49 protein-coding genes and 2 pseudogenes are annotated in these 57,671 nt (G+C 40.5%); 50 read left to right on the forward strand and 1 reads right to left on the reverse strand.

The genetic code is table 11. The features are described from left to right. From BUC22_RS21530 to BUC22_RS11775, 14 genes and pseudogenes are all read left to right on the forward strand, one after another. Positions 1-560: Rib/alpha-like domain-containing protein (locus BUC22_RS21530; RefSeq protein WP_143163939.1), on the forward strand; the 560-nt coding region annotated here is incomplete at its 5' end. 393 nt (positions 561-953) lie between these two features. After that, entirely contained in the window at positions 954-1,556 is a 603-nt protein-coding gene (locus BUC22_RS11725) for a recombinase family protein (RefSeq protein ID WP_013380163.1), read from the forward strand. A 218-nt stretch (positions 1,557-1,774) separates the two neighbouring features. Then, positions 1,775-1,978, forward strand: a complete 204-nt coding sequence (locus BUC22_RS11730; RefSeq protein WP_013380164.1) for a helix-turn-helix domain-containing protein — start codon at positions 1,775-1,777, stop codon at positions 1,976-1,978. 5 nt (positions 1,979-1,983) lie between these two features. Further along, a pseudogene (locus BUC22_RS21865) lies at positions 1,984-2,063 on the forward strand. A 684-nt stretch (positions 2,064-2,747) separates the two neighbouring features. Continuing rightward, complete coding sequence (locus BUC22_RS11735) at positions 2,748-3,581, forward strand: ParA family protein (protein WP_013380165.1); 834 nt, start codon at positions 2,748-2,750, stop codon at positions 3,579-3,581. 11 nt (positions 3,582-3,592) lie between these two features. Further along, positions 3,593-4,558, forward strand: coding sequence for a ParB/RepB/Spo0J family partition protein (locus BUC22_RS11740; protein ID WP_013380166.1), 966 nt, complete (start codon positions 3,593-3,595; stop codon positions 4,556-4,558). Between the two features lie 107 nt (positions 4,559-4,665). Continuing rightward, on the forward strand, positions 4,666-5,571 hold the full coding sequence (locus BUC22_RS11745) for a hypothetical protein (RefSeq protein ID WP_013380167.1): 906 nt from the start codon (positions 4,666-4,668) through the stop codon (positions 5,569-5,571). A gap of 146 nt (positions 5,572-5,717) precedes the next feature. Beyond that, entirely contained in the window at positions 5,718-5,882 is a 165-nt protein-coding gene (locus BUC22_RS21870) for a hypothetical protein (protein WP_013380169.1), read from the forward strand. Between the two features lie 54 nt (positions 5,883-5,936). Then, complete coding sequence (locus BUC22_RS21875; protein ID WP_013380170.1) at positions 5,937-6,098, forward strand: DUF5348 domain-containing protein; 162 nt, start codon at positions 5,937-5,939, stop codon at positions 6,096-6,098. A 54-nt stretch (positions 6,099-6,152) separates the two neighbouring features. Then, positions 6,153-6,596: a hypothetical protein gene (locus tag BUC22_RS11750; protein WP_013380171.1), complete on the forward strand. Its 444-nt coding sequence runs from the start codon at positions 6,153-6,155 to the stop codon at positions 6,594-6,596. Between the two features lie 222 nt (positions 6,597-6,818). After that, entirely contained in the window at positions 6,819-7,100 is a 282-nt protein-coding gene (locus tag BUC22_RS11755; RefSeq protein ID WP_013380172.1) for a hypothetical protein, read from the forward strand. Between the two features lie 114 nt (positions 7,101-7,214). Beyond that, positions 7,215-7,532, forward strand: a complete 318-nt coding sequence (locus BUC22_RS11760) for a hypothetical protein (RefSeq protein ID WP_013380173.1) — start codon at positions 7,215-7,217, stop codon at positions 7,530-7,532. A 242-nt stretch (positions 7,533-7,774) separates the two neighbouring features. Further along, positions 7,775-8,863, forward strand: a complete 1,089-nt coding sequence (locus BUC22_RS11770; protein WP_073382995.1) for a DUF3991 and TOPRIM domain-containing protein — start codon at positions 7,775-7,777, stop codon at positions 8,861-8,863. 250 nt (positions 8,864-9,113) lie between these two features. After that, positions 9,114-13,037: a CAP domain-containing protein gene (locus BUC22_RS11775; protein WP_073382997.1), complete on the forward strand. Its 3,924-nt coding sequence runs from the start codon at positions 9,114-9,116 to the stop codon at positions 13,035-13,037. A gap of 206 nt (positions 13,038-13,243) precedes the next feature. Here BUC22_RS11775 and BUC22_RS11780 read toward each other — a convergent pair whose 3' ends face one another. Then, the gene (locus BUC22_RS11780; RefSeq protein ID WP_013380178.1) at positions 13,244-13,846 is read right to left on the reverse strand and encodes a beta/alpha barrel domain-containing protein; all 603 of its coding nucleotides are present in this window, start codon (positions 13,844-13,846) and stop codon (positions 13,244-13,246) included. A gap of 165 nt (positions 13,847-14,011) precedes the next feature. Here BUC22_RS11780 and BUC22_RS11785 point away from each other — a divergent pair, with 165 nt between their 5' ends. The 36 genes and pseudogenes from BUC22_RS11785 (at position 14,012) to BUC22_RS11970 (ending at position 57,637) form a co-directional block, all read left to right on the forward strand. Further along, positions 14,012-16,087, forward strand: a complete 2,076-nt coding sequence (locus tag BUC22_RS11785; protein ID WP_013380180.1) for a BglG family transcription antiterminator — start codon at positions 14,012-14,014, stop codon at positions 16,085-16,087. Next, the gene (locus tag BUC22_RS11790; protein WP_013380181.1) at positions 16,080-16,535 is read left to right on the forward strand and encodes a PTS sugar transporter subunit IIA; all 456 of its coding nucleotides are present in this window, start codon (positions 16,080-16,082) and stop codon (positions 16,533-16,535) included. Before BUC22_RS11785 ends, BUC22_RS11790 begins: the two co-directional genes overlap by 8 nt. Positions 16,536-16,539: 4 nt before the next feature. Further along, positions 16,540-17,652 (forward strand): M42 family metallopeptidase, encoded by a 1,113-nt coding sequence (locus BUC22_RS11795; protein ID WP_013380182.1) that lies wholly within the window; start codon positions 16,540-16,542, stop codon positions 17,650-17,652. Further along, positions 17,649-17,924: a PTS sugar transporter subunit IIB gene (locus BUC22_RS11800; RefSeq protein ID WP_013380183.1), complete on the forward strand. Its 276-nt coding sequence runs from the start codon at positions 17,649-17,651 to the stop codon at positions 17,922-17,924. The genes BUC22_RS11795 and BUC22_RS11800 overlap by 4 nt, the downstream gene beginning before the upstream one ends. 20 nt (positions 17,925-17,944) lie before the next feature. After that, on the forward strand, positions 17,945-19,261 hold the full coding sequence (locus tag BUC22_RS11805) for a PTS galactitol transporter subunit IIC (protein ID WP_013380184.1): 1,317 nt from the start codon (positions 17,945-17,947) through the stop codon (positions 19,259-19,261). A 24-nt stretch (positions 19,262-19,285) separates the two neighbouring features. Then, entirely contained in the window at positions 19,286-20,107 is an 822-nt protein-coding gene (locus BUC22_RS11810; protein WP_013380185.1) for a BtpA family protein, read from the forward strand. A 3-nt stretch (positions 20,108-20,110) separates the two neighbouring features. Then, positions 20,111-20,761, forward strand: coding sequence for an HAD-IB family phosphatase (locus BUC22_RS11815; protein ID WP_013380186.1), 651 nt, complete (start codon positions 20,111-20,113; stop codon positions 20,759-20,761). 124 nt (positions 20,762-20,885) lie between these two features. Then, positions 20,886-21,209 carry a hypothetical protein gene (locus BUC22_RS11820; protein WP_013380187.1) on the forward strand — a complete coding sequence of 108 codons (324 nt, stop codon included), beginning with the start codon at positions 20,886-20,888 and terminating at the stop codon, positions 21,207-21,209. A gap of 87 nt (positions 21,210-21,296) precedes the next feature. Continuing rightward, entirely contained in the window at positions 21,297-25,322 is a 4,026-nt protein-coding gene (locus BUC22_RS11825; RefSeq protein WP_013380188.1) for a SpaA isopeptide-forming pilin-related protein, read from the forward strand. Between the two features lie 629 nt (positions 25,323-25,951). After that, positions 25,952-27,910 (forward strand): MSCRAMM family protein, encoded by a 1,959-nt coding sequence (locus BUC22_RS11835; RefSeq protein WP_242946561.1) that lies wholly within the window; start codon positions 25,952-25,954, stop codon positions 27,908-27,910. A gap of 1 nt (position 27,911) precedes the next feature. Continuing rightward, complete coding sequence (locus BUC22_RS11840) at positions 27,912-29,462, forward strand: SpaH/EbpB family LPXTG-anchored major pilin (RefSeq protein WP_013380192.1); 1,551 nt, start codon at positions 27,912-27,914, stop codon at positions 29,460-29,462. Between the two features lie 38 nt (positions 29,463-29,500). Next, positions 29,501-30,322, forward strand: a complete 822-nt coding sequence (locus tag BUC22_RS11845; RefSeq protein ID WP_073383002.1) for a class C sortase — start codon at positions 29,501-29,503, stop codon at positions 30,320-30,322. 36 nt (positions 30,323-30,358) lie between these two features. After that, positions 30,359-30,610, forward strand: coding sequence for a hypothetical protein (locus BUC22_RS11850; RefSeq protein ID WP_041689854.1), 252 nt, complete (start codon positions 30,359-30,361; stop codon positions 30,608-30,610). Positions 30,611-31,254: 644 nt separating this feature from the next. After that, on the forward strand, positions 31,255-31,422 hold the full coding sequence (locus BUC22_RS21880; RefSeq protein ID WP_013380196.1) for a hypothetical protein: 168 nt from the start codon (positions 31,255-31,257) through the stop codon (positions 31,420-31,422). Further along, complete coding sequence (locus BUC22_RS11855) at positions 31,415-31,684, forward strand: hypothetical protein (RefSeq protein WP_013380197.1); 270 nt, start codon at positions 31,415-31,417, stop codon at positions 31,682-31,684. The genes BUC22_RS21880 and BUC22_RS11855 overlap by 8 nt, the downstream gene beginning before the upstream one ends. A gap of 70 nt (positions 31,685-31,754) precedes the next feature. Continuing rightward, positions 31,755-31,967 (forward strand): hypothetical protein, encoded by a 213-nt coding sequence (locus tag BUC22_RS11860; RefSeq protein WP_013380198.1) that lies wholly within the window; start codon positions 31,755-31,757, stop codon positions 31,965-31,967. 61 nt (positions 31,968-32,028) lie between these two features. After that, on the forward strand, positions 32,029-32,718 hold the full coding sequence (locus BUC22_RS11865) for a HipA domain-containing protein (protein ID WP_278286330.1): 690 nt from the start codon (positions 32,029-32,031) through the stop codon (positions 32,716-32,718). Between the two features lie 289 nt (positions 32,719-33,007). Further along, a complete protein-coding gene (locus BUC22_RS11870; protein WP_013380200.1) occupies positions 33,008-33,328 on the forward strand; it encodes a hypothetical protein in 321 nt (106 codons plus the stop codon). Between the two features lie 13 nt (positions 33,329-33,341). Continuing rightward, the gene (locus BUC22_RS11875) at positions 33,342-33,848 is read left to right on the forward strand and encodes a hypothetical protein (protein WP_013380201.1); all 507 of its coding nucleotides are present in this window, start codon (positions 33,342-33,344) and stop codon (positions 33,846-33,848) included. After that, positions 33,845-35,659, forward strand: a complete 1,815-nt coding sequence (locus BUC22_RS11880; RefSeq protein WP_073383007.1) for a protein kinase domain-containing protein — start codon at positions 33,845-33,847, stop codon at positions 35,657-35,659. The genes BUC22_RS11875 and BUC22_RS11880 overlap by 4 nt, the downstream gene beginning before the upstream one ends. A 120-nt stretch (positions 35,660-35,779) precedes the next feature. Beyond that, entirely contained in the window at positions 35,780-36,040 is a 261-nt protein-coding gene (locus tag BUC22_RS11885) for a hypothetical protein (RefSeq protein ID WP_013380203.1), read from the forward strand. After that, positions 36,033-39,683 carry an Ig-like domain-containing protein gene (locus tag BUC22_RS11890; protein ID WP_013380204.1) on the forward strand — a complete coding sequence of 1,217 codons (3,651 nt, stop codon included), beginning with the start codon at positions 36,033-36,035 and terminating at the stop codon, positions 39,681-39,683. The genes BUC22_RS11885 and BUC22_RS11890 overlap by 8 nt, the downstream gene beginning before the upstream one ends. Positions 39,684-39,720: 37 nt before the next feature. Further along, positions 39,721-40,323: an FHA domain-containing protein gene (locus tag BUC22_RS11895; protein WP_158308582.1), complete on the forward strand. Its 603-nt coding sequence runs from the start codon at positions 39,721-39,723 to the stop codon at positions 40,321-40,323. Further along, complete coding sequence (locus BUC22_RS11900) at positions 40,277-41,032, forward strand: PP2C family protein-serine/threonine phosphatase (protein ID WP_013380206.1); 756 nt, start codon at positions 40,277-40,279, stop codon at positions 41,030-41,032. Before BUC22_RS11895 ends, BUC22_RS11900 begins: the two co-directional genes overlap by 47 nt. Positions 41,033-41,110: 78 nt before the next feature. Then, the gene (locus BUC22_RS11905) at positions 41,111-41,917 is read left to right on the forward strand and encodes a Fic family protein (RefSeq protein ID WP_013380207.1); all 807 of its coding nucleotides are present in this window, start codon (positions 41,111-41,113) and stop codon (positions 41,915-41,917) included. A gap of 52 nt (positions 41,918-41,969) precedes the next feature. Then, the gene (locus BUC22_RS11910) at positions 41,970-43,082 is read left to right on the forward strand and encodes a hypothetical protein (protein ID WP_013380208.1); all 1,113 of its coding nucleotides are present in this window, start codon (positions 41,970-41,972) and stop codon (positions 43,080-43,082) included. A 26-nt stretch (positions 43,083-43,108) separates the two neighbouring features. After that, positions 43,109-43,474, forward strand: a complete 366-nt coding sequence (gene mobC / locus BUC22_RS11915; RefSeq protein WP_013380209.1) for a plasmid mobilization relaxosome protein MobC — start codon at positions 43,109-43,111, stop codon at positions 43,472-43,474. 13 nt (positions 43,475-43,487) lie between these two features. After that, on the forward strand, positions 43,488-45,131 hold the full coding sequence (locus tag BUC22_RS11920) for a relaxase/mobilization nuclease domain-containing protein (RefSeq protein WP_073383010.1): 1,644 nt from the start codon (positions 43,488-43,490) through the stop codon (positions 45,129-45,131). A 5-nt stretch (positions 45,132-45,136) separates the two neighbouring features. After that, positions 45,137-46,012 (forward strand): hypothetical protein, encoded by an 876-nt coding sequence (locus tag BUC22_RS11925; RefSeq protein ID WP_013380211.1) that lies wholly within the window; start codon positions 45,137-45,139, stop codon positions 46,010-46,012. Positions 46,013-46,069: 57 nt separating this feature from the next. Further along, on the forward strand, positions 46,070-46,486 hold the full coding sequence (locus tag BUC22_RS11930; protein ID WP_013380212.1) for a TnpV protein: 417 nt from the start codon (positions 46,070-46,072) through the stop codon (positions 46,484-46,486). Positions 46,487-46,578: 92 nt separating this feature from the next. Beyond that, positions 46,579-47,130, forward strand: coding sequence for a hypothetical protein (locus tag BUC22_RS11935; protein WP_013380213.1), 552 nt, complete (start codon positions 46,579-46,581; stop codon positions 47,128-47,130). A gap of 5 nt (positions 47,131-47,135) precedes the next feature. Next, positions 47,136-53,771 carry a DUF6908 domain-containing protein gene (locus tag BUC22_RS11940; RefSeq protein ID WP_073383012.1) on the forward strand — a complete coding sequence of 2,212 codons (6,636 nt, stop codon included), beginning with the start codon at positions 47,136-47,138 and terminating at the stop codon, positions 53,769-53,771. Further along, entirely contained in the window at positions 53,752-54,126 is a 375-nt protein-coding gene (locus tag BUC22_RS11945) for a TnpV protein (protein WP_001129922.1), read from the forward strand. Before BUC22_RS11940 ends, BUC22_RS11945 begins: the two co-directional genes overlap by 20 nt. Positions 54,127-54,492: 366 nt before the next feature. After that, entirely contained in the window at positions 54,493-56,412 is a 1,920-nt protein-coding gene (tet(O), locus tag BUC22_RS11950) for a tetracycline resistance ribosomal protection protein Tet(O) (RefSeq protein ID WP_002596250.1), read from the forward strand. Positions 56,413-56,463: 51 nt separating this feature from the next. Further along, positions 56,464-56,653 (forward strand): annotated as a pseudogene (locus BUC22_RS11955) (cysteine-rich KTR domain-containing protein). A 474-nt stretch (positions 56,654-57,127) separates the two neighbouring features. Next, positions 57,128-57,637 (forward strand): sigma-70 family RNA polymerase sigma factor, encoded by a 510-nt coding sequence (locus tag BUC22_RS11970; RefSeq protein ID WP_002596252.1) that lies wholly within the window; start codon positions 57,128-57,130, stop codon positions 57,635-57,637. Positions 57,638-57,671: the final 34 nt, after the last annotated feature.

Raw genomic sequence — 57,671 nt, forward strand, 5'->3', positions numbered from 1 at the left:
CTGATAAAGTAAAATTGAAAGAGGTAGTAGATGCTATTCCAACGACAGGGCAGAACCAGCCAGTGAATGTAAAGGTAACTTATGCTGATGGAACCAATGATACAGTTATTGTAACGGTCAACTATGGCTTGGCAGCAGATGCATATAACCCATCAGGGCAAGCAATCACAGCCGACAAAGGAAGTCAGCCAAATGCAGAAGACGGAATCAAGAACAAAGACGATCTTCCAGAGGGAACAAGGTATGAGTGGAAGACCCCAGTGGATACGGATACAGCGGGAGAAACCACAGGAACGATCGTAGTGACATATCCAGATGGAAGCAAGGAAGAAGTAAATGTTAAAGTTATTGTAAAACAGTCAGAAGTTGCAGGTGATAATAACAAAAATATTGGCAATAAAGATACTATTAGTAAGGACGAAAATAAAAGTGTTAATTTTGGTCCAAACACAGGATACACGGGAAATGGTAGCTTACAAGTTGCTGGGTTACTTAGCTCCATTGGTGCATTATTAGGATTAAGTTTTGCAAGAAAGCGAAAGAAAGAAAATAAACACTGAATATTCTCATTTGTATTACGCAGAAGTTAGAAAAATAATTATATAAATAAGATTTTTGCATACTTGCATCTGAAATAGTAAATATAAAACAGCTTCGAAATCTTGGATAACTACAAAGATAGAATATCAAGATTTTTAAAGCTGTTTTTATTTTATATCTTTTTATAGATTTTTGTATTTAGCTATAATTTAATGAAAATTTGTGTAACACTATATAATTATTTTATTTTGAAGGTAAGAATATTATAAAAAGTCCCAAATTCCTTTTCTTATATAGCTTTTGAGAGATTCAGTCACGTGAGCGTAGAATTTAATAAAGGAAAAAAATAACATATAATGAACACGTACATATAGAGTGCAAATAAACATTCTTAGTCAAAAGGGGGATTTATTATGACTCAAAAATATGGTTACATACGTGTTTCATCTAAAGATCAGAATCTTTGGCGGCAAATTGATGCAATGACAGCGCAGGGGATTTGTGAAGAAAATATCTTTACAGATAAAATTACAGGTGGGACATTTGTACGGCCTGGATATGAAGCACTACTAAAAATAATTAAAAAAGAAGATATTCTATTTATTCATGGAATCGACCGATTGGGCAGAAATTATGACGAAATTATAGAAAATTGGCATGTAATTAATCGAAAAATTGAAGCTGATATTGTCGTTTTAGATATGCCATTACTGGATACCAGAGTAAATAAAAATGGTTTGACGGGGAAATTTCTGTCCGATATTGTATTACAGATTTTATCATATTTTGCACAATTAGAAAAAGAAAAAATTAATCAACGACAGAGAGAAGGAATTGCAGCAGCAAAAAAAAGAGGCGTTAAATTCGGAAGACCTAAAAAGAAAATTGACATGAAATATTTCCAGCAGATCACTTCTGACTGGAGGAGTAAGAAGATCACATGCGAAGAAGCCACAGAAATGCTGGATATAAGCCGTGCCCACTTTTATAAAATAGTGAAAATGTATAACCTGTAAGAAAAAATAGGCGTCTAAAAAATTATAATTTTTTAGACGCCTATTTTTTTTGTTTTATAACAAACCCTTTTGATTTTGTTTACTACTTTTTTGTATTTATTATTTTCTTTATGACCATATTATAACAATTGTTATAAAAATTGTCAAGGGTTTTATTTCTAAAAATGTATACGTTTAAAGATAAGCGCTCTATATGTATGACTGCTAAATGAGGTGACATGATGACGATTGGTGAAATTATTAGAACTGCCAGAGAAGAAAAAAACCTAAATCAGAGCCAGCTGGCGGCAAAAGCCGGCATTTCACAGGCAACGGTGAACTACCTGGAAACAGGTAAACGTAATCCTGGATTTACAACAATTGTGAAAATCGCAAAAGTTTTAGATCTGAATTTAGAAGACTTAACAGAATCAATGAATTAATTGCGTGGCAAGTTAAGTCAATGGCAGACGCTTTGTAGATTTTTCTAGCTATAAAGAATGGGAGTTCAAATCTCCCTCTTGCCAAAACACATATAAATTGGTCTTATGAAATTTAATAAGAAAGTTTTTGAGAAACGCTCCTGCATGTGGCGTTGGTTCGAGCCAACTGCACAGCATTAGATTTGCTTTATTTTATCGATGAATCTAGATGGTGAAAAATCTTTCGGATGAAGGACGGGGAAAAGATTTATGTGGAAAACATTGTAACCACAACAGCGCAATAGGGATATATAGCCTGGCTAAAGGAATGGGTTCTGAATTTAGCCAGAGAGTTGCCAATGGACACTCTTGAAGCTCAAGCAATATGTTGAAGTAAATAATCATGGTAAATCCTTCAATAAGTCATTATTGAGCAAATAAGCGAAGACACATAACGGAGTAGAACTTGGTGTCCATATAGAAAGGGCAGCACATCAATGGCGTGACGTAGAGCAAAGCTTGGCGGTGAAGCAAGGTGTGTGGGTAAATCTCCAGGGCGGTGGAATGAGCCGCGTTCAAAAACTAACCATGTTATATTCCTGGCGTATTGTTTTGTTATCGAGTTTGTGATCTCATAGCAGTAATCAAATATAAAGCAGCAATACTTACGTCATTTTTATTTTTTATGGTGATTCTTTGGAAGAAAATAATTGAACCGGTTCGATACCGGAAATCACCACCAATAACACTCGGGAGGGAGTGTATTTTTTTTACAAAGGAGAAGATTAGAATGAAAACAAAAGTAATTGCGGTGGCAAACGAAAAGGGCGGTGTCGGGAAGACAACGACAGCCATAAACCTTACCTATGAGTTACAGCAAAGAGGAAGAAAGGTTCTTTTAATCGACAATGATCCGCAATCAAATATGACGCGGCATTGTGGTACGAACCCACACAGTAAGGATCATATCACGTTGACAAATTTGATCGAAAACATGATTAACTATGTTACTGGTGTTGATAATGGTGTGTCTTATGAAGATATACTGCCGCCTGCAGAAGAAGTGGTTATTTTCAAAAATGGCTTTGAATATATAGCGGCGAATGTGGTTTTGGAAGTAGCTGAGCGGGCCCTTTACGTTACGCCCAATACAGAGCAAATTCTTGATGAAATAGTAAAACAATATGGCAAAGGTTATGATTATGTCATTATTGATTGTAGACCGACACTTTCTAAGTTAACTTTAAATGCATTTGTAGCAGCAGACTCTGTCATTATACCAATCGAGTCTGAGCCATATGCGGTTGATGGCCTCAACACGCTATTAAAGAACATAGAGATTATAAAAAGGGGTTTCGGCCATGGTGGTCTTAACCCAAAATTAGAAATTGAAGGAATACTTTTTACAATGTATAAAGGGCGATTGCGCTTGACTCAGGATTTAGAAAAACAGGTAAAAAACAGATTTGGGGAAGATTTAAATGTATTTAAAACAATGATCCCAACATCTGTTAAAGCACCTGAATCTGTACTTGCAAAGGCGGCTGTGCGAGCTTATGACAAGAAAAACCCGGTAGGGCTTGCTTATCAACAATTAGCCGAAGAAATTGATTCAAACTACTAGGAGGTGTTTGTATGGATGAAAAATTTAATTTTGATATGTCAGAATTTTTGGGAGCAACAAAACCCGATAATACATATATAGCAGGTTATAATAAAGATAAAACAACCAGAGACGAGATTGACATATCTTTATTGGTTCCTTCACCCTTTCATCCAATACCATTATATGGTGAGGAGAAAGAGAAGGAGATGGTTGAAAGCATTAAAGCTTTTGGTGTGCTTCAGCCAATTCTCATCAGAGAGTCAAAAATTCAAATTGGTAAATATGAGATTTTAAATGGCAGAAATAGAGTACATTGTTCAGAGCTTGCTGGAAAGACAACGATCCCGTACATTCTGGAAGAATACTCAGATGCTGATGCGCAGTACGTCACTTTGGATGCCATCATTCAACAGAGGGGCTTTAACGACTTGAAGTTTTCTGAACGAGCTGAGATTGTTCATTTACTGGTTGAAGAAGTAAAGAAAGAAAACCTCAGTGAAAAAATACAGCAAAGCTTATCATCGGATGATGAAGAAGAATCGGGAGTGTTTCATGGTATCTCAGAACGGACACGACGTCGATACTTACAGTTATACAAATGCTGCGAGGAAATAAAAGGCGAAGTAGATGATAAAAAAATGGCCATGAAGGTAGCTTTAAATTTATCGGTACTCTCTCTGGAAGATCAGAAATTTGTCATGCAAATGAGCCGGGAATATAAAAAGCCAATTGATGAAAAAATCTCTAAAATACTTAAAGATAAAATGGAAAAAAGAGAGCTGAATGAAGAGATGATTCGAGAAGTTTTCGAAGGCAAGAAACGAAACAACCGAAATGCTTCATTTAGTGTAAAACTGCCAAAAGAAATCAAGAATGAGTATTTTAGTGAGAAAAAGCCTAAAGAAATTCAAGAAATTATTGAAAAAGCATTAAAAATATATTTTGCAAATATGAATGAGTATGATGATGAAATGGATGAAATAACATCGGGCTGACAAGCCCTTTTTTGTTTTCCGGAAAAGCGGTCACGTGACCGAAAGTCTTGAAACCCGCTTGTAGTCTGGTCTAGAGCCATGTTGAAAAAATCCTTATGGAGGGACAAATGGATGTAAATTACGAAATTGCTGAAGAAGTAGCAGCATTGGAACTGGATGATGAAAATGAAGAAAAATTTTTAACAGAAGAACAGACCCAAGAACTGTACGAGATGATCTTCAGCGACGAGCATGGTCTTTTTGATGGTGTTGATTCAGTGCTTGAGGAGCTGTTAAAAGATTTCCTTGCAGAAATTGCAAGGGAACAAGGGCACGAAGAAATTAAAGACCAGTGGGAAAAAATCAAAGCTGAAAAAAATGAAAAAGTCTTGCTTGAGCTTCAGGCAGCGCAAAAGAAAATAGATGCGCTAGAACAACAGTTAAGTGAGAGAAATATCGAGATCGAAAATCTGCAAAATGAGATGGTAAAAAACAGTCAGATCATTGCAGTTAGCCAGACCCGAAACTTAGGAGATGAACGCCGTAAATTGTCGGAACAATATAATCAAGAAATTTCAAAAATACAGCAACAGTATGAGACAGAAATTCATGAAATGAACTCTAAAATAAAAGAAAAGGAAAACGAACTTTTTAAAATAAAAGAAAAACAAATTAATTTAGAGAAAGAGAACGAAATAAGAGATGCGTTTATGTATGCCGACAAAACAGAAATTGAAGCTGGAATTCGTGAGGCTTTAGTGGGCGAAAAAGAAGTCAGCCTAGAAGCTTATGCGAAAAGACTCAATGAACAAAGTGAAAGTATTAAAATGGTAGCACAGACAATTCACGATTTGGTGGATCGTGCCTGTTGCAGTGAAGAAAGAATTAAGCAGGAGGTTATTAAAGCAGCCCAAATGTTTTTTGAAATAAAATTATACCCGAAATTAAAAAGCGAACTGATCGAAGAGTTGAATGGACAAAAGGGATCAATTGATAAAAATACGGTAACCGAAAAGTTATCTGTACAAAAATAAAGTTGTAAAATCTTGTTAGGAGAAATAAGAAAATGAAAATCGCCGAAGTATTGAAAAAATACAACGAGAAATTAGAAGAATTGTATCGTGAAGAGAGGGCAATACTTGAGCCTCTTTTTAAAAAAGAATAAAAAAAGGATTAAAGCATGAAAACAGGTTATGTCATTGAATATAGTGTAAAAAAGGGATTTTTTGAAGAACTTGGAGATCAAAAAAAAGCGTTTTGTTCACAGGCAACTTTAGTGTACCTACTCAGCTCCAGACCGTCATATACAGTTTGGTCAGCCCGCTTGACTACAGATGAAGATTAACAATCCCAACGAAAAAATAGAATTTTTAGAAATAAAATAATTGAGAAGATTAAGATGAAAGAAGGAACTTTTGTATATAGTCCACGATCAGAACGGATGGACATTCGCTTCGGAATGGAGGAATATTACGGAGGTTTGCATTGCGGAGAATTTAATTTCTTAGTGTGGTTGATCGCAACCGCCATTTTGCTTTATCTAGTGCGAGATATGTTATAAATAGAATATATATTACATGCTTAAGTTAAAAAATTGAAAATGAAGGACAGTAAAATGGAAAACAATATAGATATGGCTATCAATAAAGAAGCTCACATTTACAAAGTAAAAAGAAAAGTAGGTAGTGGGTGGATTATGGGATTTCCTTTGATCATAGATAATGAATGGTACATTCGTAGTGAAAATGATTTTAGGAATTACAAGATTGATGTTAAAACGCTTTGCCGCTGCACAGTAAAGCGTAATGTCAAAAATGAATTGATTTTCGAGCATGATTATATAGAAAGTATGGGTACCAGCCTAGTTATGGAAATATGTTATGGTGAATACCAGGCGTACTGTCCGGTAGATGATATATGGCTACCAACAATTGGCTTTTACGCGAAAGCTGAGAATTATAAAGATATGCCAATAGGCGATCTGCCAGAGTATGCGCTTAGATTGTACAATAGATTCGATAAAAAAGGAGAAGAAAATGAAAATTCAGAACAATTTTAGAAGCATTGAAAACCGAGCATGGGTTTATTTTATCGGCAAAGCCTACCAACCCTCGTAAGAGGGATGGGCAAGATACGCGATTGTCGGACATTTTGGTTTCACCAAAACGTCCAACAATCGCAATCTTGTTTTTCCGTTTGTTCCAAACAGAAAAAATTGAAAGGGGCAAGCCCCTTAGACCCCAAAACCCCAAAAATCTAACAATATCCTAAGGAGAAAAAAATGACAAAAGTCAAAGAAAGTTATGAGGAAGAATTAACCACTGTGTTATCTGCCATGCTTGGTTGCGAAGCGGATGATGTAATGGATCTTTTCAAATCAAAAGACTGTGATCTTATAGAATTGGCAGCACAGGCTGTATCAGAAAATGCATCAGCCTCAAGGGATTATGAAGTGAGCCTTGAGAATCTTAAAAAAGAAATTAATGATCAGGAAGAATGGAGAGAAACATTTGAATCGGAGGGATACATCGGCTCTAACGAGATAGATGAAGATGGGCGGTAAAATGTAGAATACACTGCCGGTCACGTGACCGGAAGTCGTGCATCCCGCTATTTGAGTAGGTTTGAGCCGGTTTAAAAAAATGCTTAATGTTTAAATGATTATGGAGGTATCATTATGAAATACAAGAATATGGCCCAGAAAGAAGCTCAACTGAATGAAAAGGAAGCCTACCTTAAACAGTGGGAAGCAGAACTTAATAAAAGAGAAGAAGGGCTTAATTATCGACACAATGAAATACAAAAAACGGCTGATTTTTTAAGTGTAAGGATCGAAAAATTTAATGAACAGTTAGGAAAAGCACAAAAATCTTATATGGCAAAACGACAGCAGTTATCCGCATGGGAATGTAAATTAAAAATAATAGAAAGGAATATTGGCATTCCGGACTATGAAACAAATAACGTTCATGGATATATACCCACAGAACGATAAATGCTCAAAAATAAGAAAAGTATCCAGCAATGCTTTTTTTCTTGATGAAAATAAAAACATATCCTATGCGTCTAAATGCAATGATTGCAGGTTTGACTGTAAACAGAGTTATCGTGCTAAGATAATCTGTTGCCCTAAATATAGAAGTAAAAATAAAATCTAAAAAAATAGCCTTTTCTTGCACTAAATTTTATCACTCAGTTGAGTGATTTTTTTATTGTCTAAATACAGGAGGAAGATCAATGCGGTATCAAGAGAAAGTTCAAATAGCAAACACAATGTCAATTTTTGAATATTGTCAGTTAATTGGCTTTGAGCTCAAGAAAGTCGGCAGTGATTATAAGCATCCAGACCCGCAAGGGGATTGGAATGGTCTTAATGTTACTTTGGACGGTTGGGGTTGGAAAAACTTCTCGCCGGACAGTGTTGCATTTGACCGTGGCGGCCCGATTCTCTTTGTCCGTTGGCTGCATGAAGTTCAAACTGGTGAAGCCTATGATCAAGTAGAAGCTATCAATGAAATGGTAAAACTCAAAGGTTATGACTTGTCCGAAGAAATTTCAAAAAAGGATTATCAAGCATTGATCCGCCAAAATATAGGCAATACGAAAAAGAGATGGGAAAACAAGGAAAGCAGAATAAATCAAAAGAAAGAATTTAAACTGCCTCCCAAAAGCAATACCTACAATCGGCTTTTTGCTTATTTAACAAAGAAAAGAATGCTGGATAAAGCTTTTGTTCAAAAGCTCGTAGATCACCATGTTCTTTATGAAAGTGGTGATTTTCACAATTGTGTGTTTCTTTACAAAAATTTCAATCAGGAAATCGTTGGTGCATTCTTGCGAGGAACCTATGACCGTGGTGGAAAGAAATTCCAGAAATGTATTGGGGATGATGAAAAATATGGTTTTGAAATAAAAGGAATAAACGACCGGATGCGAATCTTTGAATCGCCTATTGATCTTCTCAGCAGAATGACCATATTTAAAACATTTGCACCACATCGACTTAAAACAGCGCTAGAAGATACATGGTTTAGTATGAACGGATTAAAGCATGAGAAAGTTTTTCATTATCTGGAAAATCATCCGGAAATCAATGTTGTTGTATTGTCCGTTGATAATGATCCACCAGATAAATTTGGAAAAAGAAGAGGGCCTGATTTTTGTATTAAATTCAAGGAACTGATCGAAGAAAAATATCCTGGAAGATATGAACTAAAAATAGATACTCCAAAATACACAAAGGATTGGAATGAAGATTTAGTTTATATGAAAACCCAAAGCTTATCAATACATACACAAAATATAGAATGTGCGGCTGAGAGATAATAACCGGTCACGTGACCGAAAGTCTTGAAAGCCCCATAAATAAAGACATAGAAGCATATTAAAAAAATGGCTAAGGTCTATTTAAGCATAGAAAGGGGGGATGAAAATTGTAAAAATAGCGTAAGAGGGATGTTTCAAAAAGAGCATATTTATGTTGACTATGTAACAAAATGAGCGTAAAATATAACTATGATTTTACGCGAGAATTCAAAAATTAACGATTTAAATTCAAGAAAGAAGGAAATAAAAAATGAAGAACAATAATGAAGTATCAAGCGTAATCAAATCAGCAAAGAAAGTAGCTATCGGAGCAGGCGTTGTTAGTGGCGTGGCAGCATTCTCAGTATTGTCAGGTGGGCAAGTATTAGCAGAAGAATTACCCGCAGATCAGGCAAACCTGGAAATGGTCGTAACCGAAGAGGCACAGCAGGAAGTTAATAACGTATCAAACGAAGAGCTGGCAGCAGCTAATGAGGTCATTGCCAACAGCGTTGAAGACACTAACGTTGAAGCAGAGACGTCCGATTTGGCAGACACACAAACAGAAGCGTCCGCCAATGATGAAGACTATTCTTGTTCAGAAGAACCAGAATATGAAAAAGACACCTCTTATGCGGAAGATGCCGGATACGGGGAAGAGGATTCATACACTGAGGACACTGGTTTTGAAGATGAATTGATTGAGGACAGCAATGCTTCAGCAGACGAAGAAATCGTAGATGATACGATGGAAACACCGGATACAGACATCAATACCGATCAGTCCATTGAGAATGATCTCGCAAACGATCTGGTGCAGCCACCAGTAGATGCGTCCACCGATAAAACAATTCAGGATGAAAACAGCACAGATAAAGACACAAGTGATCTGGACGCAGACAAAACCGATGGTGAACAAATTCAGGATGAAAAAACAGATGCCGAAGTAAAGGAGGATGATAAAACTCCAACGGTAACTGAGGACAATAAAGTTAAAGACGAGATCAAAAATAAAGAGGAAAAGGAACAAGGAAATATGATAGTAGATTCAAATGTACAGAACACAACTGTACAGGACGCCCAAGTTCAGGCAGCCCAGAATACGCAGCAGTTCATAGAAGCCGCAATGCAGACGGCCCAGAACTATGGCCAGAGTTTAACCCAGAAAGATATTGTGGATCTGTATAACAAGTACGTGTCCCCATATCATGACGCATCGAAGGAAGGCGACCTGTTTGCAATGATTGAAGAAACCTATAATGCAGACGGCACCTTGTCGCAGCAGAGCCAGGAAGCCGCATTAGGACTCATTAACTTTTTCCGTGCGCTTTGTGGACTCGGTGAAGTGACGATTTCTCAAGACGATAATAAATATGCCCAGGCCGGTTCCGACTATCTGGCAGACACAAACTTTGAAAGCGGTAACCCACATAACGCGGCTGATGGCAGTGGAAACGAGGACGCGATCAAAGGGCTGCACTCGTCCAATATTTCCATGGGCAGCCATGGTTACAGCATTTACGATCTATTACTCATGCAGTTTGGTGATGATGATGATCAAAATGGGACTTCCCTCGGTCACCGCAGATGGTTACTCGACCCCGATTTGAAGACTGTGGGCTTTGGAGCAGCCAAAGGAAATAGCTGGAAGTATTTTGTGCTGACCTACACGGCAGCCGACAATCCAGACCGGGAAAATGTCGCATTCCCTAATAACGGTTTCTTCCCCATTGAAGCGTTGATCAGCAGTTCAACCATGTACGGTGCCCCTTTCAACGTATCTCTGGGAACAGACTATAAAGTCACCAGCCCAAGCGGTATGAAAGTGACCATCACAAAAGATGATGGCACGACCACTGAATTTAATTATGTCAGCTCAAGCTCCAATCCGGATTTTAATGATAACTGGTGGACAGTCAACACGGGTGGTTATGGCAGCGGCTCCGCCATTATCATCAACCCATCCTACAGCTGGTTAGGCGATTATCAAGCCCTTGCCGGTCATTCGTTCACTGTCACCATTACTGGACTAACCGATAAAGATGGCAACCCGGCTACCATCACCTATACCATCAACTTCTTCTCATTGCAGCAGGCCATTAAAGACCAGGCAGCGGATCGGGAAGCCGCGCAGAAGGTGACGGATCAGATTAACGGGATTAAACCAACAGATGAGCTTACCTATAAAGATTATGATCCTGTAAAAACAATTGAATCGGCCTACAATGGTTTGACCGCATCTCAGAAGGATTATGTTTCTCAGAACAGCGTCCAGAAGCTCACTGAAGCTGTTCAGAAAGTCACAGAACTGAAAGCGAATCATGAAGCCGATCAGAAAGCAGCAGACGCAGTAAAAGCCGCCATCAACCAGATACCAGCAGACGTTACACTGGACGCCGAAGACAGTGCCATCTCAGCTCGAGAAAAATACGATCAGCTGACACAGGATCAGAAAAATCTGGTCGATAACTACCAGAAGCTGACCGATGCGGAATCAACCATCGAAGCACTGAAGAAAGAACAGGCAGAAAATCAGGCAGCGGCACAGAAGGTAACCGACCTGATCAATGCTCTGCCGGATACCATTACCTTGGAAAACAAAGCAGCGGTTGAAGAAGCAAGAGCCGCCTATGATGCACTAAACGATAAGGCAGAAGCCATGGTCAGCAGCCAGACCGTAAGTAAGCTGACCTCAGCAGAGTCAAAAATTGCTCAGCTCGAAAAAGAAGCCAATGACCTGAAAGAAGCGTCCAAAGTGATCAATCAGATCAATACCCTGCCAGGCGTTAATGACATTGAGCTTGAGGATGAAGCTGAAATCGTAGCTGCCAGAGCCGCTTATGCCGGTTTAACGGATGATCAGAAAGCCATTGTTGAAAAAGAAGGCGCAGTGAAGACCCTTGCCAATGCGGAAAAGAAACTGGCCGAAGTCAAGCTTCAGCATATGCAGGACGAAGAAGCGGTTAAAACGGTCACCGAGGCGATCAATGCATTACCGGGTACGGACGCGTTAGAGCTGAGCGATGAAGCAGCTGTCAACGACGCGGCGAATCTCTACAATGCCATGACCGACACTCAGAAGGATATGATGGATCTGGCCGTTGTTCAGAAATTGGAAGATGCAAAAACCCAGATGGCCAAACTCATTGAACAACACAAGATTGATGTTGAAGCCGCAAAAACGGTCACTGATCAGATCAACAGCTTACCTTCAATTGTAGATCGTGATGCGGAAACAGCGGTGACAGAAGCCAGCGAAGCCTATAACGGATTAACCGATACCCAGAAAGCATTAGTCGATCCAGCTGCCGTTAACAAACTGGAAGCTGCGGTTAAGGTTATTGACAATATTCATACCGCAGACGCGGTTACCGATCAGATTGAAGCGTTACCCTCGGTCGATGATTTAACCTTAGAAAACCGAGAGGCTGTGAAAGCTGCTGTTAATGCCTATAATGCCCTGACCGACGAACAGAAACAGTACATGGATGCCAATGCCAAAGCTGCTCTTGACAGCCTGGTACATCAGATTGACGTGCTTGACGTTGAAAATGTGACGAATATCATCAATAGCCTCAAGGATCTTGATGATCTGACACTGGAAGACAAAGAAGCCGTACAGCGCGCATCCGACGCCTACGACGCACTTTCTCCTGAAGCCAAAGCAATGATGGACAAAGAAGTCTATGATAAACTGGATCAGGCCGAAGATAAAATCACCGATCTGGAAGACGAACAAGCAGCCGATCAGGTTGAAACAGTGGTCGGCGCGCTGAAAAATCCGGGTGAACTCACACTGGATGATAAAGGCGCAGTCTATGCAGCTAGAGACATGTATAATGCACTCTCCGAAAATGCGAAATCTAAAGTTGATCCTGCCGTGGTGCAGAAGTTAGCCGAACTGGTGAAACAGATGGATCAATTAGTTGCTGATAATGAAGCCGCACAAAATCCAGGACAAGATGGAAATGGCGGAGCCGGTAATGTGAATGATGGCAGCAACGGTGGAGCTGGTGGTTCGACAACCGGCACTGGCACCGTCGTTGATCAGAACGGTACGGATAATGGTACAAACGGTCCGAATACCGGGATCAGCCAGACAAGCAGCACTGGATTAATCGCCAGCATTCTCGCATTGTTCGGAATTGGCGGTGCTGGTTTATTCGCCAGAAGAAAACGTAAAGCCAGCAAATAAAAAGCAGAAATGGACAAAAAACTTAAAAAAGGCGCATTGCGCCTTTTTTCATTTTTTGCGTTGAAGTGATTTGATATTTCAAAATATAATAAATCTAGGTACCTGAAACAGAATTTTTAATATAAACAATCCGTTTCAAGAGTGGCTTCTTATTATAAAGGTTTGATCTATGCTAAGTTAATGTTGGAAGGTGATTTTAAGTTGGACTAAAGATTACTAAAAAAATCCCTACCAATTACAACCTTTTTTACGCCAGCAGATAAAAGGGTTTTGGCTCGCTTAAAAGAAATGCCTCCATCAGTCCAGATTGCCTGTTGAGGGAAATCTTGACTAGCTTTTTTAATTTTATCGACCATAGTGTCAATAAAACACTGGTTTTTTCCATCAGGTTCGCTAGTCATTAACAAAATCGAATGACAACGTTGGATAAGATATGCATAATTGTTAAGAGCAGTAAAAGGCAAAAAGGCCAACCCAGCGGTTATATTATTTTCCTCAAAAAGAGAAAGAACTTCTGCAATATGTTGGGTGGATTCAGCATGAAAAAAGACACTACATGGGCTGAGCTTTTTCAGAAGTGGAAGGTAGGCCACTGGTTCCGTGACCATCAAATGAACATTAAAATGAAGAGGACTCACATTGCGAAGGGACAATAATGTTCTCTCTCCAAAAGTGATATTATGGATAAAATTACCATCTTCAATATCAAGATGAAGTTCAGAATACCCTTTTTGTTCCACTAATTCTGCTTCAGTGCCAAGACAGAGTTGATTGGCCGAAGCCAGCGATGGTATGATGTAGTTTTGCATAAAAACCTCCTTGATAATTTATTGATTACAGCATATCAGATCTCTTTTTATTTTTCAGGGGTCAATTTTTCAGGAAAAAGTTTAAAAAAATGAATATTGTGTAAATACGTCTCGGGCATTATGATTAAAGTGCAAAGGCGCTACCGGAAAAAAGGAGGTGGAACAATGAAAGTGAATCAAAGACTGCTTGAGCTGGTTTATTTTTTTGAAAGTCATCCTCAGACAACAATGAGAGAGATCCAACATCAGCTGAGTCTGTCAGAAAATGCGGTGCGTTATGAAATGGATAATCTAAATTACTACCTGTCTGTACTAAAATATCCTGAAATAATTAAGACAAATAATGGTGTTTACCATTCTACAATTGAGGATTTTGAAGGACTTGGTAAAAAATTGCGGGCGATCTATAAATCTGATCCCCAGGAACGTTTAAACTATTTAATGTTTAAACTTGTCCTTACTGGAAAGATCAATATCCGAAAAGAATCTGATTTTCTTGAAGTTTCTAGAAATACAATAAAGTCTGATCTTCGAAAAATCCGACCAATTTTGGAAAAAGAAGGAATTCTCATCGATACTGGCCGTCTGATTTCTGGGGATGAAAAAATCATACGAAGGTTCATCTCACGCAAATATAAAAGTTCTTATATGGTTCTTTTTTCAGGAATAGGAAAAAAAGAATTGATTAATCCGGCAGACCATTTGGTGATTGAAGATTTTTCTTTGTTGGATATTGAAAAATTGCTTATGCATATCAATGATCTTGCATCTAATTATCTTTTTACGGGCTTTTTCGAAGATTTTTTGTTACAAATTCTAGTGAATGTGCATCGAATAAAATATGGATACAGCCTCAAAGCTGTCTCAAGACAAAAAGAGCAACAACGGATTTCAAAAGAAGAACAACGGCATGTTGAAAAAATCATAGAGCTCTTTGCTGCTCAAATGAACGTTGATATCAATGATGAAGAAAAGCATCAGATGACGACGATGCTTGTTCAGTATAGTGATAAATTTTACAATAGTGCGTATCAGAAAAACCTACTGGCTATTAAGATATTTGTATCGAAGTTGGTCACTGCGGTTGGACAAGATCTCGAGATTAATCTGTCGGAGGATACCATATTATTGGAAGGGCTCTATCAGCATGTTAAGGGAACGATTTATCGTTCAAAAGGTGTTTTTGAAATAGATCGTCAAACTTATATTCAGGCAACTGAAGCTTATCAGGATTTGATTGAAAGTTTAAATGCACATGTTGGAAAATTATCTCAACCACTGAAGGTTAGTTATGATGATGCGGATATCGCCCTTTTTGCAATTCATTTTTTAGGAGCCATCAGACGACATGATGAAGAAAACAGAAAAAACATTGTTGTACTTTTGGTCTGTCCTTCAGGTTATGGGACATCCGTTCTTTTGAAAAATTTTATGGAAAAAAACTACAATGTAACGATTGTCGCAACTGCATCAATCTATCAGATTTCTGAATATTTAACCAATGATATTGCCGTGGTTATAAGTACAATTAAACTACCTTTTGAAGTAAAGAAAGGTATTGATACTCCAGTTTTGACAATCTCTCCTTTTCTGACCTTTGAAGACGATAAAAACCTAAAAGAATTTGGAATTATTCAAAGAAAAAATCCTCAAAAAATTCCGATGGAAAAATTAGTAGAGGTCTTGGAAAAGTATGTTAAAGTTTCGGATTTAAATTGTCTGACTCGTGAGTTAAAACAAAATTTTCCTGGGATCATTGAAGAAGAAAAGTTGGAAAAGAGTTTGTTTGATCATTTGACCGAAAATGATATTACCATTATAGATCATATTGAAGACTGGAGTAAAGCGCTTCATCTATGTAGTCAGGTATTAATTGGAAAAAATGTTATCAACACAGCTTATTGTGAAGAAATTGAAAATTCAATTCATCTATATGGTGCACACTTTATCTTGCGTAATTCCATGGCAATTCCTCATGCTGGTGAGAAAGCTGGTGTGTTGGGCTCTGGAATGCACGTATTGTATATTAAGGACGGTGTGATTTTTCCTGATAATCTTAAAGTACGGATGATATTTTTCATTGCATCGAAAGAAAAAGAGCTCTTAATTAATACAGTAATGCGAATTAATGCTTTTTCAAATGACTTGAATTTTTATGATGTTTTTGATCAAAAGATTAAAGAGGGACGTTGTTTAGCAGCGTATCTAAAAAACTGGAGAAAGGGGGAGAGGGATGATTAACGAAGAGTTTGTATATTGTAATGTTGATTTTTCGACATCTGAGGAAATGTTAACCACAGTTTCAAAAGATCTGTTTATAGCTGGGTTTGTTACAGATATGTATGGAAAAAAAATAATAGAACGTGAAAAAAAGTACCCCACAGGATTGAAACTGGATGGCTTAAATATTGCGATATGTCACACGGATCCAGAATATGTACTCAAAAATACCTTATTCTTTGTCAGACCAAAGCACGCAATTAAATTTAAAAATGCTGAAACACTCGAAGATATTGATGTGGATCTGGTCATTGGACTAGTATTTTCAAGTGGTGAAGAGCATCTGAAAATCTTGTCGTTTTTGGCTGGACTTTTATCAGATTCACTGTGTATTCATAAAATCAAGGAAAGCAATACACCAAAACAGTTGGTAATGACGATGAAAGAAATTTTTAGAGAATGTGAGTAGAATAATGAAAAAATTAAAAACAATCATTCGAGAATTGACTGATCTGCAAGGCAATGTCGGTTATGAAGACGCGGTAATTCATTCTGTGGCTGATCACTTGGAAAAGTTTGGAAAGGTAACAATTGATCATCTCGGTAACCTGATCTGTCATCTGACACCAGAAAATGTAGGAAAAAAGAAGGTAATGTTATTTGGGCATACGGATGAAGTAGGTATGATGGTTAAAGCCATTTCAGACGATGGTTTTGTTTACTGTGAAAAACTTGGTTCATTAAATCCGACATGTCTTGCTGGGCAGAGGGTTCAGTTGGATGGAGAGTTTGGAAAAGTTAATGGAATTATTGGAGTAAAATCGCACCATTTGTTGACGGAAACAGATAGAAAGGGACAAAAGACAGTTCAGGAACAATATATAGATATTGGAGCAGTAAGCAAAGAAGATGTACTTGAAGCTGGGGTTCAAGTTGGAACGCCGGTAAGTTTTAAACCGGAATTTATGGAACTCCAAAACAATTGTATTGCGAATAAATCGATGGATGATCGGGCAGCTGTTGGAATATTGATTTACCTTGCTGAATGTTTAGATGTCAAAGCATGTAAAGCAGATATTTATTTGGTCTTCAGCGTTCAAGAAGAATTCAACACTCGAGGAATTATGCCTGCTGTACGGACAATTGACCCTGATATCGTTTTGGGAATTGATGTAACACCAGCGACAGATACGCCAGATCTTAAAGGAATGTCGGAAATAGCTTTGGGAAAAGGACCAGCAATAACATACATGAATCACCACAGCCGTGGTACTTTGGCAGGGATTGTTCCTAATAAGCGTTTTCTTTCACATTTAGAGGAAATAGCAAAGGATGCAGGAATTTCGTTAAATCGTGAAGTTGCTTGCGGAATACTGACCGAGACGGCCTACATCGCGATTGAGAATAGTCGGGTAGTGGTGGCGAATCTTTCTCTACCTACCCGATATACACATAGTCCAGTGGAAGTAATTAACCTTGAAGATGCTTTAGGAATAGTGACTATTTTAGAAAGATTTTTAATGGGTGTAGATGAAAAGACCCGTTTTGGAAAAGATGTTGATTTTGAAAGGAGAGTAAAATCATGAAAAAAGTAATTGTCGCCTGTGGAACAGGTATGGCTACGTCTTCGATCATTTCAGAGAAAGTTCGGGAGATTCTCGACAAAAATGATATTCAATATACATTAAGTCAAGTGCAACTGAGTGAACTTGAGATGTACAAAGGAGCGGATCTTTTTATCACATCGATGAAGTTGCAGGAGGATTACGGGCTGCCGGTTGTGGTTGGTACCCCGTTTCTCATTGGAATTGGCGAGGATGAAGCGGCTCAAAAGATTTTGGATATTTTGAAAAATTAAACTGTCAGGGGGGAGAGAGTATGGAAGCAGTTTTTGATTATATTTTATCATTAGGATCGACCGTTTTTGTTCCTATTGTTCTGTTTGTGATCGGATTATTCTTTGGTTTGGGATTTTTTCGATCATTGAAATCGGGCATTACCGTAGGTGTAGGTTTTATTGGATTTAATCTAGCCGTTGGTCTAATTTCAAGTATTTTGTCACCAGCGGTAAATTTAATAGTTGAACGTTTTGGGTTCAATTTGACTGTAATTGATCTTGGCTCAGCTGCAGGCGCAGGCGTTGCTTTTTCGACAATGGTTGGTGCATTAATCATCCCTTGTGTTTTTCTGTTAAATGTTATCTTACTGGCAATTGGCGCTACAAAGACGATGAATATTGATATTTTTAACTATTCTCATTATGCTTTTACTGGTGCCGTAGTTAATCTGATAACTGGAAATGTGATTGTAGGGATGGGTGCTGCACTAATTCAAGCGACTTGGTCGTTGCTTTCGGCTGACTATACAGCGAAGCGTGTTCAAAATGAGATTGGTGTAGAAGGTATATCGATCCCTCAAGGTTATGCTGCAAGTAGTGTACCACTATTTGTGATTTTAGATAAACTTTATTCAAGGATTCCATTTATTAATAATTCAGAACTTGATATCAAAAAACTCCAAAATAAAGTGGGCTTTATAGGAGATCCAGTAATCATTGGGGCAATCCTTGGTATTATTCTGAGCCTACTGGCAGGGTATGGATTTAAAGACAGCGCGAACCTTGTTATGGGCGTCTGTGCGATTATGGTTCTATTCCCGAGAATGATTAAAATTATAGTTGAGGGATTAATGCCTCTTTCTGAAGCAGCCAAAGGATTCTTTGCTAAACATTTTTCTGGTAGGGAAGTGTACATTGGCTTGGATTCAGCTGTGACGCTTGGTCATCCAACAACAATGATTATAGGAACCCTTATTATTCCTATTACACTGGTCATTGCAACGATTCTTCCAGGCAATAAGGTTCTTCCACTGGCAGATTTGGCTTTTGCAGCGTTTTATATCTGTATGGCCACCATTATCCATAAGGGAAATATTTTGAAAACATTGATAAGCGGTATTATCAATATGATCGGTATCTTATATATTGCTACCTGGGTATCTCCTTACTTTACGACATTGGCAGTTCAAGGTGGTGTCTCTGAAGGCGGACAAGAGGTTAGTTCGCTGTGGGCAGGTAATGTTTTTGATTTTATTATCGCGAATTTAGGATTTTTAGGATACGCCGGTTTAGGAATATTGGTTATTATTACCATCGGATTGATGGTTTTTGTAAAAAAATATGCAATGAAAGAATAATATATAATAAAGGAGAAATAAAGAATGACTTGGTTAAAAGATAAATTATTTACAGAAAAAGCGGTAATTGCAATGTGTCACTTGGATGCACTTCCAGGCGATCCTCATTTTGACAAAGCAGGTGGGATGGAAAAAGTAATCCGTCATGCAAGAGAAGATTTTTTAGCGCTTCAGGAAGGTGGCGTGGATGCAGTAATGTTTTCAAATGAATTTTCTCTACCATATCTAACTAATGTAAAAACAGAAACCGTTGCGGCTATGGCACGTGTCATCGGAGAAATTAAACCGTTGATCGAGATTCCGTATGGTGTGAATGTACTTTGGGATGCAAAAAAATCCTTAGATCTGGCTGTGGCAGTTGACGCATGCTTTGTTAGGGAGATATTTACTGGTGTCTATGGGTCGGATTTTGGTCTGTGGGATACAAATGTTGGGGAGACAATTCGTCACCAACGATATATTGGTGCAGAGAATGTAAAATTACTGTTCAATATTGTTCCAGAAGCTGCAGCTTATTTGGGTGAACGCGATATTGTATCAATTGCAAAATCAACAGTATTTAACAATCGTCCAGATGCATTATGTGTTTCTGGCTTGACCGCGGGGACAGAAACGGACGCAGCAGTGCTAAAACGTGTTAAAGATACAGTTCCTGATACGGTTGTCTTTGCGAATACAGGAGTACGTTTGGAAAATGTTCGAGAACAACTTTCTTTAGCCGATGGTGCAGTAGTAGGGACAACCTTTAAAAAAGATGGCATATTTGAAAATCATGTTGACAAACAGCGTGTTAAAGCGTTCATGGATGAGGTTAAGAAATTTAGAAAAGATGTAAATGTCTGCTGATAGATGAAGAATAGAAAAAAATATAAATTCATTATTGATTTTGATGGTACAATCTCTGTAAATGACAGCACAACAACAATTGCCAGGCATTTTGTACCTGAAATGCAAAAAAAATATGAAGAAAGGCTCCATAAAAAAGAGATATCTATTGCTAAATATGTTCAAGAATTGCTAGAAGCTTCCAATTTAACAGAAAAAACTTATATCCGTTTTTTAGAACAAAATATTGTTATTGATCCAACTTTCAAGGACTTTATTAAAGAAGGATATGATTATACCATTGTTAGTGCAGGAGCATTTCAAAATATTTTTTATAGTTTAAAAGCTGCTAGTATCGATATACCGCCATCAAGAATCCTATCAAATCAAATCCAATTTTTGTCAGGATGCCTAAAATTGCATTCATCAGAGTATCCTCATAAAAATGGGATCGATAAGAAAAAAATCATTCAAAACTATCAAAGTTACAATATTCCTGTGATTTTTATTGGAGATGGTATATCTGATTTTGAAGGTGCAGAAGCGGCAGATGTTGTTTTAGCAAAACGAGATAAACTACTTGAGAAATACTGTGTCAAACATCAAATTTCGTGTTTTACCTATGAAAATTTTCGAGATATATGTCATATTCTTGAAAATGAAAAATTAATTTAAAGTTAAGGCCACCCTTTGATAGCGTCTCAAAAGGTGGCCTTTTTCTGTGTAGGAAAGTGATTTATTGTTCTTATGGTCTAGATCTGAGAATAGATCCTCTTAGGGCGAAAGGAGGAAAATTTATTTGAATATCATTATAACTGTGCTCATAGCAATCGGAATTTTTATCTTGTCCGGTCTGATTGGAACCTGTGTCGTACTGTATGTTAACGTCCGATATGAAATGAAAAAAGACCATACATTAAAGTTTAGTCTGGCAGTGATCGTTTTTTTATTGATCTGTTTGATTTTAGGGCTTTTCGGTATGCTTACTGCATTTGGGACAATGCCAAGTTTTTACTATGGCATTGTCCTTTTTGGTTTTTTGGCCGGTTTAGGCTGCATGTCCCTGATGTCCGTAGCTTCCCGGCAAGAACAGATCCATTACACCGGAGGTGAAAGAAGATGATCAAAAGAAGCCCCAAAAAGATCAGAGCACCAACCTGACAGCAATCCTATTGCTAAAATTGAAAAATTAAAGAGAGGAAGAAAAAGTATGTATAAAAACAAAGCTTTGAAAAAAACACTTTCGCTGCTTTTTGCGTTCTTATTCACCTTGCTGACGCTGTTGTCACCGCTGAGCTCAATGGTGGCAAAAGCCGAGAAAGGTGAGGATCTGCCACCGACGGGTGACTTGGCGCAGTACGCAGTAAACGAAGTCGGACAATCCGATCAGGGCTGGGTCATTTACGCGTCTAAAGATCCTAACTACAATCCCATGACGCGGGCATCCGGCAGCTCCGGCGTGTCTGTCTCGAAAGATTACGGGGGATATACGAGTTACACCCAGATTATCACCGTCGTGGACGATTCCGGTGTCGCGCATACCGCGTACTGTATTGAGCCCGATAAGAATACGCCCAATGGAACCATCTATAACCAGCAGATCACGGATAACGCTCAACTGAGAACCGTGCTCTATTACGGCTATGACGGCCCAGGAGGGGCTGAATTCATGGCCCGTGAAGGCGGCGATGCGCAGAGCGCTTTCATGGATACCTGGTGGGCAGTAAGATTGGCCTGTGGAGAAACGTCATCGAACCCCGCGGTTTATAACGATCCCAATATCCGCTGGCTGCTTGACCACGCGCCAGTTGAAGTTGGGGGCATCACGGTAAGTGGCTCACCGGATACCCGGTGGAACGTTGGTGAAAAGATGCAGGAAACTGACTGGTACACCACCAGCGGCTCCGGTACCTTTACCCTTGAACTCGATGGTCTGGGCATTGTTGCAAAACTGAGTGACAGCCGTACCATCACTTCCACCACTTCAGGTATTCCAGTAGGAACGGCTTTCAAATTGTGTGCAGGCCCGGAAAAAGATGGAACCGTTACGGTACCGATCAAAGCCACCGGCGTGGCTTATGCAAGCCTGATGTTTATCCCGGCGTCTGAACCGGATACACAGAGTGTTGTGGCCGGTGCCAGTGTTCAGGGGCAGGGACAGGAAGCTTCCGCTAGTGCAAACTTTGTGAAGCGCGTGACTTACCCGGATGTACAAAAAACCGACAATCGCCATCTGGCCCTTGATCTGAGCAAAACACAGCCATCCGGGGACGCTAGTCTTGACGGAGCCGTTTTTGGCCTTTACAAAGATCCAGAATGCACCCAGCTGGTGACTCAGGCAACCGTAACGAATGGGATTGCTGACTTTGGCGCGGTTGTCTTAGGCGACTATTTTTACAAAGAAATCAGTGCCGGTAACGGCTATAAAACTAATGAAACCGTCTATCCGGTCACCGTATGGGCAGAAGGCATGCAGGGCGTTACGGAGATCCCCAACGATGTTAAAACCAATCCTGTCAGCATTGTCAAATATGCGATCACTGATCCAGACAATGTGGATGATGTGTTAAATCCCCTGGCAAACGTTGATTTTACCCTGACCTTAAAGTCAGCCATCGACAAAGGCGAAAAGCTGACGGAAGGGGACAATTTGTTTAGCGGAAAAACCGACGAAAATGGCCGTATCCGCTGGGAAAATGTTCCTGTGGGGACTTATATCCTTCACGAAGTTAAAACGCCAGAGGGCTTTATTCCCATTGATGATCTGATCGTTGTCGTTGACGGCAGCGGCGAAGAAATTGAGATTCCGCTTACCAACAAAATGATGTACGGCGATCTTATTATCGTGAAGAAAGATTCGGAAACACAGAAAGAAATCCCGGTATCCGGGGTCAAATTCAAGGTCATTGACCTGGCGACCATGCAGTTTGTCAAACAGTCCAGTGCAGCAACCCTGTTTATACCGACCGATACCTTTAAGACCAACGATGAAGGGAAATTGTCCCTTCCGAAAAAACTCAAAAGCGGCAGCTACGCCGTGGTTGAAGCTTCGTCTCCGGATGGTTACTTAACCGCAGGACTGACCGCCAGCAACAACACGCAAAAATATACGGTTGACGGCAAAGAATACCAGGGTATCCCGGTCACCATCAGCCCGACAACCTGCGATAAAATTGAAATTGACGGCAAAACGGAATACAGCAGCACAGTCAGTGTCTACGATCAACCGGCCAAAGGACGGATTGAAGTCACCAAAACCGGCGACCAGCTGGACGGTACTAAAACCACTCCAAGCAAATATGGCAATGTCACAGAATTTATTTTTAATGAAAAAGCCTTAAAAGGCACGGTATTTGAAGTTTATGCGGACGAAGACATTACGACACCCGACGGCACCGTTCGCCTGCACAAAGGCGATCTGGCGGACACCCTGACCACCGGAGATAACGGAAAGGCCATTACCAAAGACCTTTACTTAGGCAAATACAAAGTGGTCGAAAAATCCGCGCCGGAAGGTTTTGTCAACGCGGGAACGGAGCAGAAAGTCACCCTGAAATATAAAGGTGAAACCGTTCAGGCATCCGACAATGTCGAAAACACCGCCTTCCACAATGACCGCCAGAACGTTGAGTTTCAACTGACAAAACTGGAACAGGAAATCGACAAGATTGAACAGGAAGGTGACGGCGTCACCTTCCATTATAAGGATGTTCCGGCCAATGACATCGACTTTGGCCTTTACACCAAAGAAGCCATGAGTGACGGTAAAGGCGGCACCATCGCCGCGGACACACTGGTATCGGTGAAGACCGTGAAAAAAGGCCAGGCAAACACCGTTGAAAACCTGCCTGCCGGTAACTACTACCTGAAAGAACTCAGCACCAAGGATCATCTGGAAGATAACAATTTCCGTTATGAAGTCACTTATGCCATCCAGGGCAACGATCCGCTGGTGGTGGTTCAGGCCAATAAAGGTGAAGCCATCAAAAATTACTATGTAGAGCGTCCTTTTGAGTTTACAAAAAAGGATGTTTCGGATGGCATGTTGATTCCGGGCGTCACCGTCAATGTTTACGACGAAACCGGGGAGAACATCATCTTTACCGGAAAAACCAATGAAAACGGCGAAATTACCATCACACTGCCAGCAGGCAAATACTTTTATCAGGAAGTCGATGCACCAGCGCCGTACTTATGCCCGGACGATTTATACCCGTTTGAAATCACCAAAGACAATAAAGTCACCCAGGCACTCATGACCGATGAGATGGCCATGGGGAATATCCGGTTACACAAAGCAGCTGAAGACCGGAATAATTACACCATTGACGCATCCGGAAAGGTTAACTACAAAGAAAAAGACCTTGAAGGGGCTGAATACGCGGTGAAAGCAGCCGAAGACATCGTCACACCGGAGGGGGTCGTCAAAGCCTTTAAAGGCGATACTGTCGCCCATATGGTCACAGACAAAAAAGGAGAAGCCACGATTACAGAAGCTTTCTTCATGACCAAAGAGGGTGCAGCTGCCCGGATGACGGAAGATACGGAAAAACCAGATGTGAAGTCTGAAGGGACAGAGACACCGGGCACTGACAAACCAGACACCGAAGCAAAAGCGGTTGAGCCGATGGATCTCAAAAAAGTCGATGAAACATCGACCGTTCCGGTAAAATCCGAAACGGCTTTATTCCTTGGCAGCGGCACGGCCAAGTATGACGTGGTGGAAACCAAAGCCCCGGACGGTTATCGTTTGGATGAAACCATCCATACCGTGGAGCTGAGCTTCAAAGACAATAAAACCCCACTGGTGGAAGTTAAGCTTGAATGCTTCAACGAAGCCAAAGGCGGAGACATTGTTCTTTACAAAGAAGATACCGAAGCCAAAACAGCCCTTCCGAACGCAGAGATCAGCGTGATGGATGCGGATCAGAAGGTGATTTTCAAAGGAAAATCCGACGAGCAGGGTAACCTGAAAGTCGGCAAGCTGCCAGATGGCGAGTATTTCTATCAGGAAACCAAAGCGCCGGAGGGCTATGTTCTTGATTCAACCATCTATGAACTGAAAGTTGTGGATCATGAAACCACAACCGCCGCGCTGGGCAATGTGAAGGAAAAGATTCCGGATACCGGGATTGATTCAAACAACAGCCCGCTTTTCATTGGACTGGTTGGCGGCGCTGCCTTGGTTTGTGCAATTACTTTAGGGGTTCATAACCGCCGAAAAGCAAAGCGATAATCTGAGCGAACGTAATTATTACACACATTGGAGTGCCTGGTGCTTCCGGGCACTCTTTTCAATTATGGGAATGCAAGTAACTATCATATATAGTCATATGTGGTCAATGCTATAGAACGGAGGATAGCCTGCGGAAGGAAAACTGGCATTGTATGATGCGGCGGAGAAATTTGCCGCTAACGTTACTAATCGAAACAAAGATAACGGGGAGAGAATCCCTGATAACACGGCGGTGAAGATTCAGTTTTTTGATACAGATTATACGCTTGGTTTGTATCATATCTGGGGCAGTACCAGACACCGCCATTCATTTCCTTTATTTCTTTGAAATAGCCGGGGCGGCTACGCCGCTTCGGCAATCCTTTCAAAGAAGCACCATTTAGTGGAGGTGATGCCGATTTTTAAATTAAATAACGATAACCGCAGATTGATCATGCTTCAAACAGCCATAACAGACAGCTCAGGGAGCTGTTTTTTATTGATCAAAAAGAAAAGAGAAAGGGGAGAAGATCCATGTGCTACGTGAGAGCACCAACATGCACCGCACCAACCGAAACGGTGGGCTTAAGAATAAGCAATATAAGAGCAATTTAAGCCTTAAGCCCAAAGAAAAAATAAGGAGGTCTAAATTGAAAAAACATTTGCGGAAAATAGGGGTCACAACCCTGTGTCTGTTCTTAATGTTTTCCTTCCTGAGTGGTTTTCTCCTGTCCATTCATACGGCCTGGGCGGCATCGGAGCGTCAGGTGGCACCAGCAACAGAAACAACGGAGCCACAGACGGATTCAAAAAATGAACAGAGCGAATTTCCGAAAGATGATCAGGGCAACTATATTGTCGGAAATTCCGGAGAAGGTGTTGTCACACTCTCGGCCAATCCAGAATATTTAAAGACGGTTCCCCTTGGGGATCACAAAAAGTCCATGATCAGTACTTATGCTGCAGGCTGGGATGATGGAGTGATCTACAGTTCAGACTTTGCAAGCCCAGACGGCACCGACATTATTACCACCACGACACCGATCATCCGGATCAGTGATAACGGCGTTGACGGTATCGCGTACTGCGCCGATCCAACGTTGAATATTCCTTCTGAAACAACCGGGCCGAATATACCAATCACCTATATCCGGGACAGCGCCAACGTACAGAGCTACCGGATTCGAAATGTCATGTATCATGGCTACCATGATGGGCAGAGCGGAGAATACTATGTCCAGACCTGGGCTGCCATTCGTGTGCTTGCCGGAATATCCAGTTACAGCAGTTATTACATGACCGATCCTGTCGTCGCTGATCTGGTCAACACCAAGAGCTATCAAGACCCACCCAACTGGAATGCGAGCTGGAGCATTGTCGCGGAGCGAGAGGAAGCGACATGGAACAGAGCAACCCAGCGACAGGAAACCGGGTGGTTTCAGACAGTATGTTCGAATATTTCAGAGCATGGCCAATACACCGTGAATCTGCCGCAAGGTGTCCACGCGATTGCCCGGAACACTTCCGGACAGACCTATGGAGACTATACGGGCAGCTTTACCATTTATGACGACGATGATTTTATGCTTTATGCCGATGGTAGCTATAGCGGCGACGTGAGCGCAACCATTACCCCAACCACCGCCAAGCGTTTCAGTACCGATGCCAATATTCCCGATGCCTGTGTGATCTATTATCCGGATGTTCCCAATACACAGCGGCTTTTTGTGTCCCTTGCCGTGGGATCAGGGAACATGTCTGCAAGCTATAAGGCAACTTTTAAAGGGAAGAACGTCTATAGTCAATTCACGAAAACCGATGAAGAAACCCTTGATGGCTTGCAGAACGCCCATCTCCAGATCTACAACAAAGACACGGATGAACTGGTTGCAGAGGCGGATACGGACGAGCTGGGACGGTTTCATGTGGAGCTTTTCCCAGGAGAGTATTACATTAAAGAAACAAAAGCGCCACACGATCACATTTTATCGACCGATCCCATTTACTTCACCGTAACAGGGACAGAGGACTCTATGACCATGGATGTCCCCAATGCGGCCCAAAAGGTGGAGTTTTCCTTTAAAAAGGTGGATGAAAACGGGCAGGCAATGCCGGGGGTTGAATTCGAGCTATACGCCTGCAAATATGACAAAGCATATTCAGACCAAACAGGAATAAAACCAGGGGAATCCGATAAACACAGTCACAGCGAATTGGCAGGAGCAGACGATTCATGTTGGACGACTGTGATTAAGAAATTGACATCCGATACGAACGGAAATGTCAATTTTGGTGAACTTCGAAGCGGTGAATATAACCTGGTTGAAGTGAAAACAAAGGCCGGGTATCAGCTGCCAAAGGGACAGTGGCGGGTAACGATTGACGCTGAAGCAAACACCATTGACATTAAAGCAAAAGGAAAACCACTGGCCCCGGCAGTTAAGAAAACAGCTACAGGCTTGCAGCTTGTCAATTATCCGAATCCTCAAATGCCCTATGCGGGGACAAATGATTCGAACCGCTTGCTTTTTAGCTTGTTAGGCGCATTGTTATTAGGCATGGCTTTTGTAGCTGGTTACAAAAAATTTGAGGAAAGAGGTAAAAAGTAGAATGAAATTTAAAAAATTAATATCAAAGAAAGGATTTAAAAAAGCGGTGACCGCAGCGCTGACCCTGACCATGTTGTTTTCATCTGTGGTCAGTGTCTTTGCGGCAGGCGAAGGGATTCCAGATCCTGCTATCGACCGTAGCATCACCATTCACAAATACCGGATGGACGATATTACAGAGGCAAGGGTAAGGTGTGACGGAACGGTTCAGACGGTGCCGAGTACCGCTGTTGCTTTGCAAGACGTACAATTTAAAATCACGAAAATGCAGGACAGTGACGTTACCAAACAGGATACGTCATGGACACCGGTTACGCTGACGACCAATGCTCAGGGAACGGCGACCATTACCGGCAACAGTAAGCTCCCAATGGGGATCTATCTGGTGCAGGAAATCGACAACCCCGCCGTGGACATCAAGGCAGCCGACTGTCTGGTCAGTCTGCCGCTGACGAATCCGGCAGGTGATGGATGGATCTATGATGTGCATATCTATCCAAAGAACCAACTGAAGCCAGGCCCGGAAATTGATAAATTCATCACCGAATTAGACAACAAACATGATACCTGCGACATCAGCCAGGAAAATAAGTGGATCATCGAAACAACCATGCCGGATGACATGGCCACCTGCGATGTCTACCAGATTACCGATGTGTTGGATACAAGACTTGATTTTGTATCGGGCAGTACGGAACTGTATCGTGTCGATATTCACGGAAACCGTGTAAAGATGAGCACCGGCGGTTACACCGTCAATGAGCCAACAACTGCAAATGGCAGAAAATTAACCGTCACGCTGAATGACACGGGCAAAAAAGAAGCCGCTCAGTCCCTGCAAGACATTAAAAAACCAAGTGTTTACAGTTTAGGTCAGGATAACAATGTGGGCACCATCAACATTGAATTCCGAACCGTCTTAAACAAAACCGCTGAAAGTTCCATGGGGCAGGCGATTTACAATGGCGCTTCCCTGGATTACACCAACAATCTGCATGTCAAATATGATCAGGTATCTGTACCCGACGACAAAAAGCCTGAGACACATACCACTGGTATTAACCTGGTGAAGGTAGACAGCACCAACCGAAATATCGCATTGCCGGGTGCGAAATTCAAAATCTATCGCAGTGAAAGCGATGCGAATAAAGGGATTAATGCCATCGTTGACCCGACCGATCACGCCAAAGATTGGGAAGTGACAACCGACGCCCAGGGCAAAGCACATTTTTACGGAATTGAGTACGGCATCATGGGCGACAAGCATAACAGTTTAGACGCGGTCACTTGGTACTGGCTCGTGGAAACACAAGCCCCCCAGAATGTCAATGGTGTGAATTACCAGCTTTCAAAGAAACCTTTTAAAGTGAGAGCCGATTCGGTATCACACTTAGCTGCCAACACGGTGACGATTACCAACGTTCCGAAATATGATCTGCCGTTTACAGGCGCAAATGGGGGTACGACGTTCATCATTGGAGCCGGGTTCTGCTTGATTGCTGCAGGTGCATTGATTGTAATAAGAATTAAAAAGTCGAAAAAGGCTGAATAATCGAATAATAGCGCATCGTAAAAGAAAGGAGACAGCAGATGAAGCGGATTCTATCGAATATGGCCATCACTTTAATGTTCATCATCGGAGCTTGCTTTTTGGCGTACCCGATCATTGCGAATCTGCTGTCAAATCGGCAGCATGGGGAAGTGATTCAGGATTATCAAATCACGGTGGAGCAGATGAACGCTTCCGTCATGGCCGAAGAAAAAGAAAAAGCCCTGGCTTACAACCAGGGCTTAAATGGTATGGTCGCACATGACCCGTTTATCGAAGGCAGCGGCTATGTCCTTCCCGAAAACTATCTGGGCTGCTTAAATGTGGATGGGATCATGGGAACGCTTGTCATTGACAAAATTAAGATCAATCTGCCGATTTATCATGGTACACGTGACGAGGTGCTGCGACAAGGTGTTGGGCATATCAAAGAAACCGCATTGCCCATCGGCGGGGAGGGCAGCCACGCTGTCCTCACAAGCCATAGTGGACTTAACGAGGCAAAGCTTTTTACCGAGTTGGATCAGCTCACCAAGGGAGATACTTTTGAGATCCATGTGCTGGATGAAATTTTGACATACAAGGTGGATCAGATCAAAGTGGTTGAACCCAATCAAACGGACGAATTAAAGGCTGTACCGGGCAAGGATTATGTAACACTGCTGACCTGTACCCCCATTGGTGTCAACAGCCACCGGCTTTTAGTCAGAGGGGAACGGATTTTTCCAGAGCCGCAGGCAGAAGAAATCAAAGAAACGGTTAACCGCAGCTATGTTATCTTAGCGGCGGCGACGGTTGTACTGGTTCCGATTGTCCTTTTAAGTATTAATTGGGCTATTAATAGAAATGGTTCAATGAGGTGAGGTTCAATAAAAATTATAATGATATTGGAGAAAAAAATGAAAAGCTATATTGCAAAATGTGTAAATGATACAGGAAAAACTTCCTATAAGGAATTTTTTCAAACTGGATATTGGGATAAAAGTGTACGTCCCTACATCCAACTTACTCAGGAAGAAATGGATCAGGATTTTGTAAACTGCATTATAGGTGCATTGAAAGATTTAAAACAAGAGGTATTGTGGATACTTGAATTGAACGATGATACAGTAGTTTATAGTATGAATGAAAATCAGGCTCAAGTAAGCTGACTGGCACGAGTCTAAATTTACTTGAGATACAGTTAGAATTTTGCCAAATTAGATAACGAAAATTAAGATACTTTATATCAGCCCAAAAGTGTGTTATAATATAAAAAGAAACAGGGACACCGGGCACGGTAGCCCCGACATTAAACTAACGAATAACCGTCAAGTTTTCGAGGCTATGGACGGTTATTTGTCTTTTTTGATGCATTCAAGGATAAAGGCGATTAACGCCAAGATCAAAATTAACTGATTATTATCCATAAGCATCACCCCATCTCTGGGGCACAATTTACCGCACCGGTGCCACAGGTATCCCTGCACCACGATTATAGCATAACACGCCGTCTGAACGCAATCAGGCGGTTTTTTATTGATCAAAAGTGATCATCAAGCAATATGGGAACGCAAAAGCCTACAACTTGAATGGTAGTGCCGGTTTAATTCCGGCAGTTCCCTCAATCTTTTCCTTTTTAATGGAAGTGGTAACCTCCTGCCACTTCCAGACACGGCAATGAGCGTATAGATGGGCTTATTCCAGTTCAATTCTGGACATTGCCACACTTTTTCATTTCTTTTCCTTAAGTACCGGAAGACAAAGTCTTCCGGTACAGTATTAACTAAATAAATAATATTGAAAGGAGAGCTCTATGTTTCTAAGAATTGATTTAAATAATAGGCAAAAATTTTATGTTGAAACGTTGGAAAATTTAATTAAGTCCAGGAAAGAAAAGGTTGAGAGTGGCGGCGAGCTTCTTCCAGATCGAACTTTTGGGATATTTCTTGGAGAACTGAATTGTTTTTTTCTATATGAATGAATTAGTTGATAGTGACGAATATAGAGCCCTTTTAAAAGATCTATATTACATATATGCGGGTAATTCTGAAAGCGATCCCGTTTTCGGACAAACCTTAAAAATGACGAAAAGATTTCGCCAGCATTTAAAAGCGAATGATGCCTTTTATGATTTTCTATATGGAAAAAATATAGGTGAAATAAGAGTGATGAATATATTGGGGAAGCTCAGTCCTCAACAAAAGGAAAAATATTTCGAAGTGGAAAGATCGTATGAAGATTAGGGTTTTATACCAATTTTTAATTATTGTATAGTATACTATAGTTAAAATGATATATCGGAGAAATGAAAATTTGAATATAAAAATGAAAATAGATAGCAGTCTTAGCTTCAAAATACCAGAATATTTATACGATGATATTGTCAGGCTTCAAAAGGGAATAGAAGATAATGTTAACTACCTTGATTGTCTCTATGATGAAGTACAAGGATCAATTAATTTGGCTTACTATGACCATTGTATTAGTTGGGAACAAGCGGAAGAACTGAGAAAAAAATATTTGTAAAGAAGGATGAATAGTATGGATTTAATTGATTTTTCAAACTGTCAATCAGTTCTTAGATTTTATGGTGGTTCCGAACAGAAGAAATCAATCATTTATAATAATGAAATATCCCAAAAAAGCTCAGGAACGTGAGCAATTAGATATATCTTATACGAATAATATTTATTCTGAGTATATTGGATGCCATATCTTTCAGATGCTGGGGGTTGAAACGCAGCAAACAGTTTTAGGTACATATCAAAATAAAGAAGTTATATTGTGTAAAGACTTTGTTGACGATAATGACCGTCTGTACGAATTTGCACAAATCAAAAATAGTATTCCAAATGAACAGGGAACATCCGGATGTGGAACAGAGCTGAGTGAGCATTTGGATGCATTGGGGCAACAGACGATCTACCAAGTTCAAAAGCTGAAAGATTATTTTTGGGATATGTTTATCGTGGATGCTTTCATCGGTAATTTTGACAGGCATAATGGTAACTGGGGTTTTATAATCAATAAAAAAGATGCTAAAGTGAAAATTGCTCCTGTATATGACTGCGGCTCATGTCGGTACCCCAAATTAAGTGATGAGAAGATGGACAGTATCTTATCAAATTCTGATGAAATAAAAAAACGCGTCTATGATTTCCCAAACTCAGCCATTAAAGAAAACGGAAAAAAGATAAATTATTTCCGGCTGATTAACAGTCTGGAATATGAGGATTGCAATAATGCTTTAGAAAGAATGATGAAGCGCATTGTATAAAAGAAGTCAGTGATTTCATCGATTCTGTGCCCAACATTACGGACATACGGTGTCGTTTTTATAAAACCATGCTGGGATTGCGATATAACTTGATTCTCCATTCAAGTTTTATTAAACTCGCAGAAAAGCAGCAGGCAAAAAATCCATTATTTTTTAAGGATGGACTTGCATACGATGAGGAAAATGAGCGATAATTATTCTTTAACAAGATAGCGAAAAATTAAGAAAGCCAGGCTTAACAAAAAGTCTGGCTTTTTTGTTTTTATTTAAGAGTTTTGAGGGGAGAGCCATGTATGTATTGAAAACAGAGAATAAGAGTACTTTGTATTTTAGTCAGGCACAATGGGAACAAACACACCCTGATTACATTGCGTTAGCGGAAGGGACACTTCAGGGCGTTGTGATTCTCCGTTTGGTGGACAGGTATTCGCCTTGTAGTAAAAAGCTGTTTTTATCTGACGAGGAGAGTAAAGCCAGAGAAGGATTTTACATTATCGTACAGCGCGTCAAAGATTTTAAGGATTACCAAAATTTTTTAAAAGGTTTAGTATATAAAAACAAGAAAGAGTTATCAAATAATTTAAAAATACTGAAACATCTTGAAATTTGAAAGGAGAGTGTAAATGTTACTGAATCAAAAAGCAGATGGAGTTAACCTGTTGAATGAGCTGGATCATCTAAAAAGTGGTCAGGCTCCATACACCGATGTGATTAGATGTTACATTGGTGTATTTTTATTTTTTACAGAGTTGGTGCATTTTGGAGATATTAACGGAATCAATGCCTATTTTACCGAAATGCTCAACCTGGCAGAAAGACACTGCCCAGAATTGAACACCATGATTCGGGAAAGAAAGGCTGCTATTATTCTTAAAGACGGTTTTTTCAGAGAAGCATATGATCAGTATTGCGAGCTCAGCAACGAAGAGCAATTCAAAAGCGATACCGCTTATGCGACTCGTATAAAAGCAAACCGAGCTTTAGCTTTATATGGACTAAAAAGAAAAACCTATGTGATTGTCATTCACCGGTGGGAAGACTCAGTTGAAAATGCGCAATCCCTTGAAGATCGAAAGCAGATTGAAGAAAATATACTACTTCTGAAAAGTTCTGAGCGTGAAAAGTTATGAAAAAATTAATTGGAACAACCCTGGATGATCACTACAAATTCATATCGCTTATCGTTGAAGGTGCGACCAGCACTGTTTATCTGGCCACCGACCTGCAGATGGGAGCAATGTGGGCAATCAAAGTATTAAATAAAAAGGATAATATTCAAGGGTATCAGCGTCAAAAGGAAGAGGCCATCATGCTCTCAAAGCTTTCAAATCCAATGTTTCCGCGTGTTTTACCGACCATTTACGATCAACCTGAAGCATTGTATATCGTCATGGATTACATTCATGGAGTACAGCTCAGTGAATTTTTAGAAAACAATGTAATATCTGTTATGCAGGCGATCAATTGGCTGAAACAGATTTGCCAGGGGATGGAATATCTCCATGAGCAGGGCTATGTGTACTGTGATCTTAAGCCGGACAATGTTGTTATCAACAATCAATTTTTAAAGATGATTGATTTTGGCGCCTGTAAGAAAATAGGGGATACCACAAACCGTAGAGCTGGAACCGCAGAGTTTTCACCGCCGGAGTATGCAGACCGTTCAATACCAGTGGGCACGTATACAGATGTATACTCAATTGGTAAGCTTGGCCAATACATTTGCAGTTTCCTTGACGAAAAAGAAAAACCTTCTGAACTAGTATCTTTATTGAACCTTTGTTGTGAAGCTAATTATGAGCAGCGGATCAAAAGTGCGGAAGACGTTTATGCAGCTTTGCAGCGTATTGAACAAAAAAGTGATCCGATTTCAGGGTATAAAGCACGTTTGGCCATTTTTCTGAGCAGTGTCATTTTGTGTATCGCCTTCTTTACACTCGGAATGTTTGGCTATTACAGCAATGTTCAGGCTTATCGCAATGAGTTCAATTCTTTTTTTAATCAAGCTGTAAAGTATGAGCAGGCCGGAGAGAACAGCAATGCAATTGAAGCCTATTTAAATGCTTCGATTAAAGACCCAGGGCAGAGTGATGTATATGAAAAGATATATCAGCTCATGTTGCCGCAGAAAACGGACGAGAATTTCCGGGAGAAGAATAAAGCGCTCCTTGATGTCTTCAGAGAAAGAACTGCAATAAAGAATTTGGATGAGTCTCTCCGAATTCGTTTAGCGGAACTTTGTATCGAACAAGAAAGTCCTGTTTACCAGGACTACGCAAAAGACCTTTTAAAAAACATGAAAGGTGAAAAAGTAGAAATTCTTCGGAATATTGTGAGTGGAGAGGGTGACACAGGACAAATTGTTGAGCAGATTAAAAATTTGATTGAGACATCTGGTGATACAAATGAAAAAATGGATGCATTATTTCTTTTACTCAATGTCTATTCAAAATTAAACACTTGGACAGAGACAGATCTGAATTTTATTGAGAATACTTTCAAAGCAATGGATCAGGAAGCCCTTAATAACCATGAGAAGCTGATACCTTCATATAAGTTAATCGCATTGGGGCTATCAAATAACTTAGAAGATATGAACCTACGAAAAGATGCTGTCACGTGGTGGAATAAGTTAGATCATCTTCATGCGGAATATACAAAAGAAGAAAATATTACAAAAGGTAAGCTCTATTATGCGGAAGGTGATTATCCAAAAGCAGCAGAAAGCTTTAAGGCGGCCATTGGAAAAGACGACAGTGATCTCTTGAGCTATCTTTATACCATTGATGCCCTGCTAAAATCAGGAAATAATAGCGAGGCAAGCAATCTGTGGCAAAGAGCAAAAACGTTAAAGGAAAAGCAAAACGAAAAATTATCCGCAAATCTTTTATATCAATATAACGCCTTACAGCTTCAGCTGGAAATGTTTGGTATTCAATAAATAGTACCCAAACAACGCGCTTTTAAAAAATATAGTAATGTAAAGGAGTCAAACTTAAAATAGAAATTAGCAATTTAGTGGACAAATTTTTAACATGAATTAAGTAAAGGAGGAACAAAAATGGACATTTCAAATGTATTTTTTGTTTTAAGCATTATTTTTTTAATTGCGTCGATCATTTTGTACAATGTGCTCTCTATAAGAGCAATCAGACGCTCTTTTAAAAATAAAGCACAAAAAAAAGAATATAAAAAGCATGTGAAAAAATATGAAAGCAGCACCGACCCGTTAAAGAAAGATGTTTTACATCCGACGGTGCTTTTAGATGAAGATGAAGAACAACAAAAAATTTTTAGAATCGTTGGAGGAGAAGATGACTAAGGAAAAAAGAACCACGGACTTATGCAAAATTCTGCTGTTTACTTTTGCATTATTGATGTTATGTTTGCAGATGCCTGTTGCAGCTGCTACACCGGAACAGGAAATACCTGTTGCTGAAGCCGTTACAGAAATTGTGTTTCAATCGACGAACGCGAATCCAATGATATGTAAACAAGGAGATAAGATAAATCTATCCTATAAAATCGCACCAGAAACGCTCGTAAAGGCTGTTAAAATCGGAGGACAGGAAGTGATACCTGTTGAGAATCTTGAAGCGACAGGAGCGTTTTTAGCTGAGTACAATATTGATGAAACCACAAAAGTTGAAAAAATAAATTACGAGATCCAATGCGTTGTTACGCAAGATGGTCAAGAAAAAGAGTTCATTTATTCAAACGAGGAAAAGGACAGTATCCAATATTATAAACCCATTGAAATTACAGAAATAAAATACGTTTCAGACAATCAGGAAACACAGTCGGCTATTAATGGAAGCGTTCTTACATTTTCATTTTTGTCAAATCAGGAGCTGGTAGATCTTTCGATGATAAAAATAGGGGATACGTCGATAGAACTTAAGCATGAAGTGGTTGAAGGAAAAAATCATTACAGCGCTCAGTATACTGTGCCGCAAGATAAGTACGAGGATGGCGTGCTGATTCCCCTGGATTTATCATCGCTCCAGTTTGTACAAGATATTGCCGGTAATATTGCAATGGTATCGACAGACGCAAAAATCGTTTATCATGCGCCATTATCAATACAGGATGTACATTTCACTTCAAATCAGCCTGAAAAGGGCATTGCTGTAAATGGCAGCGAGCTGACGTTTTCCTTTTCATCAAATCGAAAACTTGTCAATCTTGGACAAATTCGGATCGGAAAAAATACACTGGAAATGAATGAAACGGAGCATGGGGGAAACATATCCTATGACTGCCATTTAATCGTGAGGGAAAATATGTTCTCAGATCTCACCGATATTCCCCTTGATCTTTCACAGATCAATGCCGTTTCAGACCAATATGGCAATACAGCAACTATAGAGACAGATGATAAAATTGTTTACTATGCACCACTCGAAATTAGTCATGTCACGTTTGAATCTGATCACAACAATCCCTCAGTGGCCATCAATGGCAGTACACTGAGGTTTTCTTTTTATTCCAATCATGAGTTAATGAATCTCGGCAAAATTGTGATCGGAAACAGCGAACTTGCCTTAGAAATGGAAAAAGAAGGCGATCATTTCCGGTATTTTGCAAATCATAAAGTCAGTGAAGACTATCAGGATGCAAGCCCAATCACTTTAGACGATTCGAAAATTGAGAGCGTGAAAGATGCAGCTGGTCAGGAGGCAGGAGTTCATACAGAGGAAGTTATCACGTATTATAAGGCACTTTCAATGAATAACATCGTCAAGTTGAATTTCTCTTGTACCGGCAACAAAGTTGGAAACACCTACTATGTGAAAAACAATGACCAGATTACAGTGTCCTTAGAGTGTAACCGGCCATTGACCAATACGGATCTTCGTATCGCTGATCAGAGAATCGAAATGAAGTCGGAGGACGGCTTTTCCTGGACAGGTACATACACGGTTGAAAATCTTCAGGATCGTTCTGTGATCAATACTGCGTTAACTTTACAGGATATATACGATACGCCGCCATATAATGTTTCCGGTGATCATTTCACGACGTGCGTTTTCTATTCGGCCCTTCAGATTAATCAATTGAGCTATCAATCCAGCAATGAAAATGGGATGGAGCTGGCTAAAAATGGTGATGTTCTCACCGTTGCATTTTCAACAAACCATGAATCAAATATTAAAAACTGTCAGATAGGGGGGCAAAGTGTTGAAGTTGAATCTGGAAACCGGATCGACTATACAGCAAGAATTGAAGTAACCGGTAATTTAGCAGCCGATCAGGAAAGTATCCCGTTTTCCATTACTGCTGGTGATGACGCGAATAATGAGGATGTGACCAAAACGCAGCATGACACAACACAGATTATTTACTATGCACCGATACAATTATCGGATTTGAAGTTTATGTCAAGCAATGAGCGCGATGGGAGTAAATATGCAAAAGATGGCGATACTCTTACAGCCAGTGTTGCGGCCAATCACCGGATTACTTGTATTGGTCAGATCGCCGAAAGTAACGTGACGGCCGCCGCGGACGATAAAACCTATACCGCCGCCCAGAACGTCCGGGGACTGATTGATCAGCAAGCAATTGGTTTTTCTTTAGTGGCTTCAGACCTTGCAGGAAATACGCCAGTAACTGTGTCAGAAGCAGACGCCGGGGTTCAAATCATCTATTATGCGCCCATCACGGCAGAGGCTGCAATCACTTCTAACAATGCAAAAAACAGTAAATATGCCAAAGCAGGAGATACGATCAGCGGCGTTATTACCGCAAATCACGAAGTAACCGCAACGGATGCTCAGCTGCACGGTTTTAGAGCAAACACTGGCGGAAAGGGTGAAACACTTCAGGCTTCATTACAGCTTGAAGGGGGCAGCCAGGGAAATATCGGTGCATTCTTTAGGATTGAAGACGCTGCTGGAAATACGCGGACAATCGAAAAACAGTCCGATATTATTTACGACGATATTGCTCCAACAATCAAAATTGATCCAATTGTTAATGGTTTTATGAATCAAAAAATCAGCATTAATGCGGTGTATGAGGATTCTAATCTGGATGGCAGCACAGCAGCATTTAAAGTTAATGATCAAGATCGACTTCAGCAAAAAAACAGCGGCCAAAATGCGCTAACATCCTCTGTTGAACTCAGTGAGGATGGGACATATAGTATATCCGCTCAAATTGAAGACATGGCGGGTAACCGCAGCGAAAGCACCGGTGGAACCGTTGTAATTGACCGGACAAAACCGGAAATTGTAACCATGAATATTGATTTAGATAAGCAGCCCGCTTATAAAAGCGGAGTAAAGCTGTCGGATTATTTCCTGGTCAAAGATGATCATCTGGATACAATCAACTGTTTATTAACTCATAAAACCGGATTAATGAAGACCATCGCCTGGAATCTCGATGATCACATTGATACAGAAGGAGAAAAAGGGATGGAGCTGAGTGCCTTGGATAAAGCCAAAAACCAGTCCAATCAGCTGGAGTATGGCTTTTTTGTCGATGGCACTGCACCAAAGCCCTTAGTGACTGAAAAAAATACAAACACACCGATTCCTGAAAACAAGAAGACCGAATTGTCTAAAGATGCACGAATCAATATTGAACTGGATAAAATCTGGATCGGCAATGAGAAGCCAGATTATTTCACGAAAATGGAAATAAAGAATATGGATTCAGGTGAAGTGGTAAACCTTCTTGAAAATCAAGATCAGATTAGTAAAACACTCTATCAGCTGCATGAAGATGGCGACTACCAGCTTACCGTTGCGGCCAATGATGAAGTCGGGAATGAACTTGGTGAGGTAACCTATAAAATGGCTGTGAACTCAGAAAAAATTTCTGTAACCGCGCCAGAAAGTATGGTAAATCCTTTAATCTACGTTGGAATTGCAGCTGTTGCAGCACTCTGTACGCTTCTGATCTTCTTTTTGATGAACAAAAGAAAAGGAAAAAAAGCCGATGAAAATAACCATTGAGGATAAATCTTTCAATGTGCTATGTCCGCCGATTTTTGTGCCGGATATTTTCAAAGACAAAGATCATAAAAGTGCTTCAGAAGAACATTCATCCAAACGAGCCCCGGTTGATTTACCAGGGGCTCCAGATTTAGGGAGTTTCAAAGAAGAAGAGGAAGCAATGCTCAGTGAAGTGTATTTGTCGGAATCCGAAAAAAAGCCAGACATAAAGGAAAAAACGGAAAAGCGTTCGATTTTTCATTTTTTCAGGCGAAAGAAAAAACGCCCCAAAAAAGAATTGACAGAAGAAATTGAATTTAAGCCCTCGGATTTTAAAACCACAATACTTGACGACGATATTCCTTATTTGATATTAAAGAGCCGCCAAAGTGACGTGAGTGATCTGGTTATCTTTACGGATTATTATCCCATTGGAAGAAGGATACCGGATCTACAGGCTTTTTCTTATATTTCAAAATGCCATGGGCTGATCTATTCCACAGATCGTGACCATGCTTATTTTGGTGATTGTTCGCAAAATACCAATCGGATTAACGGACAGCCTTTGAACCACATGAAATACTATGAGTTGAAGGAAGGAGACACCCTTCGACTTGGACAGCTTGAATTTATTGTTGAAAGGGAAAAATATGAGTTTTAATATATCGATTGAAAAATTAGATGATAAAGGAAAAAGAGATCGGTATGAGGATGCTTTTACCTACTGGAGTGAAAAAGATATTAAGGGGAATACTTTTTATTGTTTTGCTGTTGCCGACGGTGTAGGCGGGCTCGATAAAGGAGAAGCGGCCAGCAGTATTGCCATTGATGAAATAAACCATTGGGCTGCAAATACCTGTCGGCATCTTTTAACAGATAAGGCAGTGAACCTCGAATTAGAATTGACGGAGTTGCTAAAACAGATCAACAAACATATTTTTTGTTATGGAAAAAAGAGAAATATAAAACTTGGGACAACACTGACCATGATTGTTATTATTAATGAAGAGGGACGTATCTTACAGGTAGGCGATAGCATTGCCTACTTAATTGAAAAGCGTCAGGCCTATCGTATATCCGATAAGCATACCCAACAAAAGAATCATCGAAGCTACCTTACCAGCTGTATCGGGACGAATGAAGCAGTCACGCTTTTCCAGAATCAGGAAATTAAACTGGCGGCACCTTCTGTCTTGTTTATTGGATCGGACGGCTTTTTTAACTGTTTGGATATTCAAAGTCATATCAACCTGATTGAAAAGGGCAAAAATAAAAAAGTGCTGCCAACGTTATTAAAAAGTGTTCGTGATGCAGGAGAAACCGATAATGTAACCGGTATTCTGGTAAGAATCAAAAACGAATTAAGTTAAAAGTATGGGTATACTATGTTATAATAACGATAAATTTATCTGAATAATAAAAGCAATGTTTTCAGAAAGGACTATCAAATGAAAAAATTGCTGCGAACGGTCGATGTACTTAAAAATGAGCTTAGTAGTTTAAAACCACTGAATGAAACAGAAATAAAAAGGCTTCGCGATGAGTTCGCGATCGAGATCACTTACAACTCAAATGCGATTGAAGGAAATAGCTTGACTTTGAGAGAGACAGCATTAATCCTTCAGGAGGGAATCACCATTAGCCAGAAGCCGCTCCGTGAACATTTGGACATCATTGGTTTTAAAGATGCGTTTGATTTTATCATGGATTGTGCTGAAAGAGAAAGGGAGCTAACCGAGGGGCTAATAAAGGAAATCCATGCCCTTGTTTTGATGAACGATGCAAGGAATCGAGGCGTTTTTAGAAGGGTACCAGTTCATATAATTAGTTCAACACACAAGCCGTCACAACCATATTTAATTGAACCCTATATGGAGAAACTGATACTCAACTATTCAGAGTGGCTAAAGAAGTTACCGACAATTGAAGCCATTGCACGCTTCCATCTTGAGTTTGAGTCCATTCATCCCTTTATCGACGGTAACGGGCGAACAGGCCGATTAATCCTAAATCTGGAACTTGTAAAGCATGGCTACCTTCCGGTAGATATTAAGGTTACCGATGCAGCACGGTATTATATGTGCTTTGATGATTATCGCGTTAATGACTTGAACCCGGAAATGATGACGGAACTCATCGCTGAATACGAGATGTCGCAACTGGAAAAGCATATAGCGATTGTAAAAGCAGCTCAGGAATATGAAAATGAATATGAGGGGGAATACCCTAAATATGACATTGAAGAAGAACGTTAGATTTATATTAATATTTTTAGTCTGTAATTGTATTAGCTTATGAGCGCCTGTTATGGCGCTTTTTTTATTAGCTAAAAGTGAAAGGATAAAAATGGATAATACGAATGTTTTTGATTTTGAAAAAAGGTGGGTCAAAGATTTAGGATTACCCGAGGAAGTGGCACATAGGATTGCTAATATTGCCGACTTGTTTGAGATGATCAGCGATCAACGACTGATTCCTTTTAAACAGCATCCAGGCTGGTTTGAGGGTTTACAGAGTATTCACAGACTAAATTTTGATGATGATCAGATTTACTTGGAAGCGCTTTATGATAATAACGGGATGCCACCAATGACTTACGATGATGAAGACAACTGGATAATCCCTGATCCCGATAAGGGTCAAGGGAGATGGGAAAAATATGGACAATTTTATTGCTCAACGGATGCAGATGGCGAAATATATGTAAACTATTTTAATTTTCTTGATGTTTCCGATTTGGTTAAGTTGGAGCAAAAAGAAAAAGCCGTTTTAAACTGCGCGAAGATGAGTCAAGTCAGAAACTTAAAGTTAAAAGATATACAAAACGCATTGTATCAATACCTTCGTCGGCAAGACCCAGAGCAGACTTTTGATTATTTAAATCAGTCTGATAATGCTTTATGTGAAGAATTAGTCAAAATAGATGAACGACTTGATATGAACAGTCTTTCTGGAGATTTTTTATGGGATACAGTATTACAACTTTTTAAAGATGAAAAACTAGGAGATAGCTTTCCAGAATATGATGCAATAGGCTATTTTGAGGGGAATAACGCATTACAAAGTTTAGAATGGCATGAAAAAGCGCATTTTGGAAAAGTCGTTCGATATGAAGAGTATGGTTATGTGGATCTTCCTGTTTTAGAAATTGATAAAAGTAATCCGGAATACCAGGCTTACAGAAATGAAATGTATCAATTGGTGACTCAAAACGCCTGCAAAGATGATGATCTGAGTGTGTACTTAATCAATCATTTATCAGGAGATAAACTTGATCAGGTGACTGATTTTATTAAAGAATTCAAAAGAAATGGCGTTGATCCGAATAACGATTTATTTAGCAAAGCAGGTTGGAGATCCCAGGAAGATGAGGATTATTTAAAAGTCAATGATATGCCGGTGATAGACGATGAACGTTAATATAAAAGCGAATAAAGGAGGTTAAGATGAACATTTCCGATGATCCTAAAAGCGTGAAGGTAAGCATTCGTTTTACCGATCAGGAAATAGAGTATTTGGAGAAAAAAGCGCTTGATAGCAATTGCATTTGGAATAAAAATCCCTGTATATCCCAATTTATCCGATTGTGTGTGCTGAATGAAGGGAAAGTTTATATTTATAAGGAATTCAAACCGATTTTAATGCAGATCCGAAAAATTGGAACCAATTTGAACCAAATCGCGAAGTTGGCCAATATGCACAAAATTGAAGAAGTTTATTTGCAGGAGTGCCAGAAAGAACTGGCCGAAATCGTCAAAATGCTGGAAAGAATATCAAAGCAACTGCCCAATAATCGTGCTAAGACAAAATGATGAGAGGTGAATTTTGGCGCTAATAAGAATGATTTCACGAAAAACAAAAGACAAACCCAGCCGATTTTTTGAAGCGGTAAAATACTGTGTCAAAAATGCAAAAGTTAGCTTGGAAAATGGGGATCAGCTTAAGCATTCATGGAATTGCAGCGATGACCCGGCGGAAGCTTACCAGCTTATGCGCACTACTCAGCGACTTTATGATCAGCAAAATGCCGACTTCTTGTACGTTCATTTTATCCAGAGTTTTCCAAATGATCAGGGCATTTTACCAGATTTGGCACATGAAATAGGCGTTGAGCTTATCAACAGCTTGCCGGAAATATTTAATGGTTTTGAGATCATTATGGGAACGCATATGGACACAGGCACCTGGCATAATGACTTTGTTTTGAATCGAACAAATTTTTTAACCGGTAAGCGTTGGCATCAAAGTAAGGAAGATCTTAGAAGATTAAAAGAAAAATCCATACAGCTCTGTGAGGAAAAGGGCATTACCCTCAGTTGGGTAAAAGATAAAGGAAAAGCAACGATTTCGACGAAAACACGTGGTGAGTTTGAAAACCAAAAAAATAATACTTCCTGGAAAACGGAAATGTATAAAACCGTGATCTATGCGCTTGATCAATCCTCAGATAAATGGAGCTTTATGCTTAAAATGCAGGAGTTTGGCTATCGGACGAATTGGTGGGATGATCGTGATTATGTAACATTTATCAACCCGCACAATTTCCGATGTAGAAGCACAACACTCAATCCTGAATGGTGCAAAACTAACCTTGAAAATTTGCTTAAAGAAGATAAGGAAGCTTCAAAAACGGAAAGGCACAGAAGTGATTTTGGCGATAAAAAAGCCCTTTCTAAAGACACACAAACGGCTAAAGGAGTTGTCAATTATGCCATTCAGCACGCAACAAGTCGTGAAGATTTTATTCTTTTCCTCAAAAATAAAGGATATGATGTGACTTGGATCAATGAGCGTAAAAATATCACCATCAAAAAAGAGAATAAGACCTTTCGTTTAGTCACCTTAATGCGCCCAGAGGAATGGGACAAAGAAAAATTGATGGCGCAGTTTGAAAAAAATCGTTTATTAGGTGATAATCTGAAAGTCGAAAATAGTCATATTAATCCGGATCGTGATCAACAGGAGGATCTCTTTGATTTCAATGATATAGATAAACAGCTAAAAGCAAGCTTTAATCAATCGATGCGTTATTCACTGAATGAATCTGAATTGTTTAACCATATGCAAAACTTGGGTTACCGTATGGTTAAAACAACCGATTCTTATGAAATCAAAGTGAATGATCATTTGACTGTGCCAATTGAGCGTCTGAATCGGTATGGTGATGGCGATTTTTGGACTATATCGAAGATGAAAGATACTTTTGATCGAAATACCTACTACGAGAAAAAGGCTCCTGTAAAGTCAGAATATGAGAGAAAAAAATATGTAAGGACAGTGGGGGTCTGCCGAAATGTACGCAGTCAAATCGCACATCAAATTGAAGCGTATCACGCATCTGCAGGCGGCATGCAATACGAACAATTGGAAGGTCAGGCGCTGAAAGAATTAGCCATTCGTTTGGCATCGTCCGAAAAGATGGATTGGGAATCAAAAGGTTATGATTATGGAAAAGACAGTGAGAGGTGATGACTATGGATATTGATTTCTACCCGGATAAAAACAGGGTTATTCGTTTGATAAAAGAAGTCGCGAACGGGCAATATAAAGGTGATTTAAATGCGGTTTCGAAATGGCTGGAAAGTAGTGCTGAGCTCGTTGGTGTAAACTTTTTTAAGACAGAAAAAGAAATATCAATAAACTTTGGATGTATGCGGAAAATGTATGATGATATACATGATGCCTATCCGGTATATATGGATACTTTTAAGAAAAAAATAACACAGAACAGTGTGTTTATGGTGGACTTAACACAGAGTAAGCCTTTGGACTTTGAGCAGTATCTCGACGAAGATGAAACTAAAGACAGTCTTGTTGGAGAAATAATTGTCACGATGAGTAAGGACTGGAATCACAGTGCAAGTGTGGCCACTTTGCAGGAATATGTCCTTGCCCACATAGATTCAAAAATTGATTTGCTTCAAAAGCAAATTATGCCAGAGGATAATTTGAATTTATATCGAAACCATGTAATTATCACAAATCTATTACGAGAGAACAAGGACGAAATTGAAGGATTCTTGACAGAAAACCAATTCTTTGATTTTTGGAGAGGTGGAAGGTATGAGCGATATGAGACGCTTCAGAATGCTGCCAGCAGTTTTTCTAATTGCCCCGAAGCCTTGAAAAGTATTGCTAATCTTTTGACAGATGAGCAGGTAAACTTTTCTGCTTATCACGCACATAAAACAACCATAAATCCCAGTGAAATCAGTTTTAATAATGATTTGATTAACGAAACGATTGCTTCGCTTGAAAACTATAGAGAAAGATATAAGCGTGAAACCGGACAGTTGAATATATTGGATGAAAAATATAATTTTGATTTGGAAATGGATGAAGAAAGATAAGCCATGGATTTTCTAATAAAACAGTGTATAATTAATATAAAAAAGAGGAGAAGTTAAATGGAAAAAGCTAAGAAAACAATCCTGGAGCAGATAGCGCCGGAATTACAATATGTTCAAAATGGAGATTATCGTATTCCAAACATAATTGATTCTCCAAAGGAAGGAAAGAAATTAAATCGTTGGGGTCACCAATATGCTGAATACTTTAGGGGTATTCTGAAAGGAGGCCCTTACGATTTTGCGCTGATGGAAGGCGTCCTCAATCAACACTGCTACGAAGTCGGTGAACGGGCGGAGGAAATGTACCAGAATATCCATTGTCGGATGTGCGAGGAAGAAAAGATAGAAGAAATTAAAAAGACCGACTACCGGCGTGCGGTAACGCTTTTAGAAAAGATTCAAGCGGAAGCCGAGGAAGTCGTACTGCAGGAAGTTGTCTATGACGATGATCTTGACTGGCTTCCAGAAGCGTGATGATCTGAGAGGATCGGATTAATCGAATAACCATACTGAATGAGCCAACACCACAGAAATGTGGTGTTTTTTTATTTTAGAGAGGTGTAGAGTTGAAATACTATGAAGCGCTAGAGATTTACAATGACATATGCAAAAAAGTAATTGAGAGCCCAGAGGAGTGGATGCAGTTTTTAGACGCATCGCAGGGAATCTATAAATATTCGTTTAAAGAACAGCTGATGATCGCTGCGCAGCGTCCTGATGCGACGGCAGTCGCGGATATTGCATTCTGGAACAAAAAAATGGGACGCTATGTGAAAAAAAATAGCACCGGAATTGCGGTTTTTACGGAGAAAACAGATTCAAATCAAAAGCTGCGTTACGTTTATGATCGAAGCGATACCGAACTATCGTGGTACGGAGGACACGAAGTCCATCCATGGCAAGTTGAAAAAACGGAAGACTATGCCATGATTGCTGACGCCATTGTCAATGCCACGGGCATCGAAGTGCCGAATGAATCTGCTATTGAAGATGTTTTTTACTATGTAACGGCCGCCACTGTATCGGATCAGGAGGATGTAGATGAATTGGTGGATAGCACTGCGCTTAAGGGGTCAGAACTATCGAAAAAAGAAAAAACGATCAAAGCAGCTGCCTAAGTGCCTTGATCGTAGCTTCAGCCGCCTACTTGATGATTGGCCGGTGCGGCTTAGATCCCAGAGCTTATATCAGCAGAGAGGAATTCAAAGAAGTTTCTTTATTAACCAGTAAGAGCGCTTTAATCAATTTTGGGAACATCTACACAGATTATGCCCAGAGTATTCTCCAATTTGTCGAAAAAGAAAGCAACAAGCTGGCCATAAAGCACCGCAGAGATGAAGCGGAAAAAACGACAGAAGCAGAAGAAATACCGCAGGCCGAATCTGAAACAAACCCGCCGGTTCATGAACCGGACGTCGAAGATCAAAAAGAAGAAAATACACTGGAGGAAATTACGCCAGGTGTGCCGGTAGAAGTCGAAGTGCATGGAAAACCGGATCAGAAACAGCTCACACTGTTTGAGCCGCTGCCGAGCATCGAGGAGCAGCGGGGGACGTTGGCCACAGAGGCCCCAAAAGCAGCCGACATATCCGAAGGCTTGATGACAGACGCGTTAATCAATCGTGTTCTGATGAGCGCTGGCGGCGGAAGAGGTGCAGCTGACCGTCGACTTGAGATTGCCGCTTACTGGCAAAAAGGGCACTCTATCAACGATTTTGCTGCTTTTTTAGAAGATAAAATTGGAATAGCCGGACAGGGATTTCAATTTGACGGCAAAAAACTATGTGCATGGTATGACTCCAACGGTTTGAGACTATCCTACTTTCCGTCAACTGTTGAAAATCCCATGAAGACCCTGACATGGACAGAAATTGCATCGAGAACAGACCGTCTCATACGCACTGGAGCATATTTATCTTCTGAGGAAGTTGATGCCATTCGTCAGCATGAGCTTAAAAGGATCGGTGAAGAAATCTATTTTGTTTTCAGAGATACCATAGCAGATATGCATAAAGATATATTTAACGATCTTGCTCCGTATTCTGGTGCGCCAGAGCATTTTGTATATTTTGAAAAGATGCTTAGTTCACCCCAAGGCGTGAATCAACTACTGGCTGTTCTAAAAAGCGATATAGATAAAATTAAAACAGGTGAGATTAAACTTCGATCTAGACTGGTATATACGCCAGAATCGATAATGGAGGAACTTGAAGATCTATTAAAAGATCCCAAAGAGATTCAAAAAACAGAAAAGGTAAGCCTCCTTTATGAAAATTTCATTACTCAGGACGAAGTTGACTATGCTTTAAAAGAAGGAGGAAATGTCGAAGGTAGTTTTAAAAGAATTTACAATCATTTTAGTCAGCATAAAAAAGATGCTAAAGATGATAGTGCTTTTTTAGCAAAAGAATATGGCGAAGGTGGAACATTTGGTCGTAAAACGATTGAAAATATTCATTACGCACCATCAAAAGGAATTGAAATCGCCAAAAGATTGCCGAACGGCCAGAAGATAGAACTTAACATTAATTATCGACAGGTGGCCAAACGTATCCGTTACTTAATTGAGCACAATCTTTTTCAGACACCTGAGCCGCAGCGGTCAGTCATGCCAGCAGAGCCAACGGAGCAACAGGAGCCAGCCGGGAATTCAGATGAAAACCACGGAGAGTATGATCAACCCGCAGAGAGGTTCGAAACACCCGATCCGGAAACCGATGTTGAGGCGATCAAAGAAGAACTCAGCCAGGTTATTGAGGAAATCAAAGATGAAAGAGCGGCTGAACAGGCGCTGCATACTGAATTGATCGACAAGTATGGGCAAACAAACGGGCAGGCAAAAACACTATTTGATCAGTTCCAGAGCCTTTTTCCGGAATTTCTGGATAATGACTGCTTATATGAGCGCCGGGAGACCGAAAACGATGCTTTTATGCCATTGGTACTCGAAAAAATTGCATACGATACTTCATACAATACTTTTGTCATGACCCACTATTATCGCCAAAACGGGGATCTGGTCACAGACCCGGAAATTGTTTATCTTTTCGATGTCGAAAAAAAAGCATTAGTGCCATTGACCTATGAAAACGGTGGTTTAGGTATCTATCAATCTGTGATCGAAGAAGGAGAGATCAACGAGGGCTTAGTTCATTCCCTTCAACAATTTTCTTCCTCCTGGCTGGATAACATATCCGAGCAAGGATACCAACCGGTTAAGAGGGTGGTCAACCGGGAAGGCGAGGAAGTCACCATTGATTTTACCGAGGCAGAGGTCATCCCGGAGGATGCGGAGGAAGGACAGGAAACGGACGAAGCAGCATTTTCTAATGCAGCGGAGATCTCCAAGTTGCCCACAGAGCCAGGGGAAATCAAGGAGGAGCGCGATAGCCCGACGCATCCCATTCGTCGCTTTATGAGAACCTGGGGCTTAGAGAACTGCACGACCTTTGAAAGCCTTGAAATCATGATGCAACACCACCAGCCAGGGAAACAGGATATGGATGATCGTGGCGAACTGTCAAACCTGATGAACAGGGCGCAACAGGATTACGCTCAAACAGCCAATGCTGATGTAGCAGCCCTGTCCTGGATAAAATACCGAAACGCTTTTCGCCAAGATTTTTATGAACTGGCAGACGACATCTGTCAAGGCAAAGCGACCGAGAAGGTCACCATTGGCTTTACCGAAGCGGAAATAATCCCGGAGGATGCGGAAGAAGAATCGGCAACCGACAGAGCGGCATTTTCTTTTGATCAAAAAAAAGAAAATACTGAGGAATCTCCACAAGAGACAGGATGGACGCCAAAATTTGAGGTATCCCAGGGTGGAAGCAATGATGAACCCCAGAATCGCCAGAGCGATGTTACTCCGCAGCAAGGTGAGAATTTCATCATCGGGCCAGATACTGGCGATTCGCATTTTAATCCCACCGAGCGCATCCGAAAAAACATCGCAGCCATACAAATGCTGAAGCAGATTGAAGCCGAAGGCCGAATGGCAGATGATGATGAAAAAGCCGTGATCAATGCTTACGTTGGATGGGGCGGCCTTGCGGATATTTTTGATCACCGGAAACAGACCTGGAAGGAAGAAAAAGAAGCACTGAAAAGTATGCTCTCACCGAGTGAGTATGCAGCAGCTGAGGGCTCCATTCTAAATGCCCACTATACCGATCCGGGGATTATCTCAGCCATGTATGAGGCCGTTCAGCTTTTTGGTTTCTCGATTGGTAACGTGCTGGAACCCGCATGTGGAACAGGCCGTTTTATTGGCACAATGCCCATGGCATTGCGTGAATCCAAAGTCTACGGTGTGGAGTTGGATGAGCTGAGCGGCCGCATGGCCAAAGCACTATATCCGAAGGCAGAGATTACCATAAACGGCTTTGAAAATACACATTATCCGATCAATTTCTTTGACCTGGCCATTGGAAATGTGCCATTCGGAAACTACAAAGTAGCAGACACCAAATACGATAAACTGAATTTTCAGATACACGATTATTTTATTGCCAAAACACTCGATCTGGTACGTCCAGGCGGCATCATTGCATTCATCACCAGCAAGGGAACAATGGATAAGCAGAACAGCAGTGTTCGTCAATATATTGCGAGACGGGCGGAGCTGATCGGCGCGGTACGCTTACCGAACAATGCCTTTTCCGGCGCAAATACGAAAGTAACCGCGGATGTGCTCTTTTTCCAGAAACTGGAAAGTATGCGTGATTTGAATGCCATTGACTGGATTGATCTCAAAGAAGATGAAAACGGACTGAAGTATAATGCCTATTTTGTTGACCACCCAGAGTATGTCGTCGGTGAAATGGTGGAAATCTCAGGGCCGTATGGCTCGGAGCTTGCTTGCCAGGCAGCTAAGGGCAGCGATACCATTCAGAATGTGCGTGACGTTATTTTTGATATGGCTGTTTCGCACCGAAATATCTATGAAAACCGGACAATGGCAGAAGCGACCCAAGATCAGGACGTCATTCCAGCGACTCCAGATGTAAGAAATTTCACCTATACGATGGTGAACGGCAGCATCTATTATCGAAACAATTCTGTTCTGATCGAGCAGGAGGTAACCGGCACAAAAGCCGAACGGATCGAGCACCTGATTGAAGTACGCGACGCAGTATACCGGTTGATCGACGCAGAAGTCTCGGGTGAAAGCCCCAGGCTTATCAAAGAATACCAGAATGAGCTGAATCGGATTTATGATCATTTCGCCAAGAAATACGGCAGAATCGGTCGTCAGGCAAATAAGCTGGCTTTTTCCGAGGACTGCACTTACCCGATGCTGCTGTCATTGGAAGTCAATGACGGCGAGGGCAATTTTTTAAGAAAAGCTGATATTTTTTCAAAGATTACCATCCGCCAAAAACAAGAAATTGATCACGCGGACAATCCAGTGGACGCTTTATCCATCTCACTAGCAGAAAAGGGCGGTGTCGATTTTGAATATATGCAGCAGCTGACCGGTGAGGATGAAGGAACCCTGCAAAGCGGATTAAAGGGATTCATTTTTAAGAATCCTGAAAGTGATACCTGGGAAAGTGCGGATGCCTATTTATCCGGAAATATTCGTCAAAAGCTTTCAGCAGCTCAGGCAGCCGTTGAAAAGGGAGAAGAAACATACCTGGAAAATGTGGAAGCCTTAAAAAAGGTCATGCCGGAGCCATTAAAGGCATCGGAAATTTCCATCGTGATGGGGAGTACCTGGGTTGATAAAAAGTATTATGAACAGTTTCTGTTTGAGCTTTTACAGCCTGCGGAACGGATCAAAGAAAAGATTGAATTGTTCTACTCTGAGGAAACAGGCAGCTGGCAAATACTCGGAAAGAATTTAGATTTTGGAAATATTCTCTCCCTGCGCACCTATGGTACCGAACGCGTCAACGCCTATTACCTTTTCGAGTCCTGTATGAACCTGAAAGACGCCAAAATCTATGACCTGGTAGACAATAAAAGGGTTGTAAACCAGGATGAAACGGTACTCGCCAATAATAAGCAGAAGCTAATCCGTGAAGCTTTTAAGGACTGGATTTATGAGGACTTTGATCGGCGCGAGGATCTGGTCAATACGTATAACCAACTTTTTAATAATAATCGGCCAAGGGAGTATGATGGCAGCAATTTGCCTTGTGTTGGACTCAATCCAGATATTATGCTTCGGCAAAATCAATTAGATGTTGCGGCACGGATCATTTATGGGGAGAATACAGGCGTTTTTCATTGCGTCGGAGCTGGTAAAACGCTGGCCAGCATTGTCGGCATCATGGAAAGTCACCGGTTAGGTCTGACGCACAAGGCGCTGTTTGTGGTTCCAAATCACCTGATCGAGCAATGGTCAATCGAATTTATGCGCGCTTATCCGGCTTCACGAATCCTGGTATCCACCAAAAAAGATTTTCAACCGATTAATCGCAAAGTCTTTTGCTCAAAAATCGCAACGGGCAATTGGGATGCGGTCATTATCGGACAAAGCCAATTTGAAAAAATACCGGTTTCCTTTGAGCGTCAGGAAAGGTTACTAAACGAACAGATCGACGCCATTGATCTTGAGATAGATTTTTCAGAGAACCAATACACGAAAAAGCAACTAATCGCTGCCCGGAAAAGAGTAGAAGCAAGTCTGAAAAAGCTGACCGATCAAAGTAAAAAGGATCAGGTCATTAACTTTGAGCAGCTGGGCATTGATGCATTGGTAGTGGATGAGGCGCAGCGGTACAAAAACCTGTTTACCTACAGCAAAATGGGCGATGTCGCAGGTATTAACCAGACCGATTCAAAGCGTGCCTCAGATATGCTCATGAAGTGTCAGTATATGGATGAGATAACCGGCGGCCGGGGGATCACTTTTCTGACAGGCACACCCGTCAGCAATTCGATCTCTGAATTACACACCATGATGCGCTATTTACAGGCAGATCTGCTGCGTGAACTGAGGATGGAATCCTTTGACAGCTGGGCATCGGTCTTTACCGAAAAAGTCACAAAAATGGAGCTGGCGCCGCAGGGTGGAAATAACTTCCGGATGAAATCGCGTCTCGGAAAATATAACAACCTGCCTGAGCTGATTTCCTTTTTTAAGAACAGCGCGGATATTAAAACGCCAGATATGCTGAATCTGCCGGTGCCGATGGTACACTTTGAAAACATCGTTTTAAAACCATCACCGGCGCAAAAGGCTTTAGTCGAATCCCTTGGAGCGCGTGCGGATCGCGTCCATGCCGGTGCAGTGGACCGTTCCGAGGATAATTTCTTAAAAATTACTTCGGATGGCAGAAAGGCAGCGCTCGATATCCGTCTCTTCGATCCCGATCTTCCTGAAGATGAGTACAGCAAAGCCCAGGCCATTGCACAAAATGTCTTTAAAATCTGGTCTGAAACGGATGGCGCACAACTCGTGTTTTGTGATTTGTCGACACCAAAACCGGATCACTTCAATGTGTATGATGATATTAAAAGTAAACTCATACGTTTGGGGATACCCGAAAAAGAAATCGCCTTTATTCATGATGCAGGCACCGATAAACAGAAAACAGCATTATTTAAAAAAGTGCGAAAAGCTGACGTTCGGGTACTGATGGGAAGTACCGAAAAAATGGGCGCCGGGATGAATGCGCAGGACAAATTAATTGCGCTGCACCATGCGGATTGTCCGTGGCGGCCAGCGGATGTAGGACGGATTTTGCGGACATTCAAAATAAAAAAGAATGTGGAGGTAACAGACAATGGCAAAATCATTATTTGAGGAACTGGGCGGCAAATACGAAAGGCAAGGGGATTATTTGATACCGTGCTTAACTGTACCCGCCGAAGAAGAACAGGCAATAGGCATCTGGGGGCAACGGCATTTAGATTATCTAAAACAGTACCGTAAAGTTACATACACCAATCTTCTTACAAGCGGCAGGCTAAACGCCTACCTTGCCGACATCAACAGACAGGCACAGGAACGCTTTGAAAGGCTCATAGAGGGTATGAAACAGGCACAGGGCATAACGGAACAGCTAAAGGCAGAAAACGCCTTAGAATGGACAGGATGCCTCAATAACATAAGGGCTTGTGCGAGGGAGATTGTGGAAAAGGAAATTATTTTTGCATAAACAGATGATTAGTGGCAGGGGGAAATCCTGCCGCTTTTTCTGCTTTAGTTTGTCAGCTTGACAAATAAAGGGTTAAGGAATATAATTAGATTCAGTATTATACAAGGAGTTAATAAATATGCGGCAAGGTATTCTTAAATAAACTGTCAATTTGATAGTGGGAACAAAAAGTAGCAGTCTCGTTTCACTTTTAATATGGGGCTTAGTTTTTTGTACCCAGTTTAAGAATACTTTTATCATGTAATTTTATATGCCCGAAAACATATAAGTGTTTTGGGGCTATTGGAGTTATTTACCCAGTGATAGGAGTATTTATCACTGGGTATTTTTATGCCCTTTTTTGGGTGTTGATAGGAGGAAAATCACATGAAAATAATTAACTTAGGCATTCTGGCTCACGTTGACGCAGGAAAGACAACATTAACGGAAAGTTTATTGTATACCAGTGGTGCAATTGCAGAACTAGGGAGCGTAGATGAAGGCACAACAAGGACAGATACAATGAATTTGGAGCGTCAAAGGGGAATCACTATCCAGACAGCAGTGACATCTTTTCAGTGGGAGGATGTAAAAGTCAACATTATAGATACGCCAGGCCATATGGATTTTTTGGCGGAAGTATACCGTTCTTTATCCGTATTAGACGGAGCAGTATTATTAGTTTCTGCAAAGGATGGCATACAGGCACAGACCCGTATACTGTTTCATGCACTACAGACAATGAAGATTCCGACAATTTTTTTCATCAATAAAATTGACCAAGAGGGGATTGATTTGCCAATGGTATATCGAGAAATGAAAGCAAAGCTTTCTTCGGAAATTATAGTGAAGCAAAAGGTTGGGCAGCATCCCCATATAAATGTAACGGACAATGACGATATGGAACAGTGGGATGCGGTAATTATGGGAAACGATGAACTATTAGAGAAATATATGTCAGGGAAACCGTTTAAAATGTCAGAACTGGAACAGGAAGAAAACAGGAGATTCCAAAACGGAACGTTATTTCCCGTTTATCACGGAAGCGCTAAAAACAATCTGGGGATTCGGCAGCTTATAGAAGTGATTGCCAGTAAATTTTATTCATCAACGCCTGAAGGTCAATCTGAACTATGCGGGCAGGTTTTTAAGATTGAATATTCAGAGAAAAGGCGGCGTTTTGTTTATGTGCGTATATATAGCGGAACATTGCATTTGAGGGATGTTATTAGAATATCTGAAAAAGAGAAAATAAAAATCACAGAGATGTGTGTTCCGACAAACGGTGAATTATATTCATCCGATACAGCCTGCTCTGGTGATATTGTAATTTTACCAAATGATGTTTTGCAGCTAAACAGTATTTTGGGGAACGGAATACTGTTGCCGCAGAGAAAATTTATTGAAAATCCTCTCCCTATGCTCCAAACAACGATTGCAGTAAAGAAATCTGAACAGCGGGAAATATTGCTTGGGGCACTTACAGAAATTTCAGATGGCGACCCTCTTTTAAAATATTATGTGGATACTACAACGCATGAGATTATACTTTCTTTTTTGGGGAAAGTGCAGATGGAAGTCATTTGTGCCATCCTTGAGGAAAAATATCATGTGGAGGCAGAAATAAAAGAGCCTACTGTTATATATATGGAAAGACCGCTTAGAAAAGCAGAATATACCATCCACATAGAAGTCCCGCCAAATCCTTTCTGGGCTTCTGTCGGGTTGTCCATAGAGCCGCTCCCTATTGGAAGCGGAGTGCAGTATGAAAGCAGAGTTTCACTTGGATATTTAAATCAATCGTTCCAAAATGCGGTTATGGAGGGGGTTCTTTATGGCTGCGAGCAGGGGCTGTATGGATGGAAAGTGACAGACTGTAAAATCTGTTTTGAATATGGATTGTATTATAGTCCTGTAAGTACCCCCGCAGACTTTCGGCTGCTTTCCCCTATCGTATTGGAGCAGGCTTTAAAAAAAGCAGGGACAGAACTATTAGAGCCATATCTCCACTTTGAAATTTATGCACCGCAGGAATATCTCTCACGGGCGTATCATGATGCTCCAAGGTATTGTGCAGATATTGTAAGTACTCAGATAAAGAATGACGAGGTCATTCTGAAAGGAGAAATCCCTGCTAGATGTATTCAAGAATACAGGAACGATTTAACTTATTTCACAAATGGGCAGGGAGTCTGCTTGACAGAGTTAAAAGGATACCAGCCAGCTATTGGTAAATTTATTTGCCAACCCCGCCGCCCGAATAGCCGTATAGATAAGGTTCGGCATATGTTCCACAAGTTAGCTTAACAGCTTGCAAAAGTCATATAAAATGAGATTTGAAAGGATTAGAGACTAATTATGATGAAATGCGAATGGATATTGTGTCCTGTTTGTGGGAACAAAACCCGTAATAAAATTAGGAAGGACACTGTTTTGGAGAATTATCCCCTTTATTGTCCAAAATGCAGACAAGAAAGATTGATTAAAGTTGACAACTTGAAGATAACTGTCATCAAAGAGCCAGACGCTTAAGACGCAGAGCCGATGAAATTGTGGAACAATTCACGAATCATCGGCTCTTTTTGTTTCGTATTTGAAAGAACAAACTCACCAAATAAAAAAAACGATATTCGGGTGGGTTATTTTGTTATACCCTAAATTACCCTCTGAATTTGTTTTTAAATTTGGAGGGATTTTTTTATGTCCTTTTTTCGGGCAGTTATCTATCTGCTCATACGAAGCAAAATTTATCAATACATAGCATATCAGAGAACGGCAGGAAACCAGTTAAAAAAATTTCTGCCTATGCAACGGCACTTCCTGCCTTGAATGTAGAAGTACAATCTCCATACAACAGAATTAATATTTCCCATAACCGTAAAGGTCATAGAGCCTTTGCGGTTTTTCTTTTGTCGATTTTTGTTGGAAAGTGCCATAGGGCTATTAGTGGTGTTAGGTGTCGTTCGCCACCTCTCCATCTGGATTTTGAACATTTCAAAAATTCAGATGGGAGGTACTTACAGTGAAATACGCACCGAGAAAGGTATATATCAAGGAAAGCGGCAGATATGTGGAACTGTCCTATACGGATTTCTGCCGCCGCAGGGAATCCGACCAGACCTATATGGACAAGCTGTTTATCCCCATTCAAGGCTGTCTGCTTGAAGTCGTGAGGGAGCAATACACGGACTTCTACCGAGATAAGGAACGGTGGCGTTATCTGAAAAAATTAGATACGAAGAACAGCCTGCTTTCTCTGGATGGATTTACGGACAGCGAGGGGAAGCCTTTAGACTTTATCGCTGATGAAGCGGCAGACATTGCGGAAACCGTTGTCAATGCGGTTATGGTGGACAGGCTGAAAGCCGCCCTGCCTTTGCTGTCGGATAGTGAACAGGAATTGATACAGGCAATCTTTTTTGACGGACTTTCTGAGCGTGAAGTCGGGGCGAGGTTCGGCATAACCCAGAGCGTTGTGAACAAACGCAAAGCCAGAATCCTAAGAAAACTAAGAAAGATAATAGAAAATTAAAATTTAAGGCGTTCAGCCCCCTTGTTTTTTCCTT

The sequence above is a fragment of the Eubacterium callanderi genome, assembly GCF_900142645.1.
Taxonomy (GTDB): Bacteria; Bacillota; Clostridia; order Eubacteriales; family Eubacteriaceae; genus Eubacterium; species Eubacterium callanderi.

What these genes read in the sequence shown, in the direction of transcription:
- BUC22_RS11725 (WP_013380163.1), top strand. Translation starts at nt 954, where the DNA reads ATGACTCAAAAATATGGTTACATACGTGTTTCATCTAAAGATCAGAAT.
- BUC22_RS11730 (WP_013380164.1), top strand. Translation starts at nt 1,775, where the DNA reads ATGATGACGATTGGTGAAATTATTAGAACTGCCAGAGAAGAAAAAAAC.
- BUC22_RS11735 (WP_013380165.1), top strand. Translation starts at nt 2,748, where the DNA reads ATGAAAACAAAAGTAATTGCGGTGGCAAACGAAAAGGGCGGTGTCGGG.
- BUC22_RS11740 (WP_013380166.1), top strand. Translation starts at nt 3,593, where the DNA reads ATGGATGAAAAATTTAATTTTGATATGTCAGAATTTTTGGGAGCAACA.
- BUC22_RS11745 (WP_013380167.1), top strand. Translation starts at nt 4,666, where the DNA reads ATGGATGTAAATTACGAAATTGCTGAAGAAGTAGCAGCATTGGAACTG.
- BUC22_RS21870 (WP_013380169.1), top strand. Translation starts at nt 5,718, where the DNA reads ATGAAAACAGGTTATGTCATTGAATATAGTGTAAAAAAGGGATTTTTT.
- BUC22_RS21875 (WP_013380170.1), top strand. Translation starts at nt 5,937, where the DNA reads ATGAAAGAAGGAACTTTTGTATATAGTCCACGATCAGAACGGATGGAC.
- BUC22_RS11750 (WP_013380171.1), top strand. Translation starts at nt 6,153, where the DNA reads ATGGAAAACAATATAGATATGGCTATCAATAAAGAAGCTCACATTTAC.
- BUC22_RS11755 (WP_013380172.1), top strand. Translation starts at nt 6,819, where the DNA reads ATGACAAAAGTCAAAGAAAGTTATGAGGAAGAATTAACCACTGTGTTA.
- BUC22_RS11760 (WP_013380173.1), top strand. Translation starts at nt 7,215, where the DNA reads ATGAAATACAAGAATATGGCCCAGAAAGAAGCTCAACTGAATGAAAAG.
- BUC22_RS11770 (WP_073382995.1), top strand. Translation starts at nt 7,775, where the DNA reads ATGCGGTATCAAGAGAAAGTTCAAATAGCAAACACAATGTCAATTTTT.
- BUC22_RS11775 (WP_073382997.1), top strand. Translation starts at nt 9,114, where the DNA reads ATGAAGAACAATAATGAAGTATCAAGCGTAATCAAATCAGCAAAGAAA.
- BUC22_RS11780 (WP_013380178.1), bottom strand. Translation starts at nt 13,846, where the DNA reads ATGCAAAACTACATCATACCATCGCTGGCTTCGGCCAATCAACTCTGT.
- BUC22_RS11785 (WP_013380180.1), top strand. Translation starts at nt 14,012, where the DNA reads ATGAAAGTGAATCAAAGACTGCTTGAGCTGGTTTATTTTTTTGAAAGT.
- BUC22_RS11790 (WP_013380181.1), top strand. Translation starts at nt 16,080, where the DNA reads ATGATTAACGAAGAGTTTGTATATTGTAATGTTGATTTTTCGACATCT.
- BUC22_RS11795 (WP_013380182.1), top strand. Translation starts at nt 16,540, where the DNA reads ATGAAAAAATTAAAAACAATCATTCGAGAATTGACTGATCTGCAAGGC.
- BUC22_RS11800 (WP_013380183.1), top strand. Translation starts at nt 17,649, where the DNA reads ATGAAAAAAGTAATTGTCGCCTGTGGAACAGGTATGGCTACGTCTTCG.
- BUC22_RS11805 (WP_013380184.1), top strand. Translation starts at nt 17,945, where the DNA reads ATGGAAGCAGTTTTTGATTATATTTTATCATTAGGATCGACCGTTTTT.
- BUC22_RS11810 (WP_013380185.1), top strand. Translation starts at nt 19,286, where the DNA reads ATGACTTGGTTAAAAGATAAATTATTTACAGAAAAAGCGGTAATTGCA.
- BUC22_RS11815 (WP_013380186.1), top strand. Translation starts at nt 20,111, where the DNA reads ATGAAGAATAGAAAAAAATATAAATTCATTATTGATTTTGATGGTACA.
- BUC22_RS11825 (WP_013380188.1), top strand. Translation starts at nt 21,297, where the DNA reads ATGTATAAAAACAAAGCTTTGAAAAAAACACTTTCGCTGCTTTTTGCG.
- BUC22_RS11840 (WP_013380192.1), top strand. Translation starts at nt 27,912, where the DNA reads ATGAAATTTAAAAAATTAATATCAAAGAAAGGATTTAAAAAAGCGGTG.
- BUC22_RS11845 (WP_073383002.1), top strand. Translation starts at nt 29,501, where the DNA reads ATGAAGCGGATTCTATCGAATATGGCCATCACTTTAATGTTCATCATC.
- BUC22_RS11850 (WP_041689854.1), top strand. Translation starts at nt 30,359, where the DNA reads ATGAAAAGCTATATTGCAAAATGTGTAAATGATACAGGAAAAACTTCC.
- BUC22_RS21880 (WP_013380196.1), top strand. Translation starts at nt 31,255, where the DNA reads ATGTTTCTAAGAATTGATTTAAATAATAGGCAAAAATTTTATGTTGAA.
- BUC22_RS11855 (WP_013380197.1), top strand. Translation starts at nt 31,415, where the DNA reads ATGAATGAATTAGTTGATAGTGACGAATATAGAGCCCTTTTAAAAGAT.
- BUC22_RS11865 (WP_278286330.1), top strand. Translation starts at nt 32,029, where the DNA reads ATGGTGGTTCCGAACAGAAGAAATCAATCATTTATAATAATGAAATAT.
- BUC22_RS11870 (WP_013380200.1), top strand. Translation starts at nt 33,008, where the DNA reads ATGTATGTATTGAAAACAGAGAATAAGAGTACTTTGTATTTTAGTCAG.
- BUC22_RS11875 (WP_013380201.1), top strand. Translation starts at nt 33,342, where the DNA reads ATGTTACTGAATCAAAAAGCAGATGGAGTTAACCTGTTGAATGAGCTG.
- BUC22_RS11880 (WP_073383007.1), top strand. Translation starts at nt 33,845, where the DNA reads ATGAAAAAATTAATTGGAACAACCCTGGATGATCACTACAAATTCATA.
- BUC22_RS11885 (WP_013380203.1), top strand. Translation starts at nt 35,780, where the DNA reads ATGGACATTTCAAATGTATTTTTTGTTTTAAGCATTATTTTTTTAATT.
- BUC22_RS11890 (WP_013380204.1), top strand. Translation starts at nt 36,033, where the DNA reads ATGACTAAGGAAAAAAGAACCACGGACTTATGCAAAATTCTGCTGTTT.
- BUC22_RS11905 (WP_013380207.1), top strand. Translation starts at nt 41,111, where the DNA reads ATGAAAAAATTGCTGCGAACGGTCGATGTACTTAAAAATGAGCTTAGT.
- BUC22_RS11910 (WP_013380208.1), top strand. Translation starts at nt 41,970, where the DNA reads ATGGCGCTTTTTTTATTAGCTAAAAGTGAAAGGATAAAAATGGATAAT.
- mobC (WP_013380209.1), top strand. Translation starts at nt 43,109, where the DNA reads ATGAACATTTCCGATGATCCTAAAAGCGTGAAGGTAAGCATTCGTTTT.
- BUC22_RS11925 (WP_013380211.1), top strand. Translation starts at nt 45,137, where the DNA reads ATGGATATTGATTTCTACCCGGATAAAAACAGGGTTATTCGTTTGATA.
- BUC22_RS11930 (WP_013380212.1), top strand. Translation starts at nt 46,070, where the DNA reads ATGGAAAAAGCTAAGAAAACAATCCTGGAGCAGATAGCGCCGGAATTA.
- BUC22_RS11945 (WP_001129922.1), top strand. Translation starts at nt 53,752, where the DNA reads ATGGCAAAATCATTATTTGAGGAACTGGGCGGCAAATACGAAAGGCAA.